The following is a 52839-nucleotide window of genomic DNA, read 5'->3' as shown; positions in this document are numbered from 1 at the left end:
GACGTCGGGTCGTACGGCTCCGGTGTCGCGGGCGCGGGCGAGCAGTTGGGTGCCGATGGCCATGATCTGGGTCTTGAGTTCGGTGGTGCGGGGCAGGACGTCGTGGGTGGTGGCGGAGACCTTGACGAGTGCGGGGTCGGTGACCTGGCCTTCGACGACTTTGGTGAGGAAGGCGGCGAAGGCGGTCCAGGGGTCGTCGTCGGTGAGGCCTTTGCGGCCGCAGCCTGCGAGTTCTTCGAGGCAGGGTGTGGCGACGGTTTCGAGGAGTGCTTCGGCGGTCGGGAAGTGCCGGTAGACGGTGCCGACGCCGAGTCCTGCTCGGCGGGCGACGTCGTTGAGCTGCAGCGGTGTGCCTTCGTCGACGAGTTCTCTGGCGACGGTGAGGATGTGCTCCCAGTTGCGGGCGGCGTCCTTTCGCTGCGGCGTCATGGGTCGATCCTATGTGGATATGCCATCCGGAACGTGGCGGAGTGGTGCGTGGGTCTGGCTGAGGTGTCGTACGGCTTGCTGGATGCGGGGGTCTCGTGCGGTTCGGTGGGGTTGGACGGGGAGGGCTTTGGGTCCGATGACGGTGCCGCTGGTGAGGGTGGGGTCGGTGGCGGCGGTGATCGAGGAGCGGGCGGCGGTGGCGGCGGGCCGGGAGGTGGCGTGTTCGAAGGTGCGGCGCACGAGGGGCCAGAGCAGTCGCAGGGGCGGTGCGACGATCTTGGGGGTGCGCAGGGTGCCGTCGGTCATGTCGGTGTCCGCTCCCCCGGGGTCGGCGGCGAGGACGCCGATGGTGGTGGCTCGGGTGGCGAGGTCGAGGGTGTAGGCGAGGTTGGCGAGCTTGGCGCGTCCGTACCAGTGGAAGCCGTAGTAGCCGCCGGGTGGTTCGACGTGGTCGAAGACCTTCTTGGCGACGACGACGGCTCCGGAGGTCACGTTGACCACGCGGTGCTTGATCACCGGGAGGAGGAGTTCGGTGAGCAGGTAGGGCGAGAGGTGGTTGACGACGAAGGAGGCTTCGATGCCGTCGAGGTGGGTGTGGTCGGGGAACATGGCGCCGACGTTGTTGACGAGGACGTCGAGCGGGCCTTCGTCGGCGAGGCGTTCCCCGAGTGCGCGGACGGCGGCGAGTGAGGCGAGGTCGGCCTGCAGGAAGCGTGCGGGTTCTCCTCCCCTGGCGTTGATGGCGGCGACGGCGTTGTCTCCGCGTTGTGGGGTGCGGCCGATGACGGTGACGGCGTAGCCGGCGTCGGCGAGTCCTTTGGCGGTTTCGAGTCCGATGCCGCCTGTGGCGGCGGTGACGACTGCTCTGGGGGCCATGACCACTCCAATCCGGATAGTGAATCCGCTTCTGTCGCCGACGCTAGCACAGATGCGGATGAGCTATCCGTTTTTCGTCGATGAGACTGTGCGTCGTGGATCTCGGGGTGGTCGGCCAGGCGGCGGGCATGTTCGCGGTGACCAACGTCGACGACCTGGTGCTGCTCGCGTTGTTCTTCGCGCGGGCGAGGTCGGCCTGGCAGGTGGTGGCGGGCCAGTACCTGGGCTTCACGGCGATCCTGGTGCTGGCGGTGTTCGGCTCTTTGGGCGCGTCGCTGTTGCCCGCGCAGTTCCGCCCGTGGCTGGGCCTCATCCCCCTGGCCCTGGGGCTGAAGGCGGCCTGGTCGCTGTGGCGGGGCTCCGACGACGAGCACGAGCACGACGCCGCGCCGGGCGTGCCGGCGATGGCGGGCGTGACGCTGGCCAACGGCGGCGACAACATCGGTGTCTACGTGCCGGTGTTCACGGTGACCGACTCGCTGTGGGTCTACGTGGTGGTGTTCCTGCTGCTGGTCGGCGTGTGGTGCGCCGCGGGCCGGTTCCTGGCCTCACGCCAGGTGGTGGCGCGCGCTCTGGCCAGGTGCGGCCATGTCGCGTTGCCGGTGGTGCTGATCGTGATCGGTGTTCTGGTGCTGTTCTCGGGCTGAGCTGGTCAGGCGGGCCAGGGCGGCTGCCGGGCCGGGTCGTGGACGGCCCGCTCGAGTGTTGCCGCGATCGCCGCCAGTTCCTCCTCGCTGAGGTCGCGCTCCCCCACGCGCCGCAGGATCTCGCTGCGCGAGCACACGACGACGGCGCCGGCGTGCCCGCCGAGCTCGGCGGCGGCGACGATCGCGGGGGTGTCGTGGTGCAGCACCAGGACGGGGTCGGGCGTGTCGGTGTAGAGCAGGCGCTCGATGTCACGTCCGGTGATGGCCATGCTCAGTCTTGTACGGCTCGGGCGTAGCGGGCCGCAAGGGTGCGAACGTGTGCCACGAGCTCGGGTGGCGAGGTGATCTCGAAGTCGCAGCCGAGCATCCCGATCCACACGGTGAGGGTCTCCAGCGAGTCGGAGCCGGTCACCAGGACGCACGAGGTGTCATCGACGGCCTCGACGGTGCCGATGGCGGCGTGGATGCGGGCGGCGACGACGTCGGCCGGAGCGTGCACGAGGACGCGGGCCTGGAAGCGCCAGGCGGCTTGGGTGACTCGGGAGGCGACGTAGGTGGTGGCGTCGAGCTCTCGCGGGGTGAAGCGGGGGCCGTGCGGGGGCCGGGGCGCGGTGATGCGGTCGACGCGGAAGCTGCGCCAGTCGTCCTTCTCGGCATCCCAGGCGACGAGGTACCAGCGGCGGCCCCAGTTGACGAGGCGGTGGGGTTCGACGCGGCGGCGGGTGTGGGTGCCGTCGTGGGCCTGGTAGTCGAAGCGGATCGTGTCGCTGTCGCGGCAGGCGGCGGCCAGGGTGGACAGCAGTTCGGGGTCGAGGGCGGGGCCGGGGGTGTCGCGCGGGACGGACTCGATCTGCTCGAGGGCGGCCACGCGGTGGCGCAGGCGGGACGGGAGGACCTGTTCGAGCTTGAGCAGGGCGCGCAGGGAGACCTCTTCGAGGCCGGTGACGGCGTTGGTGCGCAGGGCGGCGGCGACGGCGACGGCCTCGTTGTCGTCGAGCAGCAGCGGTGGCAGTTCGGCGCCGGCGCCGAGGCGGTAGCCGCCGAACGAGCCGGTGGTGGCGTTGACCGGGTAGCCGAGCTCGCGCAGGCGGTCGACGTCGCGGCGCACGGTGCGGGGGCTGATCTGCAGTTCGTCGGCGAGTTCGCTGCCCTGCCAGTCGCGGCGGGACTGCAGCAGGGCGAGCAGGCGCAGCAGCCGCGCCGAGGTTTCCAACATGGACGGAACTTTAGGACAGGAGCTGGCCGCAAGGCTCGTTAGCCTCGGGTTATGACGGAGATCAGGGAATTCCACATCGCGGTCGACGACGCCGAGCTCGACGACCTGGCTCAGCGGTTGCGGCGGACGCGGTGGACCGACCAGGTCGCGGGGGCCGGTGCGCGCTACGGCGACGACGTCGCGGACGTGCGGGAAGTGGCCCGGTACTGGGCCGAGGAGTTCGACTGGCGGGCGGTCGAGGCGCGGCTGAACTCCTTCCCGCAGTTCGTCACGGAGATCGACGGCACGAACGTGCACTTCCTGCACGTGAGCAGCCCGAACCCGGACGCGCTGCCGGTGCTGCTGATCCACGGCTGGCCCGGCTCGGTGATGGAGTTCGTGGACGTGGTCGAGCACCTGCGCGAGGACCACCACCTGGTGATCCCGTCGATCCCCGGTTTCGGGTTCTCCGGGCCGACGACGGAGACGGGCTGGCACTCCGGGCGGATCGCGGCGGCGTTCGCGGAGCTCATGGCGCGCCTGGGGTACGAGCGCTACGGGGTGCACGGCAACGACGCGGGCGCGATCATCGCCCCGCAACTGGGCCAGGCCGACGCCGAGCACGTGGTGGGCGTGCACGTCACGCAGATCTTCTCGTTCCCCTCGGGCGACCCGGCGGAGATGGAGGGCCTGACCGAGGACGACTTCCGGCGGCTCGGGGTGCTGCAGAACTTCTGGGAGACCATGTCCGGCTACGCGAAGCTGCAGCAGGCACGGCCGCAGAACGTGGCGTTCGCGCTCGCGGACTCCCCCGTCGGCCAGCTCGCCTGGACGATGCAGCTGATGGCCGAGCCGGCGGTCACGCGGGACTTCCTGCTCGCGAACGTGGCGATCTACTGGTTCACCGGCACCGCGGGCTCCAGCGCCCGGCTGTACTTCGAGGACGCCCACCGCGAGGACCCGCCCACCGAGCCGACGACGGTGCCGCTGGGGGTCGCGGTCTTCCCCGACGACTTCCAGACCATCCGCCGCTTCGCCGAGCGCGACCACCACCGCCTCGTGCACTGGTCGGAGTTCGAGACGGGCGGGCACTACTCCGGCCACGACTCGCCCGCCCTGCTGGCCGAGGACCTGAAGGTGTTCTTCGCCAAGCTGTAGGGCTTACCCCGCGAGGTGACGGCCGTGCGCGCGCAGGCGTGCACGGTCCTCGGGGAACACGCTGTCCCACGTCCGGTCCAGGCTGACCCACCGAGGCGGCTGCCCGGGCTCCCCGGCCAGCGCCACCACGGCGGCGTAGACGAGACTCAGCGTCGGCGACCAGTCGGCGCGGTAGGACCGCACCGCCACGGCGGCCGGTGCCGGTAGCAGTTCCGCCCGCACCCCGGTCTCCTCGTGCAACTCCCGGGCGGCGGCCTCGCGCGGCGTCTCCCCGGGCTCGACCGTTCCGCCGGGAGCCACCAGACCTCGCCGGGGATGCCGCACCAGCAGCACGCTCGTGAACGTGCTGTCGTAGACCCACACCTCGGCGGCGAGCGGATCCGTCAGCACGGGGCGGGCGGCGAGCCACGCAAGCGCGTCATCGAAGCACGCGGTGGCCAGCCGTGCGTCCGCGACGGCCGCCTCCCGCGTCCGATGATCAACCACCCCGTCCCTCCCCCGGCCGGTGACTAGGCTGAAAACCCGTACCGCGCCAAGGGTGAAGGAGCACAGTGGCGATCGGCGAGCTCTACGACGTGGTGATCGACTGCCCCGACCCCGACGCGCTCGCCGGGTTCTACCGGCAGGTGATCGGCGGCGAGATCGCCGACTCCGACGGCCACTGGACCACCCTGGTCATCCCCGGTGGCCGGCGCGTGTCGTTCCAGCGGGTCGAGGACTACTCGCCGCCGCGCTGGCCCGGCCAGGAACACCCGCAGCAGATCCACCTCGACGTCCTGGTGGCCGATCTCGAGGCCGCCGAGCCGGGCGTCCTCGGCCTCGGCGCCACACTGCTCAAGACCTACGCGGGGTTCCGCGTCTACGCCGATCCGGCCGGGCACCCGTTCTGCCTGGTCACGGGCTAGGCGCGCCAGACGGTGGCGGTGCGGGTCTCGGTGCTCTCCAGCGTCAGCGGGACCGGTACCTCGTAGCGGGCCTGGGCGGTGAACTCCTCGCGCGGCAGGTGCGCGCGGTCCGGGTCGCCCAGCAGCACCAGGGCGCCGCGGGCCGAGGCGCGGCGCAGGAACGGCAGCACCAGGGCGGTGATCTCGGCGTCGTAGAACACGTCTCCGGCGAGGACGACGTCGGCGCCGTGCGCGTCGCTGTCGAGCTGGTCGCCATCGAGGGTGTGCACGGTGACGCCGTTGGCGGCGGCGTTGAGCCCGACCGCGCACAGGGCGAGCGGGTCGATGTCGTTCGCGGTCACGACGTCCGCGCCGGCCAGGGCGGCGGCGATCGCGACGAGGCCGGAGCCGGAGGCGAGGTCGAAGACCTTCTTGTCGCGCACCAGGCCGGCGTGGTCGAGCAGGTGCCGCGCCAGTGCCTGGCCGCCCGCCCACGGGAACGCCCAGAACGGCGGCTGGTCGTGGTGGGTGAGCTCCCACAGGTCCAGGGCTTCGTCCGCGCTGTGCAGCGCCACCTCCGGCACCAGCGGCACGGGCGTGAGCGTCGTGTTGGCGAGCACGAAGTCGGTGAGCGTGGGCGCGGACATGACGGTGAAGCTTAGGGGCAGCGCGAGCACCGGCCGCAGAGGCGAAAGGCCACAGTCACAGGCCTCCGGCCACCCGCAGGATCGCGCCCGTCGTGTAGGAGGCGTCCGGGGACAGCAGCCAGGCGATGGCGCCCGCGATCTCGTCGGCCTCGCCGGGACGGCCCAGCGGGATGACCGAGGCGACGCGGTCGGGGCGGCCGGGCTCGCCGGAGAGGCGGTGGATGTCGGTGCGGACCGTGCCGGGCTGCACGCAGTTGACCCGGATGCCGCGCGGCGCGAGCTCCTTGGACAGGCCGATCGTCAGCGCGTCCACGGCGGCCTTGGTGGCGGCGTAGTGCACGTACTCCCCCGGGCTGCCCAGGGTCGCCGCGCCCGAGGAGACGTTGACGATCGAGCCCGTGCTCATCCGCCGGGCCGCCTCCCTGGCCACGAACAGCGCGCCGACGAGGTTGACGTCCACGACCCGGCGCAGGTCCTCGGTGCGCAGCTCGGCCAGCGGACCGCGCGGGGAGGTGATGCCCGCGTTGCTCACCACGCCGGTGACGTCGTCGCCCGCGGCGTCGAACAGGCGCGCCACGTCGTCCTCGTCGGCGGTGTCGGCGCGCACCGCGAGCACGCCCAGCTCCCGTTCCAGGCGCCGCGCCTCGTCCTCGGCCTGCCGGTAACTGATCACGACCCGGTGCCCGTCGCGCACGAGCCTGCGCGCGGTCGCGGCACCGATACCCCGGCTTCCCCCGGTGATCACCGTTGTCATGACGCCACCCTAACCCCATATACTCGGTACCGGATATACGGGAGCGGATATGACGTTCAAGCGCACGAACCCGCTGGCCCTCGCGGTGCTGGCCCTGCTGTCGGAACGGCCCATGCACCCCTACGAGATGGCGCAGACCATGCGGGAACGCCACCAGGAGGAGGTCGTCAAGCTCAACTACGGCTCCCTTTACACCGTGGTGGAGTCGCTGCACCGGCACGAGCTGATCGCCGCCGCGGCCGTGCAGAAGGCCGGCAACCGCCCCGAACGCACCGTCTACGCCGTCACCGGCGCGGGCACCGCCGAGCTGCACGACTGGCTGCGCGACCTCATCGCCACCCCCGCCAAGGAGTACCGCGCCTTCGAGGCCGGGATCTCGATGGTCGGCCTGCTGCCCCCGGCCGACGCTCTCGACGTCGTGCGGCGCCGGGAGGCCGCCGTGGGCGAGCAGCTCACCGCGCTGGCCGTGCTGCTGGAGAAGCTCGCGGGCATGGGCCTGCCCCAGCTCGCGTGGATCGAGCTCGACTACCGGATGGCCATGTTGCGTGCCGAACGCGCCTGGCTGTCCTGGTTCGCCACCGCCGTCCGCGAAGGCACCGTGGGCGGCTTCGAGCACTGGGAGGACCGACACCGATGAGACTGCTGTTCGAGGTGACCGGCATCGTGCGGGCGCCGTTCGAGGACGTGCGCGAGCGCATGTTCGCCGACGCCGGCGAGTCCGGGTCGCACCGGCTCGTCGACCGCGAGCGGGGCGTGATCGCCTACTGGGGCGACTGGTGGTACCGCGGCGAGGACTCGCTGCACCCCCACCCCGAAGGCGCGCTGCTGCGCCACCGCGTCCACAACATCTCCCGTCAGGGCAACTGGGCGCCCTACCTCGCGAACAAGCTGTTCCTCGGCTACCGCGCGAAGCTCGAGGCCGCCATGGCCGAGCGCGTGGAGCGGCTCCAGCGCGGATGACACCGGTGTTTGATCACGGCCGGTCCGGTGAAGCCCCGCTGGGACGACGCCCGTCGTCCGGTTGACCCCGAACAAGTAAGGGTGGCCTTAGTCATCACCCGAACGGCCGTATAGAGTGTGCAGATGAGGTGCTCGATACTCTCCGACTTCGCGGGCGAACCGCTGGCCGGCACGGCCGCGACCGCGACGGCGTGGCTGTGCCTGGAACAGCCCGGCCCCTGGGGCCGCGACGCGCTGACCGAGAGCCACCTCGACCCCGAACTGGGCGCCGAACTCGCCCGCCGCGCCGAGGGCACCGGGGTGCGCATCCTGCTCATCCGCCGCCCCGGCAGGCACGCCGACGACCACGTGCCCGCGACCCGCAGGCTGTACCTGGCCTCGACGAAGCCCGGCGCGTCGTGGCTGGAGCAGGCCGACCTCTCCTCCCCGGAGGAAGCCCTCGAGCTCGACTTCGCCGCGCTGGGCGAGGGCCGTTCCACCGCGTTCGGCACGCCGGTGGACGACCCGCTGCTGCTGATCTGCACCAACAGCAAACGCGACGTCTGCTGCGCCCTGTACGGCCGCCCGATCGCCACCGCGCTGAACCTGTGGGAGTGCACGCACACGGGCGGGCACCGCTTCGCGCCCACCGGGGTGCTGCTGCCCACCGGTCACCTGTACGGACGCATCGACCACCAGTTGGCCGAGCGCGTCGTCACCGAGGGCATCCAGGCCGACCGATGCCGCGGCCGGTCCTGCTACAGCCCGCGCGGCCAGGTCGCCGAGGTCGCCGTGCGGCGGCAGCTGGGCGAGACCCGCGACGTGCTCACCGTCGTCGCCGAGACCGCCGGCTCCGCGACCGTGCGGCACGCCGACGGCCGCGAGTGGCGCGTGGCGCTCGCCGAGCAGCCCGTGCCGCCGCGGCCCGCGAGCTGCGGCAAGTCCCCCGACATCGCGATCGCCCTGGTCGCGACCGCGATCGACGAACGGGTGCGCGTCTGCGGTTAATCTCCGCAGGTGGACGAGACCCGAGCGGTGACACACTTCTTCTCGTCGCCGGGGCGCCACCCGGCGGCCGTCGTGGACGCCCTGCGCGAGCTCGGGATCACCGAGGTCGTCGTGGACGAGGAGGTCACCGGTGACGGCTTCTGGCACGTCGCGGCGTTCGGCTCGCTGCCGTCCGACGAGGCCGCGGTGAGCGACACCGAACGCCGGATGCGCCGAATCGCCCAGGACGCGGACGCCCGGTACGACGGCTGGCAGGCCACGTCGACCACCCGCGACCAACGGCACCGCTAGTCTTGATCAAGTGCCCCGGCTGATCCACCTCAACGGCCCCACCGGCGTCGGCAAGTCCACCCTCTCGGCCCGCTACGCCGCCGAGCACCCCAAGACCCTCAACCTCGACGCCGACGAGATCGTCCGCCTCGTCGGCGGCTGGCACGACGACTTCTTCGGCGCGGTCGAGCTCGTGCGGCCCCTGGCGATCGCCATGGCCGCTACCCACCTCGCCACCGGTCACGACGTCGTCATGCCGCAGCTGGTCACCGTGCGCGAGCAGAGCGCGAAGTTCGCCGAGGCAGCCGCGGCGGCGGGTGCCGAGTACGTCGAGGTCGTGCTGCTCGCCCCACCCGAGACCACGATCGACCGCTTCCGGCACCGCGCGCACCACATCGACGACACGGTCGAGGCGCTCGGCGGGGAGACGCTGATCCGCCGCATCCACCGGCACCTCGCCGCCTACCTCACGCCGGCATCCGTCGTCCTCGACACCACCGGCGCAACCGTGGAGCAGACCTACGACACGCTGATCGCGACGCTGGCCGGGCGGTAGGTTCCCCTGATGGGTTCCCTGATCAGCACGCACGCCGTCGACACCGGCCGGCGGCACGCCCTCGGCCGCGTCGCGGTGGCCATCGCGCTCGCCTGCGCCGTGCTGCTGGCGCTGGCGTTCGTGCTCGACCTGGACGGCGCCCAGTACGGGCTGCTCGCCGCCGTGGTCCCGCTGCTGGTCGCCGCACCGGCCGCCGCCGTGCTGCTGCGCAAGGCCCGCCGGCCCGAAGTGGTCGAGCTGCACGACGACGGCATCGCGCACGTGTTCGGCGGGGTGCGACGGCAGTGGGCGTGGGACGAGGTCGCGGCCCTGGACATCGCCGAACGCGGTTACGACGCGGGCGTGGACCCCGACTGCACGATCCGGTTCGCCGACGGCGCGCTGCTGCACGTCTCCGGGCGCACCGAGAACAGCCGCGTGATCGTCGCCGCGCTCGACCGGCACTGCGCCGACGCCACCCGCCGGCCGGTCCGCAGGCCGCACAAGGCCCGTGCCGCCGCGGTGCTCGCCGTGATCGCGCTCGCGGGCGGAGGTGCCGCGGCGTGGGTGGTGCTGACGAACCCGGCGGGCGGGCTCGCGGTCTTGGGCGTGGCGGCCGCGGTGCCGGCGGTGGTTAGCCTGATCCTGCTGGTCGCCGTGCTGGTGACGGGCCGGCGTTAGGCACGGTCGCGGAGAACACGCCGATCCCCAGCGCGTACGGGTCGTCCAGGCCCACCGTGCGCAGCGTCTCGGCCGGCAGGGCGAGCAGCGAGATCGCCACGCCCAGGAAGTAGGCGTCGAGCAGGCCCGTGTCGCGCACCGTCGAGGGCAGCCCGGCCGCCTGCTGCAACGCGGCACCTGCCTCGGCGTTGGCCAGCACCATGCCCGACAACGCCTCGCGCACGCCCGGCCGGCGCACGGCCTCCAGGTACAGCTCGACCATCGCGAGCATCTGCGTCGGGTCCTCGGCCACCGCGCGGCGTAGCAGTGCCGGGTACAGCTCGGCGACGTCGCTGGCGGTGATGCCCGCCGGGGTCGTCTCCCGCAGCCGCTGCACGGCGGCCTGGTGCAGCGACGTCATGCGGGCGGCGCACGCGGTGAGGACCGCCTCGCGGGTCGGGAAGTAGTTCTTGGTGGTGCCGATGGGCACACCGGCCTCGCGGTCGATCGCGCGGTGGGTCAGGCCCCGGCCGCCCTCCACCGCGAGGATCTGGATCGCGGTGTCGCACAGAAGATCACGACGGCTCACGGTCCGGGACACTAGCAAGATCACCACAGCTGTGGTGACTCGGGGCGAACGTGCTGGTCCCGGCCGTCGCGACGACCACGCCGCGGTCGAGGACGAGGAACAGCCCGCACACGCAGCGGACGTAGGCGACGCCGCCGTGGCGCGAGAGCGCGGAGGCGGACTGCCAGTGGCAGGCGGGGCAGGTGGCGATCATGAGCCAAGCCTGATGTCATGGTCTAGTGCATTTCAACCCTTACGGCGGGGCGGCCGCCGAGCTCGCCGCGAAGCTGGTCAACGCCGACCCGGCCGCGCGACTGCTGGACGTGCTGAAAGCCTCCGACTACAAGCCCCTGGGCTCGCTCGACGCGCGGCAGGAACGTGACGTACGAGACTGGGTCGAGCGGCTGCGGCAGGTGTTCCGCGAGCCCACCGTCGAGCTGCTCAACGACCTGCTCGCGCAGTCGTCGACCACGCACTACATCTCCACCCACGACGGCCGCGCCCCGCACCTGCACTACGCCCGCGAGGACGCGCCGACCGACGTGCGGGTGAAGGCGTACACGGCGGCGGGGCTGGCGGCGTTGTTCTGCGAGGACGCCGGGCGCATCGGCTCGTGCGGGCGGGACGGGTGCGAGACGGTGTTCGTCGACACCAGCCGCAACGGCCGCAGGCGGTTCTGCTCCACGAAGTGCGCCAACCGCGTCGCCGTGGCCAACCACCGCGGCCGTCAGAGCGCGTGACGGCGTGCCCGCCCACCCCGGCGGGCACGCCGTCTCCCACTCACTTGTCGATGACGTTGTGCAGGCGGCGCGGCTTGTACTCGGAGTTGGCCTCCAGCCCGTAGGTGCGGCTGCGCCAGTCGGTGCCCCAGTCGCCGCGCTGCTCGTAGGCGAAGTAGGCGCGCCGGGTCGAGTCGGTCCACCGGTCGAAGATCACGACGTGCCGGTTGTTGCCGTCGCCGATCGCGTCGATCACCAGGTCGCCGCGCTTGAGGTCGGTCATCGTGATCGCGAACGTGTAGGTGCTCGTGATGAGCGCCTGGGTGTTGGGCGCGTCGGGGTCTTTGGGCAGCCGCGCGGCCATCGAGGCGTAGCCGGAGCAGTCCATGCGGTAGCCGTCGGTCCACTTGCGGTTCTGGTCGTACGGGACGCGGACGCCGTTGTTGGCCGTGAGCCAGCTGTTGGCGCGGTCGATGATCTCGTAGCGGTAGACCGGCGTGCCGGCGGCGTGCGCCGGGGACACCAGGGTGGCCAGGGCGACGAGCGTGGTGGCGGCCATCGCGAGGACTCTCATGCGTGCTTCTCCCATTCCGTGGATCAACTGCGGGCGCTTAGGGTCGGTTCATGGAGCTGACGGAGCTGTGTTTCGCCGGGGCGGCCAGGCAGGCGCACGCCGTGCGGTCCGGCGAGATCACCGCGCGCGACCTGGTCGCCGAGCACCTGCGGCGCATCGAGCGGATCGACCCGCGGCTGGGCGCGTTCCGGCTGGTCTTCACCGAGCAGGCACTGACCGACGCCGAGGCCGCCGACGCGCGCCGGGCCGCGGGCGAGGACCTGCCGCTGCTGGGCGTGCCGATCGCGGTGAAGGAGGACATCGCGATCGAGGGGCTGCCCACCACCAAGGGCACGAACGCCGCGCGCACGCCGCAGCCCGCGGACTCGGCGATCGTGGCGCGACTGCGGGCCGCCGGAGCCGTCGTGATCGGCCGCACCCGCATGCCGGAGCTGGGCCTGTGGCCGTACACCGAGAGCTCCTGGGCGGGACCGACGCGCAACCCGTGGTCGCTCACGCACTCCCCCGGCGGGTCCAGCGGCGGATCGGCCGCGGCCGTGGCGGCGGGACTGGCGGCCGCCGCGATCGGCACCGACGGCGCCGGGTCGATCCGCATCCCCTCCGCCGTGACGGGCCTGTTCGGGCTCAAGCCCCAGCGCGGCCGCGTCTCGCTCGCACCGGAACCGCAGATGTGGGACGGCATGGTCGTGGCGGGCCCGATCACCCGCACGGTCGCGGACTGGGCGCTGGTCGCCGACCAGATCCGCGGGGCCGCGCCCGGTGACGCGCACGTCGCGCACCCGCCGCGCACGAGCTTCACCGAGGCCGCGCGCACCGACCCGGGCCGGCTGCGGATCGGGGTGTCGCTGCGGCCGTGGGGGCCGGGCATCGCGATCGCCGAGGAGGTCCGCGACGCCGTGCAGGACACCGCCGCGCTGCTCACCGACCTCGGGCACGACGTGGTGCGCCTGGACCCGCCGATGCGCGACCTCACCGCCTCCACCCAGTTCGCGGTGCGCTACCTGCACAACGCCTTCCTGGCGCGCGCCGGCATGGAGTTGCCCGACCTGGTCGAACCGCGCACCCGCGCGGCCGCCGAACTGGGCCGCCGCGTCCCGCGCGCCGCGGCGCGGTGGGCGGCCAAGGACGACGCCACGCTCACCGCGTACGCCAACCGGGTGTTCGCCTCGATCGACGTGCTGCTGACCCCGGCGCTGACCCGCCCGCCGATCCGCGTGGGCGAGTGGGACGGCCGCAACGTCGTCACGGCGCTGCTCGCGGCCGCGCAGTACACGACGTTCCTGCCGCTGTGGAACATCGTCGGCAACCCCGCCGCCGCGGTGCCCGCCGGCCGCACCTCCGCGGGCCTGCCGCTGGCGGTGCAGCTCGTGGGCCGTCAGCACGACGAGTGCACGCTGCTGTCGCTGTCCGCCCAGCTGGAGCGCGTCCGGCCGTGGGCGGACCGGATCCCCTCCGGCCTCGATCATGCGAACTAGGATATTACGAGTACGGACTATTCGAACCGGAAACGGTCAGAACCCGCGGCGGGACAACTCGTCGAGCAGTTCGCGGTCCGCGACGTGCCGCGAGCGGATGTGGTCCAGGTAGTCGGCGAACGCGTCGGGCTGCAGACCGCGTAGTTGGGAGAGCCATTCGACCAGCAGCTCCTGCTCCTCGATGCCGCGGCGGGCGAGCTCGACCTCCACCACGCGCCGGTACACCTCGACGGCCAGGCGGCTGCCGTCGGTCACGAGGTGCTGCACCAGCTCCGCGCGCAACGGCGGCCACTCGTCGGTGTGCACGACCAGCGCCCGCAGCTTGAGGTAGACCTCCAGGCTCGGCCGGGTGACGAACGCCTCCCGGCACACGTCCACCGCCCGCTGCGGCGCGCCCCGGCGCAGGTGCTCCTCCACGGCGAGGTCGATCAGCCGCGGCGCCGCCCCGCGCCCGCCGACCGCGCGCAGCCCGCGCTCGACCCACTCCAGGGCCTCCTCGGAGCGGCCGTTGTCCCGCAGCACGGTCGCGACCTGCAGGTAGTGCCACCCCGAGGACAGGTCCTTGCCCAGCACGAGCAGCTGCAGGTCGACGTCCTCGGTGTACTCGGCGAGCTCCTCCATCACGCGCAGCAACGCCCAGCGGGCGCGGTCGTAGCGGCCGGTCTCGCCGAACCCGATCACCGGCAGCGGCGCGAACAGCTCCACCGCGCGGTCCCGGTAGTGCGCGAGACCCTCGTCGTCGAGGGCGTCGCCGTAGGCGGCGAGGCTGACGTCGGGCGCGTCGGGGTGGCGCAGCTGCAGGTCGAGCAGCCAGTCGGCGAGCCGCCGCGGATCGGGCCGGGTCTGGACGCAGGCACGGGCGTGGGTGCCCAGCACCCGGTGGGTCAGCTCGGCGAGCTCCACGCGGTGGTGACGGCTGGTCTCGACCCCGTCGGCGAGCTGGCCGACGATCTGCTCGATCAACGCCACCAGCCGCGGGCCGGGGTCGGTGACCAGCAGCGACTGCAGCTCGACCGACACCGCGGTGAGCGCCTGCCAGCGGGCGGGCCAGTCGGCGGGCTCGCTGTCGACCTCAACGAGCGCGGAGGCCACGGTGGCGGGCAGCGAGTCCATCACAACATCATTCCCGCGTCACCCGGTCGAGTGCTACGGATGTCGCCCTAAGGATTTAAGGTTCACCCTCTGTCGTCAGATGGCGACAGGTCAGCCAGCTTCCGCGTCAGAACTTCCCGTTCGCGTTCGTTTCCGCACAATCGAATGGCCTGCTCAAGCTCGGTGCGGGCCTCCTCGTGCCGCCCCAGGCGGCGCAGCAACTCTCCGCGCACGCCCGGTAGCTGGTGCGAGTCCTTGAACGCGGCGTCGGAGGCCAGCGCGTCGACGAGCGGCAGCGCCGCCTCAGGTCCCTGCGCCATCGAGACGGCGACCGCGCGGTTGAGGTCGACGACCGGGGACGGCGCGAGCCGGCTCAACCCGTCGTAGAGGGCGACGATGCGGTCCCAGTTCGTGTCGCGCACCGAGGAGGCCAGCGCGTGGCACTCGGCGATCGCGGCCTGCAGCCCGTAGTAGCCGTAGCCGCGGCCGGCGTCGGTGGCCTTGGCGAGCGCGGCACGGCCGCGGGCGATGGCCGAGCGGTCCCAGCGGCGCCGGTCCTGCTCCTCCAGCAGCACGGTCTGCCCGTCGGGGCCGCGCCGCGCCGGGAAGCGGGCGGCGGTGAGCTCCAGCAGCGCGAGCAGGCTGTGCACCTCGGGTTCCTCGGGCATCAGCCGCGACAGGATCCGTGCCAGCCGCTGCGCCTCCCCCGCGAGGTCGAACCGGATGACCTCCTCACCGGAGCTGGCCGACGAGCCTTCGGTGAAGATCAGGTAGAGCACGCTGAGCACCTGCGCCAGCCGCGCGGGCCGGTCGGCGACCGGCGGCACCTCGAACGGCACCCCGGCCGCGCCCAGCGTCTTCTTCGCCCGCGTGATGCGCGCCTGCACGGTGGCCGTGGGCACCAGGAACGCCCGGGCGATCTCGTCGCTGGTCAGACCGCCGATCACGCGCAACGTCAGCGCGACCCCGGACTCCCGCGACAGCACCGGGTGGCACGAGGTGAACATCAGCGCGAGGGTGTCGTCGTCGATCTGGTCGGGGTCCCACAGCACGTCGTCCGGTGCGGGACCGGGTTCGGCGCCGGTCAACGCGCCTCCCTCGGGCAGGTGGTGCGCCATCGCCGCGTACTTCTCGTCGCGGGCGCTGCGGCGGCGGAACGCGTCGATCGCGCGCCGCCGCCCGACGGTGAGCAGCCAGCCCGCCGGGTTGTTCGGCACTCCCTCGCGCGGCCAGGTCACCAGCGCCTCGGCCAGTGCCTCCTGGGCCAGGTCCTCGGCCAGCGCGAAGTCGCCGGTGTAGCGGGTGAGCGCACCGATGATCCTCGCGGAGTCGATGCGCCACACCGCCGCCACGGCCTTGCGTCCCGTGGGGTCGCTGCTGCTCATGGCGCCCAAAATAGATCAGGCCGGTGAGCTCAGAGCTGGCCGGTGGACTCGCGCCACGCCCGTTCCTTCTTGATCCACTCGTTGTCCTGCGGGAACTCGTCGATCGTGGGCACGCGGCGGATCTCGGTCTTGAACCCGGCCGCGGTCATCGGTGTGCGCTTGGCCCACTCGATCGCGTCCTGGATGGTCGGGACGTTGATCAGGTAGAAGCCGTTGAACAGCTCCTTGGTCTCCCCGTACGGGCCGTCGGTGACCACGGGCGGTTCGGAGGAGAAGTCGACGACCACGCCCTCCTCGGCCGGGGCGAGGCCCTCCGCGGCGACGAGCACACCGGCGTTGATGAGCTCCTCGTTGAACTTGCCGACCGTCTCGAGCATCTGGTCGAAGTCGATCTCGCCGAGGTTGCCCCAGGCCTCGTCGGAGGTCACGCGCCAGATCAGCATGAACTTCATGTCGGTCTCTCCCAGATGGTTCGTGCGGGTCCGTTGTGGACCCTTTCACGCTCAGGTCGAACGGGTGGGCGCTTCGATCGACACGTCCCCGGGATTTTCTTCGAACTTTTTGTTTCCGCTGGTCACAGACGCGAGCGGCCCACCCCGGTGATCGGGATGGGCCGCTCGCGTGTCGCGTGTGGACGTCAGAGGCGCTCGTCGGGCTGGTGCAGCGACCGGGGCTGCTCCGCCTCGAGCTCCGGCACCGGGAACGCGGCGCCGACCGACCGCGGCGGGGTGCTCAGCGGACCGGGCACCTCCTGCCGGGCGACGGCCTCCGCGGCGGCGACGGCCTCGGCGACCTTCGGGTCGGACTTGAGGTCGAACCAGGCCGCGACCGACTCGTCGTCGTCCTCGGGCTTGGGACGCTCGGCGGTGTCGGCAGGCGGCTCGTAGCGGAAGACGCCGTCCTCGCCGGGCGCGCCGAGCATCTTGGCGAACCCCTCGAGGGCCTTGCCGTAGTCGGTCGGGATCATCCAGACCTTGTTCGCGTCGCCCTGCGCCATCTGCGGCAGCGTCTGCAGGTACTGGTAGGCCAGCACCTCCGGGGTGGGCTTGCCGTCCTTGATCGCGCCGAAGATCTTCTCGATGGCCTTGGCCTGGCCCTGCGCCTGCAGGTAGCGGGCCGCGCGTTCACCCTGCGCCCGCAGGATCTGCGACTGCCGCTCACCCTCGGCGGACAGGATCGCGGCCTGCTTGGCGCCCTCGGCGGCGAGGATCTGCGACTGCTTCTGGCCCTCGGCGGTCTTGATCGAGGACTCGCGCTGGCCCTCGGCGGTGAGGATCATGGCGCGCTTCTCGCGGTCGGCGCGCATCTGCTTCTCCATGGAGTCCTGGATGGAGGGCGGCGGGTCGATCGACTTGAGCTCGACGCGGGCGACGCGCAGGCCCCAGCGGCCGGTCGCCTCGTCCAGCACACCGCGCAGCTGGCCGTTGATGTGGTCGCGGGAGGTGAGCGTCTCCTCCAGGCTCATGCCACCGACGAGGTTGCGCAGCGTCGTGATGGTGAGCTGCTCGACACCGACGATGTAGTTGGAGATCTCGTACACCGCCGAGCGCGGCTCGGTGACCTGGAAGTACACGACGGTGTCGATCGACACCGTCAGGTTGTCCTGGGTGATCACCGGCTGCGGCGGGAACGACACGACCTGCTCGCGCAGGTCGATGCGGGCCCGCACCTTGTCGATGAACGGGACCATGATGTTCAGGCCGGGTGCCGCGGTGTTGCGGTAGCGGCCGAGGCGTTCGATGACGGCGGCCTGCGCCTGCGGGATGACCAGCACGGATTTGACGGCGATGGTCAGCACGAAGATCGCGATGACGGCGGCGATCACAGCGGTGATCGGGTCCAACTCGGTTCACACCCTCCTGAGGGCGCGTCAGACCGCGGCTATCACCACGGCGACGGCGCCCGAGATCTCGACAACGGTGACGGCTTCGCCTTCGTCGACCACGGACCCGTCGAGGGTGCGCGCGCTCCAGGTGTCGCCGCCGATCTTGACCTGCCCGCCGTGCTCGTCCACCTTCGTGACCGCGATCGCCCTGCTGCCCAGCAGTGCCTCGTGGTGCATCCGGATGTCCGACCCGAGCTGCAGCCGCTTCTTGAGCAACGGGCGGGCCGTGACGATCAGGCCCAGCGACGTGGCCGCGAAGACGAGCACGCTCACCAGGTCGGCGGCGCCCACGGCGGACACGCCCGCCGCGGCCAGCGCGGCGGCGCCGAGCATGACCAGCACGAAGTCACCAGAGAGAACCTCGGCGACGACGAGCAGTATCCCGACGATCAGCCAGATCAGCGCGGCCATGCGCCCAGTCATACACCAACGGGGAGCACGCAGCGTGAAGATTCACCGTGCCGGCCCCCGGACCGTAACGAAATCGATCACCGGCAGATTGAACTGGGCGTGGCGAAGACTCTGAAGTCGCGGTCCGGACGGCTGCTGTCCGGTCTCGTGCTGGCGGGCGCGGTGATCGGCCTGGTGACCGTGCTCCAGACGGCACGCGAGCAGCACTCGTGGGCCAGCGCCGAGGCCACGGTGCTGGAGCGGATCAAGTCGGGCAAGAGCGCGTCGGTGAAGGTCGAGTACCCGCTGCCCGACGGCTCCCGGCAGACCGCGACGCTGTCGGAGAACGGCTCCGCGCACGAGGCGGGCACGCGGGTGACGGTGCGATACGACCTGCGCGACGGCCGGGTGGCCGACGCCGCGCTGGCCGACAACGACCAGGTGTTCTGGGTGCTCGGCGTGATGCTGGGCGTGCTGGTGCTGTCGTCGGTCGGCGCGAACCTCATCGCCTGGACACCGGTCCGCCGCGACTCCTAGTCCTCGCCGGCGGTGACGAAGTCGATCAGCCGCTCGACCGCGCCGAGCAGGTCGGACTCGATGTCCTTGTAGCTGCTGACCGAGCTGAGCACGCGCTGCCAGCCCTCCCACGGCTCGCCCCAGCCGAGCTGCGCGCACACGCCGGTCTTCCAGTCGGTGCCGCGTGGCACGGCCGGCCACGCCGCGATCTTGACGGCCTCGGGCTTCACGGCCTGCCAGATGTCGACGTAGGGGTGGCCGGTGACGAGGACGTCGTCGTCGCGGATCTGGTCGATGAGCCGCTGTTCCTTGGACCCGGCGACGAGGTGGTCGACCAGGACTCCGAGGCGGCGGTGGGGCGCGGTGCCGAACTCGGCGATGCGCTGCGGCAGCTCGTCGACGCCGTGCAGGGGTTCGACGACGATGCCCTCGACGCGCAGGTCGTGACCCCAGACGCGTTCGACGAGCTCGGCGTCGTGCTTGCCCTCGACCCAGATGCGGCTGGCCTTGGCGGTGCGGGCCTTGAGGCCTTCGACGCGCACCGACCCGGACGCGCTGGTCTTCGGCTTCTGCTGCCGCGGCGCGGGTTTGACCAGGGTGACGGGCCGGCCGTCGAGCAGGAACCCGGCGGGGTTAAGCGGGAACAGGCGGTGACGGCCGTGGCGGTCCTCCAGCACGACCTGGCCGTACTCGAACTTCACGACGGCTCCGCAGAAGCCGCTGGCGGGGTCCTCGACGACGAGGCCGGGCTCGGCCGCGATCTCGGGGACCTTCTTGACCTTGGGCGTGGAGAGGACGTCGCGGCCGTAGTCGTGGGAACGCACGCGGAAACCCTAGCGCGCCGATCACAATCGTCACCGCGTCCCGCGCGCCTCAGCAGGACACAGCACGGTGTCGCCCCCGTGCCCCCATATGCCCGATATGCGAGCACGGGGGCGACACCGTGCTGCGCCCGTCTGAGACGGTCGGGACGCGGCAACGGTTGGTGATCGGCGCGCTAACCGTAGAAGGGCTTGAAGGCGGTGAGCCACTCGTGCACGCGGTCGAGGTCGACGTCGGCACCGTGCAGGTCGTAGCCGCCGTGCACGAAGTCCATCCAGTCGACGGCGGGGTCGCCGACGCAGGCCCGCGGGTCGATGGCGACCGGTCCGTGCGGGCCCTGCAGGACGTTGCCGGGGTGCATGTCGCCGTGCAGCAGCACGGGCGTGGTGTTGTCCTCGGCGAGCTTGCGCGCACGGTGGTGCTCGGTGGCGTAGTAGGTGCCGGTGCGGCGGGTGAGCACGGTCTCGAACAGGAAGTCGACGCGCGCCCGCAGCGGCGGGAACCCCTTGGTGCTGGCCTGGTGCAGGTGCGGGACGACCTTGGCGGGCTCGCGGGCGGGTGTGCCGGGTTCGATGGTGCGCAGCAGCAGCGCGCCGCGGGCGAGGTCGGCGTCGAGCAGGTCGACCACGGCGGGGGTGTCGGCCCACGCGGCCAGTGCCCGTGCCTCGTGCAGGGCGATGTCGTGGTCGGGGGTGACCTTGAGGACGGCGGTGGCGCACCGGAACGTGACGCCGGTGCCGCCGGGCAGGTGCTCGACGAGAGTGAGGCCCCAGCGGGCGGCGAGGGTGGCGAGCAGGTCGGGCAGGCCGTCGACCCAGCCGGTCACCCCGGTGCCGAACCTGCGGATCAGCCGCGCTCTGGCGTCCTCATCGATCACTCAACTCAGATTAGCGAGTTCGCTCCCGCTTGTCGGCGGCTCCGGTGAACCGCCGACAAGCGGGAGCGACCTCACCCGGGCAGGCCGTGTGTCACAGCCGGACGTTCGAGAACGCGCGGCAGGTGTTCCACAGCACCTGCGGGTTGGTGGAGGACCACTCGCCCTTGCACAGCCGGCCTTCCAGCACCACGTTGTCGGCGAACTGGGTGACGGTCGTGACCGAGCCGGGCCCGTCGGCGCCCGAGGAGTCCCAGTAGGTCCACGAGCGCCCGTTGCTGGGGTTGCGCAGGTGCAGGACCAGCGAGTGCCCGTCCTGCTCCTGGTCGTCGATGTTGAGGTGGTTGCCGGAGTCCCAGTAGCAGGCCTGGCCGATGTTGTTGCCGCCCGCCTGTTCCCACAGCCACCGCTTCTCGTAGCCGCCGTTGGCGCAGACGGGTCCGGACGCCGCCGAGGCCGGGCTCGCCACGAGCACCGATCCGAGGCCCGCGACGGTGACCGCCACCGCGGCGACGGAGCGCTTGAGTGCAGAACGCATGTCTCCCCTTTCGTCGACCCGCGAATCGTCGCCGCGACCGGCCCTCGTTACGCCTCGACGGGTCCGGCTGTTTGCCGGTCAAGAACTCGGCGCGCGACCACCGTTCCGGCGGTGTGCGTTCCCCGAATGCCGCGGGAGACCGACTGCGGGTGGGCCGGTCAGTAGGTGACGGTGATCGTGCGCGCGGGCCCGTCGACCTCGATCGTGCCGCCGACGGGGATCACGACCTGGGGGTCGGTGTGGCCGAGGTCGACGTCGAACACGATCATCGCCTCCGGCGCGTACTCGCCGAACGCCCGCAGCACCGCTTCCCGCTGCGCCTTGGTGTGCTCGGCGCGGTCGGTGTGCTGGTTGTCGAAGAACCAGGCCTTGGCACGGCCGACGAGCACGGCGGGGAACTGGCGCAGCAGGCCGCGTTCGCCCATGTTGCGCAGGATCCGGTAGACCTCGGTTGCCGACGGCATCTCCTCGCTGGTCTCGAAGAACAGCACCCGGCCGGCGTACCGCTCGGGTTCGCCGATCTCGCGGTCGGCCATCATCAGCCAGGACAGGATCTCCAGGTTGCCGCCCCAGGAACGGGCCGTGACGGTGGTGTGCGGCTGGTGCCAGATCCAGCCGTTCGCCGGTTCGAGGACGGGTTCGGTCTCGAAGGTCGCCGGGTCCTCCCAGGGGCTGTCCTTGTCGCCGTACGCGGTGGACTCGGGCAGCCGGTAGCGCCCCGGCGTGAACAGGGCGGCGTGCAGGGAGGCCCGGGTGGTGGGGTGCATGGCCCCGGGGCGGCCGAACTGGACCATGACGCTGCCGCCGTAGAAGCCGGCGATGCCGCGGTTGTGCAGCCACAGCAGCAGGTTGGTGTTGTCGCTGTGCCCGAAGTACGGCTTGGGGTTGGCCTTGATCAGGTCTTCGTCCAGGTGCCGGAGCACGGTGATCTGGTCGTCGCCGCCGATGGTCGCGATGACCGCCTTGATGTCCGGGTCGGCGAAGGCCTGGTGCAAGTCGTGCGCGCGTTCCCGCGGGGTGCTGCCCATCGTCCGGGTGGTCGGGTACTCGACCGGGACCAGGCCGAAGTCGTCGCGCAGCCGCCGCAGGCCCAGTTCGTGCGGGAGGGGGAACAGGCCCGCGACGCCGGCGGCCGGGGAGACGATCGCGACCTTGTCGCCGGGCCGAGGTTTGGGCGGGTTGATCAAGGACATGGTGGCTGAGCGTAGTAACACGAGGCCGTGGGGGCGCGGCCTTTACCGGGAGCGCGCTTAGAACGCGGGCCAGGGGATCGCGGGCCAGTCGCCGGACGGTTCGGGGTACACGCCCGCGGCCAGGAGCTTGTCGAGGCGTTCGCCGACCGCGCGGACCTCGGCGCGGGTGAGGTGGTCGTGCAGCGACTCGCCCAGGGCACCGTCGAGAGCGGATCTCAGGCGGCGCAGCGGCTCGACGACGGTGTCGGGCAGGGGCTCGCGGGCCCAGCCCCACAGCACGGTGCGGAGCTTGGGTTCGGTGTGCAGGCAGATGCCGTGGTCGACGCCGTAGACGGAGCCGTCGACGGCGTGCAGGACGTGGCCGCCCTTGCGGTCGGCGTTGTTCACCACGACGTCGAACGCGGCCATCTCGGCGATGCGCGGGTGGTCGGCGTGCACGAGGACGGCGGGGTCGCCGAAGCGGTCGTGGGCGTGGAAGACGGGGATCCAGCCCGGTTCGACGTCGTCGACGCCGATGATGTCGACGAGCTCGTCCTCCTCGCGGGTGTCGACCCACAGCTGGACCATGCCGGTGCCGAACGGACCGGGGCGCAGCACGGTGGGCGGGACGACGCCGAAGGACGCGGCGGAGATCAGGTAGGTGGCCACCTCGCGGCCGGCGAGCGTGCCGTCGGGGAAGTCCCACAGCGGCCGTTCGCCTCGCACGGGTTTGTAGACGCACTGGGCGTCGACGCCGTCCAACGAGATCTTGCAGAACAAGGTGGCGTTGGAGGCGTCGACGAGGCGTCCCTCGACCTCGATGCGGCCGTGTTCGAGCAGGTGCAGGGCCGCTGAGGTGTCCACGTCAGTCTTCTTCGGTGCGGCGGTAGCCGTTTTGCCGCGGGCAGATGTGGCCGTCCGCGTCGAGCGGTTCGGCGCACAGCGGGCAGGGTTTGCGGCCGGCGTTGACGACGCGGTCGGCGCGTTCGGCGAACGCCCGCGCGGCGGACGGGGAGAGGAACACCCGCACGGCGTCGGGGCCCTCCTCGGTGTCGTCGAGCACGACGGCCTCGTCGACCTCCTCCTCGGACACGGCGAGGAGCTCGATGACGACCGCCTTGGACTCGGCGTCCCAGCCGAGGCCCATGGTGCCGACGCGGAACTCCTCCTCGACGGGCACGTCGAGGGGCTGGGTGTCGAGGTCGTCGGGCGGGGCGTCGTCGGGCACGTCGGTGCCGAAGCGGCGGTGCACCTCCTCGAGCAACGAGCCGATGCGCTCGGCGAGGACCTGGACCTGCTGCTTTTCCAGGGCGACGCTGATCAACCTGCTCTGCTCGGAGGCCTGCAGGTAGAAGGTGCGGTCGCCGGGCTGCCCGACGGTTCCTGCGATGAACCGGTCGGGTGCGCGGAATACGTGAATGACGCGAGCCATGGCAGTGTCGACCCTAGGCCACGCGGAGATCGTCGGCAGGTCCTCCCCCACCAAACACTCCGCGTATAGGGTCGGGTTGTGGTGAAGATCGCTTCGTACGGGACCTGGACCTCGCCGATCAGCGCCGGCGACACCTCCAAGCCGGGCGGTGGGTTCCAGTGGGCCGACCTGCACGGTGAGCAGGTGTGGTGGGCGGAGAGCCGGCCCGGTCAGGGTGGCAGGGTGGCGTTGGTGCGCGACGGCGTGGAGGTGCTGCCCGCGCCGTGGAACGCCCGCAACCGGGTGCACGAGTACGGCGGCCGGCCGTTCGTGGTGCTCGCCGACGACAGGGTGGCGTTCACGCACTGGGACGACCAGCGCGTCTACGTGTTCAACCCGGACTCGCCGCAGCCCACGCCGCTGACGCCGGAGCCGGAGCGCCACCACGGGGTGCGGTACTCGGACCTGTCGGCCGGGCCGGACGGCGAGGTGTGGTGCGTGCGGGAGACCGTCACGGGCGACGCGCGCACGGACATCCGCCGCGACCTCGTCGCGATCACCCGAAGTGGTGAAGTTCGGGTGCTGGGGGCGTCGCACCACTTCATGACGGGCCCGAAGATCAGCCCGGACGGCACGAAGGTCGCGTGGATCGGCTGGGACCACCCGCGGATGCCGTGGGACGGCACCGAGCTGTGCGTGGCCGAGGTCGGGTCCACCGGGCACCGGGTCGTGGCGGGGTCGGCGACCGAGGCGGTGTGCCAGTTCGAGTGGGAGGGCGACTCCCTGCTGGCGCTCACGGACCCGGACGGCTGGTGGAACCTGTTCCGCGTCTCCCCCGACGGCACGCGCAAGAACCTGGCGCCGTGCGAGGAGGAGCTGGGCGGCCCGATGTGGCGGCTGGGCAACCGCTGGTTCGCGACGCTGTCGCCGGGCCGCTACCTGGTGGTGCGGTCGGGGCACCTGGCGGTGCTCGACGAGCGCAGCGCGACGGTGACCGACGTGCAGACCGACCTGCCGACGTGGGCGGCGGAGCTGTCGGTGCGCGACGGCGTGGTGGTGTGCGGCGCGGCGGGCCCGACGTCGGACTACGCGGTGGTGCGGCTGGACCTGTCCAACGGTGAGTTGACCTACCTCACGGGCGGGGAGTCCTCGCCGGAGGACGCGTACCTGCCGGTGCCGGTGGAGCGGGTGTTCGGGGAGATTCCGGCGTACGTGTACCCGCCGTCCAACCCGGACTTCGAGGGTCCCGAGGGTGAGCTGCCGCCGTACGTGGTGCACGTGCACGGCGGGCCGACGGGGCGGGCGCTGCCCAAGCTCGACAGCGACATCGCGTACCTGACCAGCCGCGGCATCGGTGTGGTGGCGGTGAACTACGGCGGTTCGACCGGGTATGGGCGGGCGTTCCGGGAGCGGCTGCGCGAGCAGTGGGGCGTGGTGGACGTGGAGGACTGCGCGTTCGTCGCCCAGCAGCTCGCCGCGGAGGGCACGGCGGACCCGAAGAGGCTGGGCATCCGGGGCGGCTCGGCGGGTGGCTGGACGTCGGCGGCGTCGCTGACCTCGACGGACGTGTACCGGTGCGGGATGGTGGCGTTCCCGATCCTGGACCTGGCGGGTTGGACGGGCGAGGGCGGCGAGACGCACGACTTCGAGTCGCGCTACGTCGAGGGCCTGGTGGGCACGCTGCCGGAGGCGGCGGACCGCTACCGGGACCGGTCTCCCTCGCGCAAGGCGCGGCAGGCGTCGGGGCCGGTGCTGCTGTTGCAGGGCCTGGAGGACGAGATCTGCCCGCCGGAGCAGGCGGACCGGTTCGCCGCGGACCTGGCCGGCTCGGGCATCCCGCACGCGTACCTGCGGTTCGAAGGTGAGCAGCACGGGTTCCGGATGGCCGAGAACATCAAGGCGGCGCTGGAGGCGGAGCTGTCGTTCTACGGGCAGGCGTTCGGGTTCACCCCGCCGGGTGTGCCGCCGCTGGAACTGTCGGAGTGAGCCTGCTGTCGCCGGGGGACCGGGTCGCGCTGGTGTCCCCGGCCGGCCCGGCCCTGGCTTCGAGGATCGCCGCGGGCGCCGAGGTGCTGCGGTCGTGGGGCCTGCAGGTCACGACGCCCGTGGTGAGTCCGTGGTCGTTGCCGTACCTGGCGGGGTCGGACCGGGCGCGGGCCGAGGAGTTCACGGCCGCGTGGTGCTCGGACGTGGCGGCGGTGTTCTGCGTGCGCGGCGGTTACGGGTGTCTGCGGATGACGGACCTGGTGCCGTGGAAGGACCTGCCGCCGAGGGTGTTCGTGGGCGCGTCGGACGTGACGGTGCTGCACGCCGAGCTCACCGCGGTGGGGCAGGCGACGGTGTTCGGGCCGATGCCGGGCACGGCGGACTTCGTGGACGACCCGCTGGCGCAGGCGAGACTGCGGGAGGTGCTGTTCACCGGGGTGCGGTCGTGGTCGGCGGGCACGACCGTGGTGGCGGGCACGGCGCGCGGGGTGCTCACGGGCGGGAACGCGGCGTTGCTGGCCGCGTCGGTGGGCGGGCCGCGGTGGTCTCCCCCGCCGCCGGGCTCGATCGCGTTGCTCGAGGACATCGGCGAGGAGGCCTACCGGCTGGACCGGATCCTGACGCAGCTGCTGCGGGCGGGCTGGTTCACCCCGGTGTCGGGGATCGTGCTGGGGTCGTGGACGGACTGCGGTGACGTCTCGGCGGTGCTCGCGGACCGCCTCGGCGGGCTCGGCGTGCCGGTCCTCGGGGACTTCGGCTTCGGGCACTGCGCGGGGTCGTGGTCGCTGCCGCTGGGCGTGCCCGCGGAGCTCGACGCCTCAGCCGCGACGCTGACGTTGCTGTAGGCGGGCGTCGGCGCGCAGCCGGTCGGTGTGCGCGCCGATGTCGGCGATCTGCTCGGCGAGGCCGGGGTGCCCGGCGCGCAGGCCGGGTCCGGCGCCGGCCAGGGGTTCCAGCAGCCCGGCGGCGTCCTCGCCGCCCAGCGCCTGCTGCACGGCGTCGTCGTGGGGGCCGACCTGGGCGGCCAGCGTGCGCAGGACTCCGGCGTTGCGCCGCGCCCAGGTGGTGACGGCCTTGTCGCCGGCGCGGCGGTCGCGTTCGGCCTGCACGCGTTCGTCGCCGGTGCCGCTCTCACCGGTGCGGCGCACGCGCAGGTAGCGCTTCTCGGCGGCCTGGCGGCTGGCGACGCCGAGGGCGGGCGCGAGGTCGGCCCAGCTGGTGCCCAGTGCCCGCGCGGCCTCGATGAGCTGGGGTTCCCAGCCGGACAGCTCGTCGCGCAGCTGTCGCAGCAGCATCAGCGCGGCGAGCACCTCGGTGGCGTTGCCGGGGTCCTCGGCGGTGGCGCGCACGGTGTCGTAGTCGTCCGTCATGTCTGTCGTCCTCCCGATGACGCTAGGGACTTGTCATCGTTTCGACGACATGTTACAACAGTGGGGCAGCGCATTGACAGTCCTACGAGATGACTGGAGGTGTCAGATGTTGATGCGCACTGACCCGTTCCGCGAGCTGGACCGGCTGACGCAGCAGGTGCTGGGGTCGGCGGGCACGTGGTCGCGTCCGACGGCGATGCCGATGGACGCCTACCGCGACGGCGACGAGTTCGTGGTGGCGTTCGACCTGCCCGGGGTGGCGGCGGACGCGATCGAGCTCGACGTCGAGCGCAACGTGCTCACGGTCAAGGCGGAGCGCCGGCCAGTCGGCAAGGACGTGGAGATGCAGGTGTCGGAGAGGCCGCTGGGTGTGTTCTCGCGGCAGCTGTTCCTCGGGGACACGCTCGACACCGACCGCATCGACGCCCAGTACGACGCGGGTGTGCTGACGCTGCGGATCCCCATCGCGGAGCGCGCGAAGCCCCGCAAGATCGCGATCGGCTCGACGCAGGACGCGCCCAAGCAGATCGACGCGTGATTCACCCGGCGGGCGGCGGCCGACCGGGTGATGCCGGGTAGGCTTCCGCCCGCCATGAGACCCCAGCCTCAGTGGGCGGCGTTAGACGTCTACGCGTCCAACTCCGACCTCTACGCCGATCCCCGACTGGTGGAACGGGTGGACTACCGGCGTCGCTTCAAGCGGCACCGGCCCCGCACCCCGTCCGTCGTTCTCGCCCCGCACGGCGGTGGCATCGAGGTCGGCACCTCGGAACTGTGCCTCGCGATCGCGGGCTTCCACCCCGGCACCCGCGTGCCGATCGGGCAGACGCACGACTACTGGATGTTCGAGGGCCTGCGCACGGCGTCCAACGACGAGCTGCACGTCACCTCGTCGCACTGCGACGACCGCGTGGCCCGGCAGCTGGTGTCCGGCGCCTCGCACGCGCTGGGCCTGCACGGCTGCACGGCCGCGGCGGCGGGCCTGGAGGACCACGACCGGGCGGTGCTGGTCGGCGGCCGGGACGCGCTGCTGCGGCTGGAGCTGCTGACGCGGTTGCGGCGGGCGGGCTTCCACACGATCGACGCGGTGGACCACCCGGTGCTGGGCGGCTTCGACCGCGCGAACATCGCCAACCGCACGCGGTCGCGGCAGGGCGGGCAGCTGGAGCTGACCACTCCCCTGCGGTCGGCGATGTTCGCGGAGAACTCGCGGTCGGACCGGCGGCACACGACGACCGAGGTGTTCTGGGACTTCGTGCACGCCTGCCGGGCCGCGCTGGCGGCACGCGAGGCGCTCAACAACTAGCGTCGGGGCCATGCGCCTCACGTCGGTCACGGTCGGCACATCGCAGCCGCGGGTGCTCGCGTCGTTCTACGCGCGGCTGTTCGGGGTGGAGCCCTCGGCGCTGCAGGACGACTGGGCGCAGGTCCGCACGCCGGGCGGGATGACGGTGAACCTGGAGCGGGAGCGGGAGTTCCGGCGGCCGGTGTGGCCGAGCGAACCCGGCGCGCCGGTGGCGACGCAGCACCTCGACATCGAGGTCGACGACCTGACGGAGGCGGCCGCGCACGCGGTGGCGTGCGGCGCGGTACTGGCTCCGGTGCAGCCGCAGGACGACGTCCGGGTCCTGTTCGACCCGGACGGTCACCCGTTCTGCCTGTTCCTGGGCTAGACCTCGGGCTTCACGCGCTGGGCGAGCAGCCGGCCGGGCTCGGGTTCGGGCGCGGCGTCGATGTACTCGAGCGGTGTGGTCGAGATGATCACCACCCCGGCGAGGCGGCCGTCCAGGTGGGCGGTCCAGACGGTGCCGGTGGTGGCGAGGCGGGTGAACCTGTCGACGGTGGCGGGGACACCGGAGAAGTGGTCGGTGCCCCACTGCCCGGTGCGCCCCTGGGAGGCGAGCCAGTCCTGCGCTGCGTCAGCTCCTGATGACCTCGGACGCGGGGGTGTCACCTCGACGAAAAGCATGTCGAGGTGACACCCCCGCGTCATCGAGCATCGTCATGATGGCCGGTACGTCGGCAGGACCGCCCCGCGTGATCTCCATGCGTCTACAGGTACTTCTTGAGCTCCCGCTTGGCCAGCGACATGCGGTGGACCTCGTCGGGTCCGTCGGCCAGGCGCAGGGTGCGGGTGGCGGCCCACAGCTCGGCGAGCGGGAAGTCCTGGCTGACGCCGGCGCCGCCGTGGGCCTGGATGGCCTTGTCGAGGACCCATTCGGTCATCGAGGGGACGCCGATCTTGATGGCCTGGATCTCGGTGTGGGCGCCCTTGTTGCCGACGGTGTCCATGAGCCAGGCGGTCTTGAGCACGAGCAGGCGGGCCTGTTCGATGCGGACGCGGGACTCGGCGATCCACTCGTGCACCACGCCCTGGGTGGCGATGGGCCTGCCGAACGCCACGCGGGACAGGGCGCGGCGGCACATGAGCTCGAGGGCGCGTTCGGCCATGCCGATCAGGCGCATGCAGTGGTGGATGCGGCCGGGACCGAGGCGGGCCTGGGCGATGGCGAAGCCCTCTCCCTCACCGGAGATGAGGTTGGCGGCGGGGACGCGGACGTTGTCGAACTCGATCTCGGCGTGGCCGCCGTGGGCGTGGTCGCCGTAGCCGAAGACGTGCATCGCGCGCTTCACGGTGACGCCGGGGGTGTCGCGCGGGACGAGGATCATGGCCTGCTGGCGGTGGCGTTCGGCGTCGGGGTCGGTCTTGCCCATGACGATGAAGATGGCGCAGTTGGGGTTCATGGCGCCCGAGGACCACCACTTGCGGCCGTTGATGACGTAGTCGTCGCCGTCGCGTTCGATGCGGGTCGCGATGTTGGTGGCGTCGGAAGAGGCGACGTCGGGTTCGGTCATGCAGAACGCGGAGCGGATCTCGCCGTCGAGCAGGGGCTGCAGCCACTGCTTCTTCTGCTCGTCGGTGCCGAACATGGCGAGGACTTCCATGTTGCCGGTGTCCGGGGCGGCGCAGTTGAGCGCCTCGGGGGCGAGGTGGGGGCTGCGGCCGGTGATCTCCGCGAGCGGCGCGTACTGCAGGTTCGTCAGGCCGGCGCCGTGCTCGGCGTCGGGCAGGAAGAGGTTCCACAGGCCCTGGCGGCGGGCCTCGGCCTTGAGCTCCTCCAGGACCGGCTGGCGTTCCCACGGGTCGGCGGCGTCGTGCAGCTGCTGTTCGAGGACCGCTTCGGCCGGGTAGACGTGGGAGTCCATGAACGCGAGGAGCTTGGCGCGCAGTTCCTCGGTCTTGGCGTCGTAGGCGAAGTCCATTAGAGCTCCTTGTGGGCGGCGGCGAGTCCTTGGCGGACGAGGGGGACGGTGAACGCGCCGAGCTTGTCGAAGCCGGCGCCGACGGTCTTGCCGCTGGCGAACCGGAAGTGGATGCCCTCGACGATGACGGCGAGCTTGAAGTAGCCGAAGGCGATGTACCAGCCCAGGCCGGAGTTGTCGGTGCCGGTGCGGGCGGTGTAGCGGGCGACGAGCTCGTCGGCGGTGAGGAACCCGGGCAGCGAGGTGACGCCGCCGGTGATGGGGTCGTTGTCGGCGCCCAGGCCCGCCCAGTAGACGTAGAGCAGGCCGAGGTCGGCGAGCGGGTCGCCGAGGGTGGCCATCTCCCAGTCCAGGACGGCGCTGATGGCGAGCGGGTCCTGGGTGACCAGGGCGTTGTCGAGGCGGTAGTCGCCGTGGATGATCGTCGCGCGCGGGGAGGCGGGGACGGTGCCGGCGAGCTTGTCGCGCAGTTCGTCGATGCCGGGCAGGTCGCGGCTGCGGGAGGCGTCGAGCTGCTTGCCCCAGCGGGTGACCTGGCGGGTGAGGAACCCGTCGGGACGGCCGAAGTCCTCCAGGCCCACGGCGGCGGGGTCGACGGAGTGCAGGTCGGCGAGCACGTCGACAAGCCGCTGCGACAGCACGCGGGCGTCGTCGGCGGTGAGCCACGGGCACTGGGAGCGTTCGCGCAGCGCGGCGCCGGGCATCTCGTCCATGAGGTAGAACGGCGCGCCGATGACCGACGGGTCCTCGACGAGCCGGTGGGTGCCGGGCACGGGCACGGCGGTATCGGCGAGAGCGGAGATCACGCGGAACTCGCGGGCCATGTCGTGGGCGGTGGCGAGCACGTGGCCCAGCGGCGGGCGGCGCAGCACCCAGGTGCGGGTGCCGTCGCCGACGCGGTAGGTGAGGTTGGAGCGGCCGCCGCGGAACAGCTCGCCCGTCAGGGGGCCCGTGCCCAGGTGTGTGGCCAGTGCCTGCAGGTCGAGGCCGGGAAGGTCGGTCACAGGTTCACTCCGAGGGTGGCGAGGTGGGCGCGGGTGGCGTCGGCGCTGGTGTGGCGGAAGGCGTGCATGCCGACGGCCTGGGCCGCTTCGACGTTGACGGGCGCGTCGTCGAAGAACACCGAGCGCCCGGCGGGGACGCCGGTCTGGGCGAGGGTGTGGTGGTAGATGCGCTCGTCGGGTTTGCGCAGGCCGACGCGGCCGCTGATGACGATGGTGTCGAACAGCTCCAGCAGCAGGTCCTTGGGGTAGCCCTCGCCCCAGCTGTTGGACAGCAGCGCGGTGTGCAGGCCGGCGGCGCGGGCCTTGCGGACGAGCTCGACCATGGCGGGGTCGGGGGTGGCGCCGCCGAACATGCGGCGCAGCAGCCCGTTCTCGTCGATCTTGGCGCCGGTGGTGGTGATGAGCTCGGCGGCGAGCAGGCGTTCGAACTCCGGCACGGTCAGCTCGCCGGTCTCCAGGCGGAACACGGGGTTGCCGGGCTGGGCCTCGCGGCCGAGCCAGTCGCGCATGATGCGGCCGTAGACGTCGCGGTCGATGGCCTCGGCGTGCAGCCAGGCGCCGACGAACTCGGGCACGGAGACGGTCAGCACGCCGCCCCAGTCGAAGATCAGCGCGTCGACGAGGGGCTGCGGCGGAAGCGTTGTGTCACCCACGGCACGGAGGGTACCGACCGGTCGGTATGTCGGCAACCGGTGAGCGGCGCCGTCAACTTTCGGACGACCGCACCAGTCCTCTTTATCTGGTTTCCGCGCTTCGCCCGCCTCGCTACGTTCGACCCCGAAGGGGATTCACCCGCCAGCGTGAACTCTTGGGGGTCGACGTGAGGAAACTGATGGTGGCGGCCTTGGCCGCCGTGACGGCCTGCGCGGTGGCGGTCAGCCCCGCGTCCGCCGCGGGCGACGGCGCGGTCGTGCGCACCGACAAGGGCGCCGTGCGCGGAACGGTGACGAGCCAGGTGCGCACGTTCGGGAACATCCCGTTCGCCGCCCCGCCGGTCGGCGAGAACCGGTGGCGCGACCCGCGGCCGGTCACCCCGTGGCACGGCGTGCGCGACGCGACCGTGCCCGCGCCCTACTGCGCGCAGAACGCCCAGCTCGGCCAGCCCTCCTCCCAGGTCGAGGACTGCCTCTACCTCAACGTCACCACCCCCGCGGGCCGCTCGGCGAAGCCCCGGCCGGTGATGGTGTGGATCCACGGCGGCGGCTTCACCACCGGCGCCGCCTCCATGTACGACGCCACCTGGCTCGCCGCGAAGAACGACGTCGTCGTGGTGACGGTGAACTACCGGCTCGGCGTGTTCGGGTTCCTCGGCCACCCCGGCCTGCCCGGCTCCGGCACCTTCGGTCTCGCCGACCAGCAGGCCGCGCTGCGCTGGGTGCAGCGCAACGCCCGCGCGTTCGGCGGCGACGCCCGCAACGTGACCGTGTTCGGCGAGTCCGCGGGCGGCCTGAGCGTCTGCGCCCAGCTCGCCTCCCCCCGCGCCGCCGGCCTGTTCGCCAAGGCGATCATCCAGTCCGGGCCGTGCGGGCTGAGCCTGCCCTCCTTCACCACCCCCGGCGAGTTCACCGGCGTGTGGCGCTCGCGGGCCGACACCGAGAAGGCCGGCACCGGCCTGCTGGGCTGCGCCGACGTGACGTGCCTGCGCGGCAAGCCCGTCGCCGACCTGCTCACCGTCCAGGACCTGTTCGCCTCCCCGTCCTACGACACCGCGATCCTGCCCACCGACCCCGCCACCGCCCAGCGCACCGGCGCCATCACGCGCGTCCCGACCCTCGTGGGCACCACCCACGACGAGATGACCCTGTTCGCGCCGCTGTTCTGGCCCCAGCCCATCCCGGAGGCCGCCTACCCCGACCAGCTGTCGTGGCTGTTCGGCGCGAACGCCGCCAAGGTCGCCGCCCGCTACCCCGTCAACGGCAACGACGACGCCCGCGACGAGATCGCCCACCTGCTCACCGACCGGTCCTGGGCCTGCACCACCCAGACCACCCGCCGCGAACTCGGCCGGCACACGCGGGTCTTCGGCTACGAGTTCGCCGACCCCGACGTGCCGATGATCTTCCCCGGCCTGCCGCCGTTCCCCGAGTTCGGCGCCTACCACGGCTCCGAGCTGCTCATGCTGTTCGACCTCGGCCAGACCCTCACCCCGGCCCAGCGCCACGTCTCCGACCGCATGATCTCCGCCTGGGGCCGCTTCGCCCGCACCGGCGACCCCGGCTGGCGCGCCGACGTGCAGTCCTTCGCCCCCGGCGCCATCGGCGGCACCGACTTCGCCCGAGACCACCAGTGCGGGTTCTGGTCGTCCATCCTGTAGGGCGTGCCCGGATACCGCGACCTCGCCCGTGACGCCGAGTTCCGCGCACTGCTCGTCGCCCACGTCGTCTCGGTGGCCGGGGACCAGTTCGCCAGGGTCGCGCTCACCGTCCACGTCTTCGACCGCACCGCCAGCACCGGACTCACCGCGCTCACCTACGCGCTGACGTTCCTGCCCGACCTGCTCGGCGGGCCCCTGCTCTCGGGGCTCGCCGACCGGTTCGCCCGCAAGGACGTCATGGTCGCCGCCGACCTCGTCCGCGGCGCCCTGCTGCTGCTCATGGCCGTACCCGGCCTGCCGCTGTGGCTGCTCGCCTCACTGCTGGTGCTCGTCCAGCTCGCCGGCGCACCCCACGGAGCGGCCCGCGCCGCGCTGCTGCCGCAGATCCTGCCCGACCAGCGCTACCCGATGGGCCAGGCCGTCCTGAGCACCGTCACCCAGGCCGCCCAGGTCGCCGGGTTCGTCGGCGGCGGCGCACTCGTCGCACTCGCCGGCCCCGCCCTGGTCCTCGTCGCCGACGCCACCACGTTCCTCGTCGCGGCGTTCCTCACCGGCGTCCACCTGCTCGACCGGCCCGCACCGGCCGGCCCGCACGTCCGGGCCTGGCCCGCCGACCTCGCCGGCGGAGCACGACTGGTCTGGCGCGACCGCCACCTGCGCGCCCTGCTCGCCCTCGCCTGCGTGTCCGGGTTCTACATCGCAGGCGAAGCACTCGCCGCCCCCTACTCGGCCCAGCTCGGAGCCGGACCCGCCGGAGTCGGCGCGATCTTCGGCGCCTACGCCGCCGGCGCCGCCCTCGGCATGCTGCTCGTCGCCCGCCTCGACGAACACCGCCAGCTGCGCCTCATGCCGTGGCTCGCCATCGCCGCCTGCGCCGTGCTCGTCCCGGCCGCGTTGCGGCCGGGCCTGGCCGTCAGTGTCGGGTTGTTCGCGCTGTCCGGAGCGGCCAGTGCCTACCACCTGGTCGCGAACACGAGATTCGTGCGCGCGGTCCCGGACTCCTCGCGCGGGCAGGCGTTCGGTCTCGCCGTCACCGCCCTGAGGGTGTCCCAAGGCGCAGGAGTGGCCCTGGCGGGCGTGGCGGCGGAACGCATCGCCGTGCACCTCGTCGTCGCCGCCGCCGGAGCACTGGGCGTGCTCGCGGCAGGCGGTGCGGCGATCTTCTGGTGGGTCAGCGGGTCTCGCCCGAACGCCAGTCGTTGGGGCGCTGCCAGTCGTTCGGACGCTGCCAGTCGTTCGGACGGACGGGACGCGGGGAACCAGAACGAACGATCATGACGAATCTCCTCTGAAAAAGGGTGCGAGAAATCGTGAGTACTACTCAGGGTGAGGTCCCCCACATGGAGCCACGACTTTGAGTTACCCGGTAGCTACAGTTGTTTCTTCCTGACGGTGGTGTGGGGGTGGCAGCGTGCCTTGGCTCGACCCGCGCCGATGGAGGTTATGGTCGCTTCCTCCTGTGGTGCTGGCCTATGTCGTGACGGTGGTCGTTTTGGCGTCCCTCGTCACGCTCGCCACCGCATGGCGTACCCCTGCCGAGGCCTTGACCTGGCCCTTGTTCCTGCTGCTCGCCGGCGGCGCCGTCCTGCACCTCGAAGCGGCCCAGGGCATCGAGCGGATCCGTGAGATCTCCCGCGAGGGCTCGCCGCACGCCCACATGCAGTCCGTGTGGCTGTTCGCGGGCGTGCTGGTACTACCGATGCCCCTGCTGGTCGCGCTGATCGCCATCAGCTACCTGCACGCGTGGCTTCGGGTCTACAAACGGCGGGCGGTCCTGTTCCGCAAGGTGTTCTCCGCGGCCACTGTCGTACTCGCATGCGCCGCCGCGCAACTGGTTCTTCGCATCTTTTCGAACCGGCCTCTTGACGTTGACGGACCGCTCGGGCTGCTCGCGCTCACCAGCGCCGGCCTCGTCTACTGGCTCGTCAACTACGCGCTCGTCGTCGGCGCCATCGTCATGACCAACCGCGACCAGCCCGCCCGCGCCGCCCTCGGCAACGCCTCCGACCAGCTGATCATCCTCGCCTCGATCGGCCTGGGCTCCGTCCTCGCCATCATGATGTCGAGCCGCCCCTGGCTCACGCCGCTGCTGCTGCTCACCGTCCTGGCCCTGCACATGGGCCTGCTGCTGCCGCAGTTCCGCGTCGCCGCCCGCACCGACTCCAAGACCGGCCTCGTCGACGCCACCTTCTGGCACGACGTCGCCGGCCGCGAGATCGAACGCGCCCGCCGCCTGCTGTCCACCGTCGGCGTGCTCATCCTCGACCTCGACCACTTCAAGCAGATCAACGACACCTACGGCCACCTCGCCGGCGACAAGGTCCTGCGCGCCGTCGCCGACGCCCTCAAACACTCCGTGCGCTCCTACGACCTCGTCGGCCGCTTCGGCGGCGAGGAGTTCGCCGTCCTGCTGCCCGGCGTCAGCACCGACGAGGTCCGCGCCACCGCCGAACGCATCCGCTTCGAGATCGCGAGCCTGCACATCGTCGCCGTCGACCGCCTCGGCCGCGAACAGGTCGTCTCCGGCCTCACCGCCTCCGTCGGCGCCGCCGTCTTCCCCGACAGCGCCAAAGACCTCTCACCGCTGCTGCTCGCCGCCGACGAAGCCCTCTACCAGGCCAAGAACAACGGCCGCGACCGCGTCGCCACCGCCGCGGCCGCCCGCTAGACCGCAGCGCCACCGCCAGACGTGTCCTGACCGCGCGCCCACACCGGACCGGCCCCAGCCGCGTGCCGACCCCGGCTCACGCCCCCAGGAACGCCTCCACCCGCCCCGCCACCGCGACCGGGTCCTCCACCCACGGGTAGTGCCCCACACCCTCGTGCACCACCAGCGTCACGTCCGGGAACAACTCCGCCAGCTGCACACACCGCCGCACCGGCGAGATCGGGTCCTCCGAACACGCGTACACCAGCACCGGCCGGTCGAACTCCTGCAACGCCCTCCGCAACACCCCCGGCACGAACGCCCCCTCGGCGTTGTAGCCCAGCGCCACCGGGTACTTCCACTGCCCCAGCTCCGCCTCCGCGTGCGCCCGCGTCGTCTCGTCCCACCGCGCGTACAGCAACGGCGACGCCGCCACCCGGTTCTCCACCGACACGTCCCCCTCGGCGGTGCGGTCCAACGCCGCCGTCGCCGCCTCGAACCACGGCTCGCCCTCCCGCGCCGCCAGGAACTCGTCCCAGTCGCTCTGCTCCGGCGACAACCCCACACTCCGCAACGCCGGCGTCAGCAACACGAGCTTGCCCACGTGGGCCGGGAAGTCCGCGGCATAGCCCATCGCGATCCCGGCACCGGCCGAGTGCCCCAGCACGTCCACCACCGCGAGCCCCAGGTGCCGGCGCAGCATCTCCACGTCCCGCACCAGCATGTCCCGCCGGTACGTGAACGGATCCGCCGGCTCGTCCGACTCCCCCGTACCCCGGTTGTCCAGCACCACCAACCGCCGCGACGCGTCCAAACCGCCCAGCGTCCCCAGGTACTCCGAAGCCCGGCCGGGACCACCGGCCAGCACCACCAGCGGACTGCCCTCACCGACCTCCCGGTAGGCGAGCTGCGTGCCGTCGAACGAGGTGAACCGTGCCATGCTGCTCATCATGCCGAAGATCGCCACGGCCGACCGAGTCGACCGGCCGCAGCTGCTCGAGTTCCTGCGCCCCCGCCACCACGGCCTCCTCATCACCCGCCGCGCCAGTACCGACGGCGTGCAGGTCTCCCCCGTCTCCTGCGGCGTCGACACCGAAGGCCGCATCGTCGTCGCCACCTACCCCCAGCGCGCCAAGGTCCGCAACGCCCGCCGCACCCCCGCCGTCACCATGTGCGTGCTCTCCGACGACTGGGACGGCCCCTACGTCCAGATCGACGGCACCGCCGAGGTCCTCGACCTCCCCGACGCCCTCGACGACTTCGTCGACTACTACCGCTGCATCGCGGGCGAACACCCCGACTGGGACGAGTACCGCGCCGCCATGCTCCGCCAGGGCAAAGCCCTCCTCCGCATCACCATCGACAGCTGGGGCCCCATCGCCACCGGCGGCTTCCCACCCGAACTGGACGCCTGAGCCCCGTGAAGCTCTGGATGAAGATCGTCCTGTGGGTCTACGTCGCCTTCAACGCCCTGCAGGCCGTCGTCCTCACGATCAGCCCCGAACTCACCGACCGCGCCTACCTCGGCGGCGAGATGACCCCCACCCGCGCCTTCCAGTGGTACGCCGTCGCCGGCTACCACGTCCTGATCATCGCCGTCACGATCATCGCGATGGGACTGTCCAGGGCCGCCGACCGTCGCAAGATCATCCTCGTCAACGCGCTGATGTACCTGTTCTGGGACGCCGGCTCCCAGCTCGCCCACTGGGGCCGCGAGATCGGCATGGCCACGTCCGGCCTGCTGATCAACTCCGGCGTCAGCATCGCCACCGGCCTGATCCTGCTCGCCGTGGCACTCCTCGACCGCGACCCCGCTAGCTAGCCCAGTTCCCGCCCCAGCCCGCCGGCTTCTCCAGCAGCACACACGAACCGCCGTGCGGGCCCTCGATCGACGCCACCACGCCCGTCGGCACGGTCGTGGGCTCCAGCAGCACACGACCGTCCCACTCGGACACCCGCGCACACACCGCGGCGATGTCGTCCACCGCGAAGTACACCTGCCATCCCTCCGCCCGTGACGTCGTCAACCGCCCCGCCACCGCACGAGGATCCCCGTGCCGCGAGGACGTGAACACCACGAAGTCATCACCCTCGGCCCGCGACTCCCAGCCGAGCTCCCCCAGCCAGTACCCGTCCTCCGGCGAGCCCGTCATCAACTCCACCCAGCACGGCTCACCCGCACGAGGAGCCGGCGCCCACGGACCGTGCAACACCCGCCCGGAGTCCACAGAGGAATTACCCCGCAACTCCCGCGCCCCGTCCCCACCGAAGAACACCCGCCAGCCCTGATCGCCCGCAACGACGTGCGCCGCCAGCCGATCCCCCACGAAACCCGAGAACGACCCACCCGGCTCCGCGATCACCGTCCACCCCAGCACCCCGGCCAGGAAATCCACCGACGCCTCAGGCTCGGCAACACTCAACTCGAGACGACGAACACCACAAGACGACACAGGCATCCCATCAGGCGGGGATCAGGAGCGCGCCCCATCCTCTGCTCCGACCACCTGAGACGACAATGCGCCATTCGGCGGCATGCGCTCCGCACCCACCACGTCACGCAACGGCACCGGCCTGCCCAGGTGGAAACCCTGACCCACCCGCACACCCAGCTTCCGCAAAGCGTCCACCTGCGACGGACGCTCCACCCACTCCGCCACCGACGACAACCCCAGCCCGTTCGCGATCTGCACGATCCCCGACACCAGCACCGCGTCCGCCTCGCTGGTCTCGATCCCCTTCACGAACTCGCCATCGATCTTGATCCCCGTGATCGGCAAGTGCTTCAGGTGCACGAACGACCCGAACCCCGACCCGAAGTCGTCCAACGTGATCCGGCACCCGAACCCCCGCAGCTGCGTCGCCAACGCCACCGCCGCGTCCAGGTTCGTCACCGCCGCCGTCTCCGTGATCTCCAACCCCAACCGGCCCGGCGCCACCCCCGCCGACCCCAACCGGTCCAGCACGAACCCACCGAAGTCCGGATCCTCCAACGTCCGCCCCGACACGTTCACGTTGAACCGCAACCGCGGATCCGGCTGCTCCACCAACGCGTCGATCGCCGTCGACAACACCCACCGGTCCACGTCCAGGATCAGGTTCGACCGCTCCGCCACCGGCAGGAAGTCCGCCGGCCCCAGGTACGGCTCCTGCCCGTCCTCCAGCCGCAGCAACAACTCGTGCCCCAGCACCGTGCCGTCGAACAGGTCCACCATCGGCATCCCGTACAACGCCAGACCACCACCCGCGAGCGCCGCCCGCAGCCGGTCCAGCACACTCACCCGCTTCACCGTGTCCGCGTAGTGGTTCGGCTCGTACACCGTCACCCGGTCCCGGCCCGCCGCCTTCGACGCGTACAACGCCAGATCCGCGTTCGCCAGCACCAGCTCCCACGAGTCACCCGGACCGAACTCCGCCAGCCCCGTCGACACCGTGATCCGCGCCGGCGTCCCGATCCCCGCCAGCGGAAAACCCGCCACCGCGTCCCGCAACCCGTCCGCCACCAGCGACGCGTCCTTCGGCGACGCCCCCGGCAACACCACCGCGAACTCGTCACCACCCAGACGAGCGATCAACCTGTCACCCAGACGAGACTGCAACGCCGACGCCAGCATCCGCATCACCCGGTCACCCACCGCATGACCACGCAGATCGTTGACGTCCTTGAAGTTGTCCAGATCCAGCACCAGCAACGCACCCGAACCGTTGTTCGCCAGCTCCTGCTCCAGAGCCCGCGTCAACGCACGCCGGTTCGGCAACCCCGTCAACGGGTCCTGCTCCGCCATCCTCACCAGCTCGTCGTGCACCCGACTCGACTGCGTGACGTCATGCGCCGTACCCAAAGCCCGCAACGGCGTCCCGTCGTCCCCCACGACGACCTCACCGAAGCACTCGAACACCCGCTCCTTGCCGTCCGGCCGCAACATCCGGTGCGTGTACGTGAACACCGACCCCGTCTTCAGAGCCGTGTCCAGCGTCTCCTCGATCATCGGCAGGTCGTCCGGGTGCACCAGCTGCGAATACAGCTCGAAGTCGAACGCCGTCCCCGGCGCGAACCCGAACATCTCCAGCAACGTGTCCGACCACGTCACCCGGTCCTCGCGGATCGACCACTCCCACGTGCCCATGCGCCCCAGCGCCTGCGCCCGCCGCAACGCGTCCGCCTCCTGCGTCACCGTCAACTCACGATCACGCCACGCCGACACGTCCACGACCTCGTACATCAGGTCGTCACCCAGCTTCGAGCACCGCACCTCGAGCCACTTCGGACCCGGCACCAGCACTTCCCGCACCGGAGCCGGCACCTCCGGCACCCCCGGCAGCAACGCGGGCAACGACCGCCCGTACGCCTGCTCGACCGGAACCCCCAGCACAGCACCCAGCGCGCGGTTGCACCACAACAGGTTCCCGCGCGCATCCGTCACGGCATAGCCGACACCCGCCCGGTCCAGCACCGTGCGGCAGTAGGAGGTCACGCGCGTCATGATCGTCCGATCACCGGACGTAAGCAACCCGCTACGCCGGTCAGTTCGCTGTTGTGCGAACGGCTATCTCAGCCGCTCCAAACCCTTCGCCGACTCCACCAGCTCCGCCGCCAGCTTCCTCAGCTCCTCGTTCTCCGCCCCGTCCTGCGCCGCCGTCACCACGTCCTCCGCGGCACACCGCAGCTGGAACAACCTGTCCTGCAGATCCGCCAGCTCCGCGGTGCTCAGCACCACCGCGTCCTCCGGCAGACCACCGCGCTGCAACGCCGCCCTGCGCTCGTACGCGCGCTGACGACACGGCTGCGCGCAGTACCGCCGCGGCCGGCCGATCCGCCCGCTCCCGGGCAACCGCCTCCCGCACCACGCGCAGTGCCTGGGCTCATCCGCCTCCGTGGAGCGCTCCATGGCGCGCGACGGTAGCGAATGGTGGCGGGTGGTCTCCAGCGACGCGCCAGAAAGCCCGACCTTCGTAGGGAACCGGACAGTACCCGGCGGGCCGTTGGTGTCGTTTTCGGGTCGCTGTTGATCAACTTCCGTTGCTTCTCGCCTGTCGCGTTGTGGTTCGGACGGGCAGTTTGTTGGAGTCGACAGGCCGAGAGGTCTGATTTCAGGCGACACTGAAGCAATAGAGAAAAAGAAGAAAGTGTGGCGCCACTCACCGTCCACCCCCGAGCCACCACCGGAAGGCAGACTGACCACCCGTGACCCACCCCTACCTCGCAGGCCCGCGCCCCCGCGCCTTCGCCCACCGCGGCTGGCACGTCGACGACCTCGCCGGCATGGAGAACTCCCTGAGCTCCTTCCGCCGGGCCGTGCAGGAGGGCTACCACTACATCGAGACCGACGTCCACGCCACCGCCGACGGCGAGGTCGTCGTCCACCACGACCACACCCTCGACCGCACCACCGACGCCCAGGGCGTCGTCTCCACCCTCCCCTGGACCGAAGTCCGCCACGCCCGCGTCGCCGGCCGCGAACCCATCGCCCGCCTCGCCGACGTCCTCGAAGAGCTCCCCGACACCTTCTTCAACATCGACGTCAAAGCCGAGAACGCCGTCGAACCCATCATCACCCTGCTCCGCAAGACGAACGCGCTGCACCGCGTCTGCCTCGCCAGCTTCTCCGACGCCCGCCTCGCCCGCCTGCGCCGCCTCGCCGGACCCGCACTGCTCACGTCGATGGGCCCCCGCTCCGCCGGAGCCCTCTGGGCCGCCCGCCGCCTCCCCCTCGCCGGCGCCGCCGTCCGCGGCCAGATCGCCCAGGTCCCCGTCAGCCAGGGACGCCTGCACATCGTCGACCGCCGCTTCGTCCAGGCCGCCCACCGCCGCTCGCTCGAGGTGCACGTCTGGACCATCGACGACGAGGCCGACATGCGCGCCCTGCTCGACCTCGGCGTCGACGGACTCGTCACCGACCGGCCCGACGTCCTGCGCGAAGTTCTCCAGTCCCGCAACAGCTGGTAACAGGTTGGGCAGCCGGACGATCACCGCGTCGGCGGACAAGTACAGTCCGCCGACATGAAGGTCCAGGGCGACGACGCCGCCGACGCCAACCCCACCAGCCGCCGCAAAGAACAACGCGGCTGGGTCTGGTACGACGTGGCGAACTCCGTGTTCCCCACGTCCGTGATCACCGTCTTCCTCTCGCTGTACCTCACGAGCATCGCGACCAACGCGGCCAAGGCCGACACCGCGCTCAACGGGGCCAACCCCTGCGCGAACGACAACGCCTTCGCCAACTGCGACGTCACGATCCTCGGCCTGCAGTTCCCCTCCGGCTCGCTGTGGGGCTACCTGCTCTCCATCGCCACCGTGGTCCAGGTGATCGTGCTGCCCGTCATGGGCGCCATCGCCGACCGCACCCAGAACAAGAAGAAGATGCTCGGCTTCTTCGCCTTCACCGGCTCCGCGGCCACCATCGCGCTCGCCGCCGTCGAAGGCACCAACTGGAAGCTCGGCGTCGGACTCTTCATCATCGCCAACATCTGCTACGGCTCCAGCGTCGTCGTCTACTACGCCTTCCTGCCCGAGATCGCCACCCCCGACGAACGCGACGCCGTCTCGAGCCGCGGCTGGGCCTTCGGCTACCTCGGCGGCGGCGTCGCCCTCGCCATCCAGCTCGGCATCACCCTTTCCGCCGACGCCCTCGGCATCACCTCCGGAGACGCCGCCCGCATCGCGTTCGTCATCTCCGGCGTCTGGTGGGCAGCCTTCACGATCATCCCGCTGCGCGCCCTCACCGAGCACCAGCGCCCGCACGGCGGCGAGCACGGCGCGTCCGTCATCTCCGCCGGCTTCAAGGAACTCGGCACCACCCTGAGGCAGGCCAAGGCCTTCCCGCTCACGCTCGCGTTCCTCGGCACCTACCTGATCTACACCGACGGCATCGCCACCGTCGCCAACGTCAGCGCCCAGTACGGCAGCGTCGAGCTCAAGTTCGAGCAGCAGACGCTGATCACGGTGATCCTCATCGTCCAGTTCGTCGCCTTCATCGGCGGCGTCCTGCACGGCTACGTCGCCAAGCGCGTCGGCGCCAAGAAGACGATCCTGGGCTCCCTGCTCGTGTGGATCGTCGTGATCACCGCGGCGTTCTTCGTCCAGGCGGGCGACGAGATGCAGTTCTACCTCGTCGCGGCCGGCATCGGCATCGTGCTCGGCGGCACCAACGCGTTGTCCCGCAGTCTCTTCAGCCAGATGGTCCCGCCCGGACGCGAAGCCCAGTACTTCTCGCTCTACGAGGTCGGCGAGCGCTCCACCAGCTGGCTCGGCCCGCTGGTGTTCGCGGGCGTCGGCCAGGCCACCGGCAGCCTGCGGCCCGCCATCCTCGCCCTGATCATCTTCTTCGTGGCGGGCTTCGTCCTGCTGATCTTCGTGCCCGTCCGCCGCGCCATCAAGGCCGTGGGCAACGAGGAACCCGCCCTCGTCTAGCCGATCTGCGGCGCCGCTTTCGGGCGGCGCCGCACCGGAGCGACGACCGCGAGCGCGAGCAGCACCACCAGCACCGTCCCCGACGCGACGAGCTGGTCCCACACGAGCAGCATGAACACCAGCGGCGCCAGCTGCAGCCCGGCGAACCACGACAGCGCACGCCCGAACACCGCGTCACCGCGCACGAACGCGAACACCCGCGCGCCCACCGTGACCAGTGCGAGCAGCAACAACCCCTCGCTCGCGGCGATCCCGCCGACGACACCGAGCACCACCGCTCCCCCGCCCCACCACAGCAGCCTGCGCGCCGGCGGCACCGGCGCCTCGCGGTGGAAACCCAGGCACAGGCACGCGAACGTCAGCAGCGACGGCAACTGGAACACCGTCCACATCAGCGCCGCGGGCCCCGGCTGCACCAGCGCGGTCACCGACAACAACGCCGGAGCCGCCGCCGCGACCTTCGCGAGCGTCCGCCGCCCGCTCAGCAGCGCCGGGAACGCCACGAGCGGCCCCAGGTCCAGCAGCCGCCACCACGTCAGGTCCGCGAAGTACGGGCCACCGAACAACGTGAAGATCTGCACGGCGCTCGCCGTCGTGTGGTAGATCCCCAGCAACAACCCGAGCATCCCCAGCGCCCGCACGATCTCGCCGCGCCACACGACCTTCGCCGGCACGCTCGGGAAGGCCGCCCCCGCCGCCAGGTGTGTCCGCACGGCGAGCCCGAGCACCGCCCCCGTCTCCCCCCACCCCGGCCAGCTGTGCTCGAGGTCGAGGTCGTCGTCGCGCTCGGCCAGGAAGATCCCGACCATCTCCTCCTCGCGGTCCCGCCGGTACCACGCCGGCAGGACCTTCAGCAGCGCGCGGTACCGGCGCTCCAGGTTCCTCATGCCCGACCCGCCCACGCCTGGACACCCCTTCCCCTCAGCACCGCGCTCGCCGCCCGCACGTTGGCGCTCAGCCGCGCGACCTCCGCCTGCAACGCCCGCACGCCGGAGTCGGTGAGCTTGTAGTAGCGCCGCAGCCGGCCCTGGTGGACCTCCTCGCGGTCGCGCTCGGCGTGCCCGTCCGCCACCAACCTGTCCAGCACGCCGTACAGCGTGCCGACGCGCAGCACCGTGCGCCCCTCGGACAGCTGCTCGACCGCCTGCACGATCGCGTAGCCGTGCAACGGCTCCTCCGCCAGTGCGGTCAGCACCAGGAACGTCTGTTCGGACATCACCCGACCACTCATGTCGCTGAATATATCGCGCCGCGAGCTATATCGGGAAGCGGAATGATTAGTGAACGCTGATTTTAGGCAACACTGAAGCTATCGAGCACTTCGAGGACGGGTTCGCCCGCAGCGACCACTCCCCTGCCCCGCCCAATGTCGGGCTCCCACACCACCACCGGGAACGCCTGCCGCGTCTCCCCCGCCCCGGATTTCCGTGAACCGACTCCCCTCCCCAGCGCGAACACCAGATGGCGCCACACCCCCGGCGCCGCCGAGGCCCCTCTCCTGCCCCGGCGGCGCCGGCCCTCAGTCCACACTGAAGTCACCGACAAACTCGAACCAAGAAGAGGTTTAGAGCACCGCCGAAGCGGCTATGTCGTCCCGAAACGGCAGGTCGCACTCGAAGGAGCCCAGCATGCCGAGGGACAGACCGCTGCGATTCCTCAAGATCGGGATCCAGGCACTAGGGTGACCCGCCGTGGACGCCCTCCCCGATCCGACAGACGCCCTTTCCGCTGTACCTGTCGCTGGTTCCCGGCGCTCGACGCCGGTGGTGGGGCACCTCAAGTTCTTCTTCGGCCCCATGGACTGCGGCAAGTCGACGCTCGCCCTGCAGATCGACCACAACAACTCCCGCCAGGGCAGGCGCGGGCTGCTGCTGGTGCGGCACGACCGGTCCGGCCGTCCGCAGATCTCCAGTCGCATCGGCATCACCCGCGAGGCGGCGGAGATCCGGGACGACGACCTGCTGAACCTGGTGCGGGCGGAGTGGGCCGAGGGCAGGCGGGTGGACTACCTGATCGTGGACGAGGCGCAGTTCCTCACCCCCGCCCAGGTGGAGCAGCTGGCGGAGCTCGCGGACGACGTCCAGGTCGACGTCTACTGCTTCGGGCTCGCCACGGACTTCCGCGGCGAGATGTTCCCCGGCTCGCAGCGGCTGTTCGAACTCGCGGACGAGCTGAAGGCGATCCAGGTCGAGGTGTTGTGCTGGTGCGGGGTGCCGGGACGGTTCAACGCGCGGGTGCGGGCCGGGCAGGTGATCCGGGCCGGCGACACGGTGCTCGTGGCCGACACGGCGACGGACACGGAACAGCACCGATCGGGTACAGAGAGCAACGATGTAACCGACGCCACGGAAACTACTGTCCGCTACCAAGTCCTCTGTCGGCGTCACTTTAGGTTGGGCGACCTGGGCCCTGACGTCGCACAAAGTGGTCAGCTTCGGTTGGCATAGTCGACTACCCACGGCCGCCACTGGGCCATTAGAGTGATGCATGAGCGCAGGAGCTTGATAACGCGTCACGATCCTGTGGCGATCGCATCCATTAGTAGGAAGCCTTCGTTGACGAGTGAACGACGTCACTGTGGGCGACCATGAGAGCGAACCGGAAACAAACGGAGCAATCCGGGCGTTGCACACGGTGAGCAAGAAGCCTGGGCCCCGGCCCTGAGCCGAGCGAAAGGACACCGCCATGGCCGACCGCGTTTTGCGTGGAAGCCGGCTCGGAGCAGTCAGCTACGAGACCGACCGCAACCACGATCTCGCTCCGCGCCGGGCAGCGCGGTACGCCTGCCCGAAGGGACACGACTTCGAGGTCCCGTTCTCCGACGACGCCGAGTTGCCGCCGACCTGGGAATGCCGCCTCCACGGCACCGAGTCGAAGATCATCGACGGTGTCGAGCCGGAGGTGAAGAAGATCAAGCCGCCGCGCACGCACTGGGACATGCTCCTGGAGCGCCGGTCGATCCCCGAGCTCGAGGAGCTGCTCGACGAGCGCCTCGAAGAGCTGCGCGGACGCCGTACCCGCACGGCCTGATCCGGACCTGACAGGTCGCAGACGCTCAAGCCGTCCCGGTCTCCCGCCGGGACGGCTTTTTGCGTGCCCCGCGAAGGCCCCTAGGAGGCCCGTGCGGCCGCTGTGATCAAGTTCCGGCCCCACCACACCCCGGCGGCCGCCAGCACGGCCCAGATCGCCAGCGCGACGATCGAGCGCGGGGAGCCCAGGTCGCTCAGGGCGTCCCCCAGCACCGCGGCGAGCACCGTCGAGGGCACCAGCCCCAGCGCCGTGCCGAGCGCGAAGTCCCTGGCCCGCACCGAGGTCACGCCCGCGCCGTAGTTCGCCAGTGCGAAGGGCAGGATCGGCAACAATCTGATCACGAGCGTCGCCTCGACCCCGCGGCGCGCGAAGACCCGTTCGAGCACCGCGAGCCGCTCGCCCAGCCAGCCCCGCACCGTCTCGCGGCCGAGCCCGCGGGCGATCGAGAACGCGATCAGCGCGCCGGCCGTGAAGCCCGCGATCGCGAGCGCGCTCCCCCACCCCACGCCGAACAGCAGGCCGGCGGCCGTGGCGAGCACCGGTTTGGGGAAGAACACGGCGGTGCCGAGTGCGCACACGGCCACGAACGCGACCGGTGCCGCGCCGCCCGCGCCGTCCACCAGCGCGCGGAGCTCCGCGCCGTCAGGAAGGTCGACGAGCTGGGCCGCGACCGCGAGCGCGACGACGAGCACCACCAGCAGCACCAGGCCCGCACGTCGCATCAGACCAACGTACCCGGCAGGCTGGGACCCATGACCGTGCTGCTCCCCTCCGGCGAGACCGTCCCCGCCCTCGGCATGGGCACCTGGATGATGGCCGAGGACCCGGCCCGGCGCGCTGGTGAGATCGCCGCGCTGCGCACCGGCCTCGACCTCGGCCTGACGCTCGTCGACACCGCCGAGATGTACGGCTCGGGCGCGTCCGAGGAGCTCGTCGGCGAGGCGGTCGCGGGCCGGCGCGACGAGGTGTTCCTCGTGTCGAAGGTGCTGCCGTCGAACGCCACCGCCGCCGGCACCGTGAAGGCGTGCGAGGCGTCGTTGCGGCGGCTGGGCACCGACCGGCTCGACCTGTACCTGCTGCACTGGCGCGGCGGCGTGCCGTTCGCCGAGACGCTGGAGGGGTTCGCGGCGCTCGTTGCGGCGGGCAAGATCCGGCACTGGGGCGTCAGCAACCTCGACCTCGACGACATGCGCGAGCTCACCGCGTCGTCCGGCGGCTGCCAGACCAACCAGATCCTCTACAACCTGAGCCGGCGTGGCCCCGAGCACGACCTGCTGCCGTGGCAGGCCTCCGCCGGCATGCCGGTCATGGCCTACTCCCCCGTCGAGCAGGGCCGTCTGCTGGGCTCCCCCGTCCTCGCGGCGGTGGCCGCCCGCCACGACGCCACGCCCGCGCAGGTCGCGCTCGCGTGGGTGCTGCGGCTGCCGCACGTGAACGCGATCCCCAAGGCGGGCAGTCCCGAGCACGTCCGGGAGAACGCGCGCGCCCTGGAGCTCCGCCTGACCGACCAGGACCTGGCCGACCTCGACGACGCGTTCCCGCCGCCTGCTGGGCCTGAGCCGCTGGAGATGCTTTAGTTCCGCGATGAGCTGGACGGACATCGAGACCTGGATCGGCGAGAAGGCCCCGGTGCTGCACGCCGCGCTGCTCCCGCCGTCGTCCGCTGTGGACGTCGCGGACGCCGAGGAGACGCTCGGCCGCGCCCTGCCCGAGGACCTGGCCGCGTGGTGGCGGACGTTCGGCGGGATCGGGGAGAACACGTACACGCACTGGCCGCTCGTCCCGTCGATGTGGCAGCCGCACGGTCTGGCCGCCGCGCTCGACTGCCGCACGCTGATGATGCGGGCGATCAGCGGCATCGCCTTCGCCACGCTGGGCGAGGAGAAGGACTACGAGGCCGCCGCGCTGCGCGAGCCCGCCGGGACGCCGTGCGTGGACATCTGGCTGCCGGCCTGGCTCCCGGTCGCCGCGGACGGGTCGGGCTACGAGCTGTTCGTGGACCTGCGCGACGGGCCGCGGCACGGGTGCGTGATGGAGTGGGGCAAGTACAGCGGCGCGGACGGCGATCCGTTGTGGCCCAACGTCACGGCGATGCTCGACGAGGCCTCACGCGCGTTGCGTGGGGAGACGGAGCACCGCATCTCGTTCGAGCACAACCACTTCTACTGGGAGTGAGACGCCCGTCCCATTCTCACTGCGATCTCCCGGCGCGTTCGGTAGCGTGCTCTACCGGTCTTACCAACCAGACACGAGGAAGCGAGGTGAGCGACACATGCCAGGCAGCAGTAGCCCGTGCGGGTCCCCTCACCTCGCACGCTCCAGTTCTGGCGTGTGACGCCACCCCCTGCACATCAAGGGGAGTCACACGATGCACGTCTTCGACATGACCCTGCGCATCGCCGAGAGCATGGGCCTCGGCGCGCTGATCGGTTTCGAGCGGCAGTACCGCTCGCGCATGGCGGGTCTGCGGACGAACGCACTCGTGGCCGTGGGCGCCGCGTTGTTCGTCCTGCTGTCCGCCCAGGGTTTCGACGGCCAGGGCGACCCGACCCGCGTCGCCGCCCAGGTGGTGTCCGGCATCGGGTTCCTGGGCGCGGGCGTGATCCTGCGCGACGGACTCTCGGTGCGGGGCCTGAACACCGCGGCCACGCTGTGGTGCGCGGCCGCGGTGGGGTCCCTCGCCGGTGCCGGTCTGCACGTCGTCGCGGCAGCCGGCACGGTCGCGATCATCGCGGTCAACGTCGGCCTGCGGGAACTCGGCCGGGCCGTCGACCGCAAGGACGACGACGGCTAGTGGCGCGTCCCGGAACGTTGGCGAGGTGATCCACGCTCAGCAGGGCACCTCGCGGCCCGTCTGACCGCGAATCCCCCGGCAACGTTCCGAGCCACACCACTAGCGCGGCTCGTACGTCAGGCAGTTCGCGTGGTGGTCGCCTTCGCCCTGCCCGACCCGCACGCTTTGCGCCGTGCACTCCAGCGAGGCGTTGTGGGTGCAGTCGGTGCGCGAACAGGCGCCGACCTGCGCGACGACCTTGTCCAGGCCGCCCTTCGTGCCCAGCGGGATGAACGTGCCGCAGTCCGCGGCCCCGTTGTCACCGCGCACGGTGATCGCGAAGGCGTGGCAGCCGTCGTGGTTGTAGGAGCAGTCGCTCACGGTGCAATCGTGGACTGCGGGCATTGCCGGGTTCTCGAGAGTGGTCATGTCCGCTCCTGCCGTGGTGGGAAAGGTTCGGTGAACCGGACGATGCCACCACGGCAGGAACCCCGCAATTCGGGAGGAATTAGGGGAGCCTATCCTCAAGAATCATTTCAGCCGTGGTCCAGAACGCGCGCCAGGAACCGCCGCGTGCGTTCTTCACGTGGGTCGCCGATCACCTGACCAGGCGTTCCGCGCTCCACGATCACCCCGCCGTCCAGGAATAACACCTGGTCGGCGACCCGTTCGGCGAACCGGATCTCGTGCGTGACGACGACCGTGGTCCACCCTTCCGAGGCAAGATCTCTGATCACGGCCAGCACCTCCCCCACCAGTTCCGGATCGAGTGCGGAAGTGGGTTCGTCGAACAACACGACACGAGGTTTCAAAGCCAGCGCGCGGGCAATACCTACTCGTTGTTGCTGACCACCCGAGAGTTGATGCGGGTACGAATCAGCTTTGTCCGCGAGACCCACCTGGTCGAGCAGGACCCGCGCCTCGGCCACCACTTCCTCCAGCGGTCGCTTCTGGGCGACGACCGGGCCCTCGGTGAGGTTCTGCAGGACCGTGCGGTGCGGGAAGAGGTTGTGCGACTGGAACACCATGCCGCTCTGGCCGCGCAGCCGGGCGCTCTCGACCCGGCCGGCCTTGCCCGCGGGCAGCGCGGAGAAGTCGACCGACACGTCGTCGATGCGGACCACGCCGCGGTCGGGGGTGTCGAGGGCGTTGAGCGAGCGCAGCAGGGTGGTCTTGCCGGAGCCGGACGGTCCCAGCAGGACGGTCGAGGTGCCGCGCGGGGCCGCGAGGTCGATGCCCCGCAGGACGTCCAGGTCGCCGAAGGACTTGTGCAGCCCGGAGACCTCGATGCGGATGTCGGTCATGCGATCACGTACCTGTTCAGCCTGGTCTCCAGTCGTTTCTGCCCGGCGGACAACGCCACGCAGATCACCCAGTAGTAGAGCCCCGCGAACGCGTAGAGGGCGAGGAACTCGTTGCTCTCGGCCGCGGCCAGCTGCGACTCGCGGAACAGCTCGGTGAGCAGCACGACCGAGCCGAGCGAGGTGTCCTTCAGCAGCGACAGCAGCGTGTTGGACAGCGGCGGCACGGCGGTGCGGGCGGCCTGGGGAAGCACGATGCGCCGCAACGTCTGCGCGTAGCCGAGACCGATCGTGGACGCCGCCTCGAACTGGCCACGCGGCACGGACAGGATCGCCGAGCGGATCACCTCGGCCGCGTACCCGGCGACGTTGAGCGAGAACGCGACGACGGCGGCGGTGAACGGCGGGAACTTCAGGCCGATCTGCGGCAGGCCGTAGAAGACGATGAACAGCTGCAGCAGCAACGGTGTGCCGCGGATGACCGAGATGAACGCCCGCGCGAGACCCGACAGCACCCGATAGGGCGAGATCCGCGCGAGGGCCACGAGCAACGCGAGCACGAGTCCGATGGCGAACGACAGCGCGGTCAGCGGGATGGTGACCTTGACCAGTCCCACGAACATGGGCCAGGCGGTGGAGGCGAGGACGTCCCAGGTGCTGCGCGGGCCGCGTCCCTGCGACAGGTCCGCCGCGCCGCCGTTCTCCACGGACACGTCGGCCTTGAAGTACTTCTGCGAGATGCCGCGCAGCGTGCCGTCGGCCTTGAGCGCGTCGATCGCCTGGTTCGCCTGCGCGAGCAGCGCGGAGTCGGCCTGCCGGGACGCGAGGACCTGCTCGCTGCCCGCCTGCCCGGCGTCACCCGCGATCTCGACGTCCTTCGAGCCGGTGGTGGCGAGGTAGTCGAGGACTGCGATGTTGTCGTTGACGATGGCGTCGACGCGGCCCTGCTGCAGCAGCGCGGCGGCCTGCGCGAACCCTTCGACGGCCTCGACGTTCGCACCGGCGTCGCGGGCCACCTTGGCCCAGTTGCTGGTGCTGGACTGCGCCGTGGTCCTGCCCCGCAGGTCCGCGATGGACTTGATCCGGTCGTCACCGGTGCGGCGGACGACCACGCCGCGCGAGTAGGTGTAGGTGCTCGACAGGCCGTACTTCGCGGCCCGTTCGGGGTTGCGCGACACCTGGTTCGCGATGAGGTCGATCCGGCCGGCGTCGAGCGCGGGGAAGATCGCGTCCCACTGCGTCTCGACGAACTCGATCCGCCACCCGGCCTTGGCGCCGATCGCCTCGACGACCTCGATGTCGTAGCCGGTGAGCTCCTGCGTCGACGGGTCGTGGAAGGAGAAGGGCGGGTACGTGCCTTCGGTGCCGATCCGGACCAGCGGTGGTTGCTCTTGTTGCGCGTGCGCCGGTGCGGGGACGACGATCACCAGCAGCAGGAGCAGCACCGCGCTCCTGAGGACTTGTCGCATCGGGGCAGGGTATTGCGAACCGGGCGGGCGGTGCTGAAGATCCACAGCGTGGGACGGGGTGTGCGGCGTGGCGATGGTGACGACGGCTGCCGGGCAGCGGGTGTCCTACGTGGACCACGGCGGCGACGGCCCCGTTGTGGTGCTGCTGCACAGCTTCCTGATGGACGCGGCGATGTGGGCACCCCAGGTCGAGGCGTTCGGCGACCGCTACCGCCTGGTCGCGATCGACGAGCGCGGCCACGGCGACACCCCCGCCGACGCTCCTTTCGATCACTGGGACGTCGCCCGCGACGCGCTCGCGGTGCTGGACGCGCTCGGGATCTCCCGCGCGGCCGTCGCCGGCACCAGCCAGGGCGGCTTCGTGGCGCTGCGGATGGCGTTGCTGGCACCGGAGCGGGTGACCGCGCTCGCGTTGCTCGGGACGTCCGGCGAACCGGAGGACGAGCAGATCTCCGCCGCCTACCAGCAGCTCGCCGAGGTGTGGATCGCGCAGGGACCGGAGACCGTGATCGAGGCGGTCGCGAAGATCTGTCTGGGCGAGTACGACCCGTCGGACTGGACGCCGAAGTGGAGCGAGGTCTGGCCCGACCGGCTGCGGCTGATCATGAACGCGCTGGTCGGCCGCGAGGGCGTGCTGGACCGGCTCGCCTCGGTCGGCGTGCCGGCGCTGGTGCTGCACGGGACGGCGGACCTCGCCTATCCCGTGGCGAAGGCGGAGGCGCTGGTGGCGGCGTTGCCCGGGGCCGCTCCGCTCGTGCTCGTCGAGGGCGGGGCGCACTTCCTGAGCCTCACGCACGCCGCGGACGTCAACCCGCACCTGGAGCGGTTCTTCGACGCGGTCCTCTGA

The 52839-nt window shown here is 71.3% G+C and carries 65 protein-coding genes and 1 pseudogene (1 of these 66 cut by a window edge); 30 read left to right on the top strand and 36 right to left on the bottom strand.

The annotated features are described in order from the left end of the window. Together ABZX02_RS08945 and ABZX02_RS08940 are read right to left on the bottom strand one after the other, a co-directional pair. Positions 1–429, bottom strand: the 5' portion of a protein-coding gene (locus ABZX02_RS08945; protein ID WP_355296308.1) for a TetR/AcrR family transcriptional regulator. 132 nt of this gene lie to the left of the window's left edge; 429 of the gene's 561 nt are visible here — the first part of the coding sequence; the start codon lies at positions 427–429; its stop codon lies off the left edge, out of view. Between the two features lie 9 nt (positions 430–438). Further along, positions 439–1305, bottom strand: a complete 867-nt coding sequence (locus tag ABZX02_RS08940) for an SDR family NAD(P)-dependent oxidoreductase (RefSeq protein WP_355296306.1) — start codon at positions 1303–1305, stop codon at positions 439–441. Between the two features lie 95 nt (positions 1306–1400). Here ABZX02_RS08940 and ABZX02_RS08935 point away from each other — a divergent pair, with 95 nt between their 5' ends. Beyond that, positions 1401–1952, top strand: coding sequence for a cadmium resistance transporter (locus tag ABZX02_RS08935; protein WP_355296304.1), 552 nt, complete (start codon positions 1401–1403; stop codon positions 1950–1952). A gap of 5 nt (positions 1953–1957) precedes the next feature. Here ABZX02_RS08935 and ABZX02_RS08930 read toward each other — a convergent pair whose 3' ends face one another. Further along, positions 1958–2221 (bottom strand): hypothetical protein, encoded by a 264-nt coding sequence (locus ABZX02_RS08930; RefSeq protein WP_355296303.1) that lies wholly within the window; start codon positions 2219–2221, stop codon positions 1958–1960. A 2-nt stretch (positions 2222–2223) separates the two neighbouring features. After that, positions 2224–3168, bottom strand: a complete 945-nt coding sequence (locus ABZX02_RS08925; protein WP_355296301.1) for a YafY family protein — start codon at positions 3166–3168, stop codon at positions 2224–2226. 51 nt (positions 3169–3219) lie between these two features. Between ABZX02_RS08925 and ABZX02_RS08920 the strand changes: the two genes are divergently transcribed. Beyond that, on the top strand, positions 3220–4305 hold the full coding sequence (locus tag ABZX02_RS08920; protein WP_355296299.1) for an epoxide hydrolase family protein: 1086 nt from the start codon (positions 3220–3222) through the stop codon (positions 4303–4305). Between the two features lie 3 nt (positions 4306–4308). Here the strand turns inward: ABZX02_RS08920 and ABZX02_RS08915 are convergent, their stop codons facing one another. Next, entirely contained in the window at positions 4309–4791 is a 483-nt protein-coding gene (locus tag ABZX02_RS08915; protein ID WP_355296297.1) for an NUDIX domain-containing protein, read from the bottom strand. A 65-nt stretch (positions 4792–4856) separates the two neighbouring features. On the opposite strand from ABZX02_RS08915, the gene ABZX02_RS08910 reads away from it, so the two are divergent. After that, on the top strand, positions 4857–5210 hold the full coding sequence (locus ABZX02_RS08910; RefSeq protein ID WP_355296295.1) for a VOC family protein: 354 nt from the start codon (positions 4857–4859) through the stop codon (positions 5208–5210). On the opposite strand, the gene ABZX02_RS08905 is transcribed toward ABZX02_RS08910, so the two are convergent. Further along, the gene (locus ABZX02_RS08905; protein ID WP_355296293.1) at positions 5207–5836 is read right to left on the bottom strand and encodes a 50S ribosomal protein L11 methyltransferase; all 630 of its coding nucleotides are present in this window, start codon (positions 5834–5836) and stop codon (positions 5207–5209) included. The two genes, ABZX02_RS08910 and ABZX02_RS08905, sit on opposite strands and share 4 nt — an antisense overlap. Positions 5837–5891: 55 nt before the next feature. After that, positions 5892–6590 (bottom strand): SDR family oxidoreductase, encoded by a 699-nt coding sequence (locus tag ABZX02_RS08900; RefSeq protein ID WP_355296291.1) that lies wholly within the window; start codon positions 6588–6590, stop codon positions 5892–5894. A gap of 49 nt (positions 6591–6639) precedes the next feature. Here ABZX02_RS08900 and ABZX02_RS08895 point away from each other — a divergent pair, with 49 nt between their 5' ends. The 6 genes from ABZX02_RS08895 (at position 6640) to ABZX02_RS08870 (ending at position 10023) form a co-directional block, all read left to right on the top strand. Beyond that, positions 6640–7227 carry a PadR family transcriptional regulator gene (locus ABZX02_RS08895; protein WP_355296289.1) on the top strand — a complete coding sequence of 196 codons (588 nt, stop codon included), beginning with the start codon at positions 6640–6642 and terminating at the stop codon, positions 7225–7227. Then, positions 7224–7550: a hypothetical protein gene (locus tag ABZX02_RS08890; RefSeq protein ID WP_355296287.1), complete on the top strand. Its 327-nt coding sequence runs from the start codon at positions 7224–7226 to the stop codon at positions 7548–7550. The genes ABZX02_RS08895 and ABZX02_RS08890 overlap by 4 nt, the downstream gene beginning before the upstream one ends. Positions 7551–7673: 123 nt before the next feature. Then, on the top strand, positions 7674–8537 hold the full coding sequence (locus tag ABZX02_RS08885; protein WP_355296285.1) for a sucrase ferredoxin: 864 nt from the start codon (positions 7674–7676) through the stop codon (positions 8535–8537). A gap of 9 nt (positions 8538–8546) precedes the next feature. Then, positions 8547–8828 carry a ribonuclease E inhibitor RraB gene (locus ABZX02_RS08880; RefSeq protein ID WP_355296283.1) on the top strand — a complete coding sequence of 94 codons (282 nt, stop codon included), beginning with the start codon at positions 8547–8549 and terminating at the stop codon, positions 8826–8828. A 10-nt stretch (positions 8829–8838) separates the two neighbouring features. After that, on the top strand, positions 8839–9363 hold the full coding sequence (locus ABZX02_RS08875) for an AAA family ATPase (protein WP_355296281.1): 525 nt from the start codon (positions 8839–8841) through the stop codon (positions 9361–9363). A 9-nt stretch (positions 9364–9372) separates the two neighbouring features. After that, positions 9373–10023, top strand: a complete 651-nt coding sequence (locus ABZX02_RS08870; RefSeq protein ID WP_355296280.1) for a hypothetical protein — start codon at positions 9373–9375, stop codon at positions 10021–10023. Here ABZX02_RS08870 and ABZX02_RS08865 read toward each other — a convergent pair. Together ABZX02_RS08865 and ABZX02_RS08860 are read right to left on the bottom strand one after the other, a co-directional pair. Then, positions 9977–10591 carry a TetR/AcrR family transcriptional regulator gene (locus ABZX02_RS08865; protein WP_355296278.1) on the bottom strand — a complete coding sequence of 205 codons (615 nt, stop codon included), beginning with the start codon at positions 10589–10591 and terminating at the stop codon, positions 9977–9979. The two genes, ABZX02_RS08870 and ABZX02_RS08865, sit on opposite strands and share 47 nt — an antisense overlap. Further along, positions 10578–10784 carry a hypothetical protein gene (locus ABZX02_RS08860; protein WP_355296276.1) on the bottom strand — a complete coding sequence of 69 codons (207 nt, stop codon included), beginning with the start codon at positions 10782–10784 and terminating at the stop codon, positions 10578–10580. Before ABZX02_RS08860 ends, ABZX02_RS08865 begins: the two co-directional genes overlap by 14 nt. A 25-nt stretch (positions 10785–10809) precedes the next feature. Between ABZX02_RS08860 and ABZX02_RS08855 the strand changes: the two genes are divergently transcribed. Then, a complete protein-coding gene (locus ABZX02_RS08855; protein ID WP_355296275.1) occupies positions 10810–11310 on the top strand; it encodes a CGNR zinc finger domain-containing protein in 501 nt (166 codons plus the stop codon). A 40-nt stretch (positions 11311–11350) separates the two neighbouring features. Here ABZX02_RS08855 and ABZX02_RS08850 read toward each other — a convergent pair whose 3' ends face one another. Continuing rightward, positions 11351–11863 (bottom strand): hypothetical protein, encoded by a 513-nt coding sequence (locus ABZX02_RS08850; RefSeq protein WP_355296273.1) that lies wholly within the window; start codon positions 11861–11863, stop codon positions 11351–11353. A 50-nt stretch (positions 11864–11913) separates the two neighbouring features. On the opposite strand from ABZX02_RS08850, the gene ABZX02_RS08845 reads away from it, so the two are divergent. Further along, positions 11914–13338 (top strand): amidase, encoded by a 1425-nt coding sequence (locus ABZX02_RS08845; RefSeq protein WP_355296272.1) that lies wholly within the window; start codon positions 11914–11916, stop codon positions 13336–13338. A 36-nt stretch (positions 13339–13374) separates the two neighbouring features. Here the strand turns inward: ABZX02_RS08845 and ABZX02_RS08840 are convergent, their stop codons facing one another. The 5 genes from ABZX02_RS08840 to ABZX02_RS08820 form a co-directional block, all read right to left on the bottom strand. Continuing rightward, on the bottom strand, positions 13375–14451 hold the full coding sequence (locus ABZX02_RS08840) for a hypothetical protein (protein WP_355296270.1): 1077 nt from the start codon (positions 14449–14451) through the stop codon (positions 13375–13377). 62 nt (positions 14452–14513) lie between these two features. After that, complete coding sequence (locus ABZX02_RS08835) at positions 14514–15815, bottom strand: RNA polymerase sigma factor (protein ID WP_355296269.1); 1302 nt, start codon at positions 15813–15815, stop codon at positions 14514–14516. Between the two features lie 29 nt (positions 15816–15844). Beyond that, the gene (locus ABZX02_RS08830) at positions 15845–16267 is read right to left on the bottom strand and encodes a YciI family protein (RefSeq protein ID WP_355296267.1); all 423 of its coding nucleotides are present in this window, start codon (positions 16265–16267) and stop codon (positions 15845–15847) included. A gap of 185 nt (positions 16268–16452) precedes the next feature. Next, positions 16453–17649 (bottom strand): SPFH domain-containing protein, encoded by a 1197-nt coding sequence (locus ABZX02_RS08825; RefSeq protein ID WP_355296732.1) that lies wholly within the window; start codon positions 17647–17649, stop codon positions 16453–16455. A gap of 36 nt (positions 17650–17685) precedes the next feature. After that, positions 17686–18111, bottom strand: a complete 426-nt coding sequence (locus tag ABZX02_RS08820) for an NfeD family protein (RefSeq protein ID WP_355296266.1) — start codon at positions 18109–18111, stop codon at positions 17686–17688. A gap of 99 nt (positions 18112–18210) precedes the next feature. Here ABZX02_RS08820 and ABZX02_RS08815 point away from each other — a divergent pair, with 99 nt between their 5' ends. Further along, positions 18211–18627: a DUF3592 domain-containing protein gene (locus tag ABZX02_RS08815; RefSeq protein WP_355296265.1), complete on the top strand. Its 417-nt coding sequence runs from the start codon at positions 18211–18213 to the stop codon at positions 18625–18627. On the opposite strand, the gene ABZX02_RS08810 is transcribed toward ABZX02_RS08815, so the two are convergent. The 6 genes from ABZX02_RS08810 to ABZX02_RS08785 form a co-directional block, all read right to left on the bottom strand. Further along, the gene (locus ABZX02_RS08810) at positions 18624–19430 is read right to left on the bottom strand and encodes a DUF3097 domain-containing protein (protein ID WP_355296263.1); all 807 of its coding nucleotides are present in this window, start codon (positions 19428–19430) and stop codon (positions 18624–18626) included. The two genes, ABZX02_RS08815 and ABZX02_RS08810, sit on opposite strands and share 4 nt — an antisense overlap. 173 nt (positions 19431–19603) lie before the next feature. After that, a complete protein-coding gene (locus tag ABZX02_RS08805) occupies positions 19604–20305 on the bottom strand; it encodes an aminoglycoside phosphotransferase family protein (protein ID WP_355296262.1) in 702 nt (233 codons plus the stop codon). 91 nt (positions 20306–20396) lie between these two features. Beyond that, positions 20397–20840, bottom strand: coding sequence for a hypothetical protein (locus tag ABZX02_RS08800; RefSeq protein WP_355296260.1), 444 nt, complete (start codon positions 20838–20840; stop codon positions 20397–20399). Positions 20841–20998: 158 nt separating this feature from the next. Continuing rightward, positions 20999–22033, bottom strand: a complete 1035-nt coding sequence (locus ABZX02_RS08795) for a S66 peptidase family protein (RefSeq protein WP_355296258.1) — start codon at positions 22031–22033, stop codon at positions 20999–21001. A 57-nt stretch (positions 22034–22090) separates the two neighbouring features. Then, on the bottom strand, positions 22091–22876 hold the full coding sequence (locus ABZX02_RS08790; protein WP_355296256.1) for an SCO1664 family protein: 786 nt from the start codon (positions 22874–22876) through the stop codon (positions 22091–22093). 1 nt (position 22877) lies between these two features. Beyond that, positions 22878–23444, bottom strand: coding sequence for a DUF3090 domain-containing protein (locus tag ABZX02_RS08785; RefSeq protein ID WP_355296254.1), 567 nt, complete (start codon positions 23442–23444; stop codon positions 22878–22880). Between the two features lie 78 nt (positions 23445–23522). Here ABZX02_RS08785 and ABZX02_RS08780 point away from each other — a divergent pair, with 78 nt between their 5' ends. Together ABZX02_RS08780 and ABZX02_RS08775 are read left to right on the top strand one after the other, a co-directional pair. Next, the gene (locus tag ABZX02_RS08780) at positions 23523–25409 is read left to right on the top strand and encodes a prolyl oligopeptidase family serine peptidase (RefSeq protein ID WP_355296252.1); all 1887 of its coding nucleotides are present in this window, start codon (positions 23523–23525) and stop codon (positions 25407–25409) included. Further along, positions 25406–26254, top strand: coding sequence for an LD-carboxypeptidase (locus tag ABZX02_RS08775; RefSeq protein ID WP_355296250.1), 849 nt, complete (start codon positions 25406–25408; stop codon positions 26252–26254). The genes ABZX02_RS08780 and ABZX02_RS08775 overlap by 4 nt, the downstream gene beginning before the upstream one ends. Here the strand turns inward: ABZX02_RS08775 and ABZX02_RS08770 are convergent. Beyond that, on the bottom strand, positions 26228–26779 hold the full coding sequence (locus tag ABZX02_RS08770) for an HSP18 transcriptional regulator (protein WP_355296248.1): 552 nt from the start codon (positions 26777–26779) through the stop codon (positions 26228–26230). The two genes, ABZX02_RS08775 and ABZX02_RS08770, sit on opposite strands and share 27 nt — an antisense overlap. A 106-nt stretch (positions 26780–26885) precedes the next feature. Here ABZX02_RS08770 and ABZX02_RS08765 point away from each other — a divergent pair, with 106 nt between their 5' ends. Genes ABZX02_RS08765 through ABZX02_RS08755 form a run of 3 tightly spaced genes read left to right on the top strand, consistent with a single transcriptional unit; the run spans position 26886 to position 28452 of the window. Beyond that, positions 26886–27317: an Hsp20/alpha crystallin family protein gene (locus tag ABZX02_RS08765; RefSeq protein WP_355296246.1), complete on the top strand. Its 432-nt coding sequence runs from the start codon at positions 26886–26888 to the stop codon at positions 27315–27317. Positions 27318–27371: 54 nt separating this feature from the next. After that, positions 27372–28085: a poly-gamma-glutamate hydrolase family protein gene (locus tag ABZX02_RS08760; protein ID WP_355296244.1), complete on the top strand. Its 714-nt coding sequence runs from the start codon at positions 27372–27374 to the stop codon at positions 28083–28085. A 10-nt stretch (positions 28086–28095) separates the two neighbouring features. Then, positions 28096–28452, top strand: coding sequence for a VOC family protein (locus tag ABZX02_RS08755; RefSeq protein WP_355296242.1), 357 nt, complete (start codon positions 28096–28098; stop codon positions 28450–28452). Here the strand turns inward: ABZX02_RS08755 and ABZX02_RS08750 are convergent. The 4 genes from ABZX02_RS08750 to ABZX02_RS08735 form a co-directional block, all read right to left on the bottom strand. Then, a complete protein-coding gene (locus ABZX02_RS08750; RefSeq protein WP_355296241.1) occupies positions 28449–28748 on the bottom strand; it encodes a hypothetical protein in 300 nt (99 codons plus the stop codon). The two genes, ABZX02_RS08755 and ABZX02_RS08750, sit on opposite strands and share 4 nt — an antisense overlap. Positions 28749–28831: 83 nt before the next feature. Next, on the bottom strand, positions 28832–30043 hold the full coding sequence (locus tag ABZX02_RS08745) for an acyl-CoA dehydrogenase family protein (protein WP_355296239.1): 1212 nt from the start codon (positions 30041–30043) through the stop codon (positions 28832–28834). Next, positions 30043–31047, bottom strand: coding sequence for a phosphotransferase family protein (locus tag ABZX02_RS08740; protein WP_355296237.1), 1005 nt, complete (start codon positions 31045–31047; stop codon positions 30043–30045). The genes ABZX02_RS08745 and ABZX02_RS08740 overlap by 1 nt, the downstream gene beginning before the upstream one ends. Continuing rightward, the gene (locus ABZX02_RS08735) at positions 31044–31700 is read right to left on the bottom strand and encodes an HAD family phosphatase (protein ID WP_355296236.1); all 657 of its coding nucleotides are present in this window, start codon (positions 31698–31700) and stop codon (positions 31044–31046) included. The genes ABZX02_RS08740 and ABZX02_RS08735 overlap by 4 nt, the downstream gene beginning before the upstream one ends. A gap of 167 nt (positions 31701–31867) precedes the next feature. Here ABZX02_RS08735 and ABZX02_RS08730 point away from each other — a divergent pair, with 167 nt between their 5' ends. The 3 genes from ABZX02_RS08730 (at position 31868) to ABZX02_RS08720 (ending at position 36029) form a co-directional block, all read left to right on the top strand. Then, positions 31868–33361 carry a carboxylesterase family protein gene (locus tag ABZX02_RS08730; RefSeq protein WP_355296234.1) on the top strand — a complete coding sequence of 498 codons (1494 nt, stop codon included), beginning with the start codon at positions 31868–31870 and terminating at the stop codon, positions 33359–33361. Between the two features lie 3 nt (positions 33362–33364). Continuing rightward, complete coding sequence (locus ABZX02_RS08725) at positions 33365–34639, top strand: MFS transporter (RefSeq protein ID WP_355296232.1); 1275 nt, start codon at positions 33365–33367, stop codon at positions 34637–34639. Between the two features lie 199 nt (positions 34640–34838). Continuing rightward, positions 34839–36029, top strand: a complete 1191-nt coding sequence (locus tag ABZX02_RS08720; RefSeq protein WP_355296230.1) for a GGDEF domain-containing protein — start codon at positions 34839–34841, stop codon at positions 36027–36029. Positions 36030–36105: 76 nt separating this feature from the next. Here the strand turns inward: ABZX02_RS08720 and ABZX02_RS08715 are convergent, their stop codons facing one another. Next, entirely contained in the window at positions 36106–36948 is an 843-nt protein-coding gene (locus ABZX02_RS08715; RefSeq protein ID WP_355296229.1) for an alpha/beta hydrolase, read from the bottom strand. Positions 36949–36958: 10 nt separating this feature from the next. Here ABZX02_RS08715 and ABZX02_RS08710 point away from each other — a divergent pair, with 10 nt between their 5' ends. Both ABZX02_RS08710 and ABZX02_RS08705 read left to right on the top strand, forming a co-directional pair. Beyond that, on the top strand, positions 36959–37423 hold the full coding sequence (locus ABZX02_RS08710; protein ID WP_355296730.1) for a PPOX class F420-dependent oxidoreductase: 465 nt from the start codon (positions 36959–36961) through the stop codon (positions 37421–37423). Between the two features lie 17 nt (positions 37424–37440). Continuing rightward, the gene (locus tag ABZX02_RS08705; RefSeq protein ID WP_355296227.1) at positions 37441–37830 is read left to right on the top strand and encodes a hypothetical protein; all 390 of its coding nucleotides are present in this window, start codon (positions 37441–37443) and stop codon (positions 37828–37830) included. Here ABZX02_RS08705 and ABZX02_RS08700 read toward each other — a convergent pair. The 3 genes from ABZX02_RS08700 to ABZX02_RS08690 all read right to left on the bottom strand — a co-directional run bounded on the left by ABZX02_RS08700 (position 37823) and on the right by ABZX02_RS08690 (position 40897). After that, entirely contained in the window at positions 37823–38467 is a 645-nt protein-coding gene (locus tag ABZX02_RS08700; RefSeq protein WP_355296225.1) for a VOC family protein, read from the bottom strand. The two genes, ABZX02_RS08705 and ABZX02_RS08700, sit on opposite strands and share 8 nt — an antisense overlap. A 15-nt stretch (positions 38468–38482) precedes the next feature. Next, positions 38483–40483 (bottom strand): EAL domain-containing protein, encoded by a 2001-nt coding sequence (locus ABZX02_RS08695; RefSeq protein ID WP_355296224.1) that lies wholly within the window; start codon positions 40481–40483, stop codon positions 38483–38485. A gap of 72 nt (positions 40484–40555) precedes the next feature. Continuing rightward, positions 40556–40897 carry a hypothetical protein gene (locus tag ABZX02_RS08690; protein WP_355296223.1) on the bottom strand — a complete coding sequence of 114 codons (342 nt, stop codon included), beginning with the start codon at positions 40895–40897 and terminating at the stop codon, positions 40556–40558. A 296-nt stretch (positions 40898–41193) separates the two neighbouring features. On the opposite strand from ABZX02_RS08690, the gene ABZX02_RS08685 reads away from it, so the two are divergent. Together ABZX02_RS08685 and ABZX02_RS08680 are read left to right on the top strand one after the other, a co-directional pair. Beyond that, positions 41194–41955 carry a glycerophosphodiester phosphodiesterase family protein gene (locus ABZX02_RS08685; protein WP_355296221.1) on the top strand — a complete coding sequence of 254 codons (762 nt, stop codon included), beginning with the start codon at positions 41194–41196 and terminating at the stop codon, positions 41953–41955. A gap of 54 nt (positions 41956–42009) precedes the next feature. Next, a complete protein-coding gene (locus ABZX02_RS08680) occupies positions 42010–43419 on the top strand; it encodes an MFS transporter (protein WP_355296219.1) in 1410 nt (469 codons plus the stop codon). On the opposite strand, the gene ABZX02_RS08675 is transcribed toward ABZX02_RS08680, so the two are convergent. Together ABZX02_RS08675 and ABZX02_RS08670 are read right to left on the bottom strand one after the other, a co-directional pair. Then, on the bottom strand, positions 43416–44306 hold the full coding sequence (locus ABZX02_RS08675) for a hypothetical protein (RefSeq protein ID WP_355296217.1): 891 nt from the start codon (positions 44304–44306) through the stop codon (positions 43416–43418). The two genes, ABZX02_RS08680 and ABZX02_RS08675, sit on opposite strands and share 4 nt — an antisense overlap. Then, the gene (locus ABZX02_RS08670) at positions 44303–44650 is read right to left on the bottom strand and encodes a PadR family transcriptional regulator (protein ID WP_355296215.1); all 348 of its coding nucleotides are present in this window, start codon (positions 44648–44650) and stop codon (positions 44303–44305) included. Before ABZX02_RS08670 ends, ABZX02_RS08675 begins: the two co-directional genes overlap by 4 nt. Before the next feature lie 460 nt (positions 44651–45110). Between ABZX02_RS08670 and ABZX02_RS08665 the strand changes: the two genes are divergently transcribed. Beyond that, entirely contained in the window at positions 45111–45866 is a 756-nt protein-coding gene (locus ABZX02_RS08665) for a thymidine kinase (protein WP_355296213.1), read from the top strand. A gap of 238 nt (positions 45867–46104) precedes the next feature. After that, positions 46105–46449 carry an RNA polymerase-binding protein RbpA gene (locus tag ABZX02_RS08660; RefSeq protein WP_065919117.1) on the top strand — a complete coding sequence of 115 codons (345 nt, stop codon included), beginning with the start codon at positions 46105–46107 and terminating at the stop codon, positions 46447–46449. Between the two features lie 80 nt (positions 46450–46529). Here the strand turns inward: ABZX02_RS08660 and ABZX02_RS08655 are convergent, their stop codons facing one another. Then, entirely contained in the window at positions 46530–47171 is a 642-nt protein-coding gene (locus ABZX02_RS08655; protein WP_355296211.1) for a TVP38/TMEM64 family protein, read from the bottom strand. Positions 47172–47201: 30 nt separating this feature from the next. On the opposite strand from ABZX02_RS08655, the gene ABZX02_RS08650 reads away from it, so the two are divergent. From ABZX02_RS08650 to ABZX02_RS08640, 3 genes and pseudogenes are all read left to right on the top strand, one after another. Further along, the gene (locus ABZX02_RS08650; protein ID WP_355296209.1) at positions 47202–48026 is read left to right on the top strand and encodes an aldo/keto reductase; all 825 of its coding nucleotides are present in this window, start codon (positions 47202–47204) and stop codon (positions 48024–48026) included. A 7-nt stretch (positions 48027–48033) separates the two neighbouring features. Next, positions 48034–48624 carry an SMI1/KNR4 family protein gene (locus ABZX02_RS08645; protein ID WP_355296207.1) on the top strand — a complete coding sequence of 197 codons (591 nt, stop codon included), beginning with the start codon at positions 48034–48036 and terminating at the stop codon, positions 48622–48624. 193 nt (positions 48625–48817) lie between these two features. Further along, positions 48818–49228: pseudogene (locus ABZX02_RS08640) on the top strand (MgtC/SapB family protein); the annotation flags it as partial. Between the two features lie 114 nt (positions 49229–49342). Here ABZX02_RS08640 and ABZX02_RS08635 read toward each other — a convergent pair. From ABZX02_RS08635 to ABZX02_RS08625, 3 genes are all read right to left on the bottom strand, one after another. Continuing rightward, positions 49343–49651, bottom strand: a complete 309-nt coding sequence (locus ABZX02_RS08635; RefSeq protein ID WP_355296205.1) for a DUF1540 domain-containing protein — start codon at positions 49649–49651, stop codon at positions 49343–49345. 107 nt (positions 49652–49758) lie between these two features. Then, positions 49759–50526, bottom strand: a complete 768-nt coding sequence (locus ABZX02_RS08630; RefSeq protein ID WP_355296203.1) for an amino acid ABC transporter ATP-binding protein — start codon at positions 50524–50526, stop codon at positions 49759–49761. Then, positions 50523–51992: an ABC transporter substrate-binding protein/permease gene (locus ABZX02_RS08625; protein WP_355296202.1), complete on the bottom strand. Its 1470-nt coding sequence runs from the start codon at positions 51990–51992 to the stop codon at positions 50523–50525. Before ABZX02_RS08625 ends, ABZX02_RS08630 begins: the two co-directional genes overlap by 4 nt. Positions 51993–52065: 73 nt before the next feature. On the opposite strand from ABZX02_RS08625, the gene ABZX02_RS08620 reads away from it, so the two are divergent. Continuing rightward, positions 52066–52839, top strand: coding sequence for an alpha/beta fold hydrolase (locus tag ABZX02_RS08620; protein WP_355296728.1), 774 nt, complete (start codon positions 52066–52068; stop codon positions 52837–52839).

Source organism: Lentzea sp. NPDC003310 (assembly GCF_040610935.1).
Taxonomy (GTDB): Bacteria; Actinomycetota; Actinomycetes; order Mycobacteriales; family Pseudonocardiaceae; genus Lentzea.
Note: the sequence above shows the minus strand (reverse complement) of the source record. Positions and strands in the feature narration are given on the sequence as shown.

Coding starts and splice junctions, on each gene's coding strand:
- ABZX02_RS08700 (WP_355296225.1), bottom strand. CDS start 38,467: ATGCCTGTGTCGTCTTGTGGTGTTCGTCGTCTCGAGTTGAGTGTTGCC.
- ABZX02_RS08645 (WP_355296207.1), top strand. CDS start 48,034: ATGAGCTGGACGGACATCGAGACCTGGATCGGCGAGAAGGCCCCGGTG.
- ABZX02_RS08830 (WP_355296267.1), bottom strand. CDS start 16,267: ATGAAGTTCATGCTGATCTGGCGCGTGACCTCCGACGAGGCCTGGGGC.
- ABZX02_RS08860 (WP_355296276.1), bottom strand. CDS start 10,784: ATGATCGCCACCTGCCCCGCCTGCCACTGGCAGTCCGCCTCCGCGCTC.
- ABZX02_RS08895 (WP_355296289.1), top strand. CDS start 6,640: ATGACGTTCAAGCGCACGAACCCGCTGGCCCTCGCGGTGCTGGCCCTG.
- ABZX02_RS08715 (WP_355296229.1), bottom strand. CDS start 36,948: ATGGCACGGTTCACCTCGTTCGACGGCACGCAGCTCGCCTACCGGGAG.
- ABZX02_RS08755 (WP_355296242.1), top strand. CDS start 28,096: ATGCGCCTCACGTCGGTCACGGTCGGCACATCGCAGCCGCGGGTGCTC.
- ABZX02_RS08845 (WP_355296272.1), top strand. CDS start 11,914: ATGGAGCTGACGGAGCTGTGTTTCGCCGGGGCGGCCAGGCAGGCGCAC.
- ABZX02_RS08905 (WP_355296293.1), bottom strand. CDS start 5,836: ATGTCCGCGCCCACGCTCACCGACTTCGTGCTCGCCAACACGACGCTC.
- ABZX02_RS08870 (WP_355296280.1), top strand. CDS start 9,373: ATGGGTTCCCTGATCAGCACGCACGCCGTCGACACCGGCCGGCGGCAC.
- ABZX02_RS08690 (WP_355296223.1), bottom strand. CDS start 40,897: ATGGAGCGCTCCACGGAGGCGGATGAGCCCAGGCACTGCGCGTGGTGC.
- ABZX02_RS08635 (WP_355296205.1), bottom strand. CDS start 49,651: ATGACCACTCTCGAGAACCCGGCAATGCCCGCAGTCCACGATTGCACC.
- ABZX02_RS08745 (WP_355296239.1), bottom strand. CDS start 30,043: ATGGACTTCGCCTACGACGCCAAGACCGAGGAACTGCGCGCCAAGCTC.
- ABZX02_RS08660 (WP_065919117.1), top strand. CDS start 46,105: ATGGCCGACCGCGTTTTGCGTGGAAGCCGGCTCGGAGCAGTCAGCTAC.
- ABZX02_RS08795 (WP_355296258.1), bottom strand. CDS start 22,033: ATGTCCTTGATCAACCCGCCCAAACCTCGGCCCGGCGACAAGGTCGCG.
- ABZX02_RS08655 (WP_355296211.1), bottom strand. CDS start 47,171: ATGCGACGTGCGGGCCTGGTGCTGCTGGTGGTGCTCGTCGTCGCGCTC.
- ABZX02_RS08820 (WP_355296266.1), bottom strand. CDS start 18,111: ATGGCCGCGCTGATCTGGCTGATCGTCGGGATACTGCTCGTCGTCGCC.
- ABZX02_RS08920 (WP_355296299.1), top strand. CDS start 3,220: ATGACGGAGATCAGGGAATTCCACATCGCGGTCGACGACGCCGAGCTC.
- ABZX02_RS08785 (WP_355296254.1), bottom strand. CDS start 23,444: ATGGCTCGCGTCATTCACGTATTCCGCGCACCCGACCGGTTCATCGCA.
- ABZX02_RS08675 (WP_355296217.1), bottom strand. CDS start 44,306: ATGAGGAACCTGGAGCGCCGGTACCGCGCGCTGCTGAAGGTCCTGCCG.
- ABZX02_RS08750 (WP_355296241.1), bottom strand. CDS start 28,748: ATGCTTTTCGTCGAGGTGACACCCCCGCGTCCGAGGTCATCAGGAGCT.
- ABZX02_RS08885 (WP_355296285.1), top strand. CDS start 7,674: ATGAGGTGCTCGATACTCTCCGACTTCGCGGGCGAACCGCTGGCCGGC.
- ABZX02_RS08900 (WP_355296291.1), bottom strand. CDS start 6,590: ATGACAACGGTGATCACCGGGGGAAGCCGGGGTATCGGTGCCGCGACC.
- ABZX02_RS08705 (WP_355296227.1), top strand. CDS start 37,441: ATGAAGATCGTCCTGTGGGTCTACGTCGCCTTCAACGCCCTGCAGGCC.
- ABZX02_RS08850 (WP_355296273.1), bottom strand. CDS start 11,863: ATGAGAGTCCTCGCGATGGCCGCCACCACGCTCGTCGCCCTGGCCACC.
- ABZX02_RS08680 (WP_355296219.1), top strand. CDS start 42,010: ATGAAGGTCCAGGGCGACGACGCCGCCGACGCCAACCCCACCAGCCGC.
- ABZX02_RS08800 (WP_355296260.1), bottom strand. CDS start 20,840: ATGCGTTCTGCACTCAAGCGCTCCGTCGCCGCGGTGGCGGTCACCGTC.
- ABZX02_RS08765 (WP_355296246.1), top strand. CDS start 26,886: ATGTTGATGCGCACTGACCCGTTCCGCGAGCTGGACCGGCTGACGCAG.
- ABZX02_RS08930 (WP_355296303.1), bottom strand. CDS start 2,221: ATGGCCATCACCGGACGTGACATCGAGCGCCTGCTCTACACCGACACG.
- ABZX02_RS08760 (WP_355296244.1), top strand. CDS start 27,372: ATGAGACCCCAGCCTCAGTGGGCGGCGTTAGACGTCTACGCGTCCAAC.
- ABZX02_RS08710 (WP_355296730.1), top strand. CDS start 36,959: ATGCCGAAGATCGCCACGGCCGACCGAGTCGACCGGCCGCAGCTGCTC.
- ABZX02_RS08650 (WP_355296209.1), top strand. CDS start 47,202: ATGACCGTGCTGCTCCCCTCCGGCGAGACCGTCCCCGCCCTCGGCATG.
- ABZX02_RS08770 (WP_355296248.1), bottom strand. CDS start 26,779: ATGACGGACGACTACGACACCGTGCGCGCCACCGCCGAGGACCCCGGC.
- ABZX02_RS08890 (WP_355296287.1), top strand. CDS start 7,224: ATGAGACTGCTGTTCGAGGTGACCGGCATCGTGCGGGCGCCGTTCGAG.
- ABZX02_RS08620 (WP_355296728.1), top strand. CDS start 52,066: ATGGTGACGACGGCTGCCGGGCAGCGGGTGTCCTACGTGGACCACGGC.
- ABZX02_RS08625 (WP_355296202.1), bottom strand. CDS start 51,992: ATGCGACAAGTCCTCAGGAGCGCGGTGCTGCTCCTGCTGCTGGTGATC.
- ABZX02_RS08835 (WP_355296269.1), bottom strand. CDS start 15,815: ATGAGCAGCAGCGACCCCACGGGACGCAAGGCCGTGGCGGCGGTGTGG.
- ABZX02_RS08670 (WP_355296215.1), bottom strand. CDS start 44,650: ATGAGTGGTCGGGTGATGTCCGAACAGACGTTCCTGGTGCTGACCGCA.
- ABZX02_RS08940 (WP_355296306.1), bottom strand. CDS start 1,305: ATGGCCCCCAGAGCAGTCGTCACCGCCGCCACAGGCGGCATCGGACTC.
- ABZX02_RS08840 (WP_355296270.1), bottom strand. CDS start 14,451: ATGGACTCGCTGCCCGCCACCGTGGCCTCCGCGCTCGTTGAGGTCGAC.
- ABZX02_RS08925 (WP_355296301.1), bottom strand. CDS start 3,168: ATGTTGGAAACCTCGGCGCGGCTGCTGCGCCTGCTCGCCCTGCTGCAG.
- ABZX02_RS08630 (WP_355296203.1), bottom strand. CDS start 50,526: ATGACCGACATCCGCATCGAGGTCTCCGGGCTGCACAAGTCCTTCGGC.